Origin of the sequence: Stieleria sp. JC731, assembly GCF_020966635.1 — a bacterium.
In the GTDB taxonomy this organism is placed as follows: Bacteria; Planctomycetota; Planctomycetia; order Pirellulales; family Pirellulaceae; genus Stieleria.
In genome coordinates this window covers 1-57,671 of record NZ_JAJKFQ010000006.1, presented here as the reverse complement: position 1 = coordinate 57,671, position 57,671 = coordinate 1, and the positions used below count along the sequence as shown (strand labels likewise).

Genomic DNA, 57,671 nt, shown 5'->3' with positions numbered 1-57,671 from the left:
GCAACGCTGACCTGGCCATTTCGCGACAAGTTAAAGTTATCGACCACGACTAGCTCGCCCGGGATAAACACCTTCTTTCCGAGATAGTCTTTCCAGCGAATATCACTCAACTGGCGTGTGAGCTCGATCACATCTCGCCGTGATTGTGGATCATCCGATGGCGTGCCATCTGGCCCCGAAACAAGCGGGGCACCAACGACGGGATCACTGGGGCCTTGGATTTGACCACCGACGGGCTGACCTTTGGTCCCATCACCGCTAAGCCATAGGGTTGCAATTCCCAGAATAGTGATGGCCAAAACCGCGATGATTGATCGTTCGGCGGCGCCATGGTGAATCATTGGAATACTCAGTGCTTGAGATCGCATTGCTTGTTCGAGTCGCAAATTTTCGGGTACGGAAATGACGTGGTTGTAATTCAACGCAGATGTCTTCAGGCCCCCGTACCGGTCACCGCGAAACGCTTAATCTTTTAGCGCCTGGCCAATGACGTCGGGCTTGTCCGTGGTAATCGACAACACCCCAAGTTCGGCAAACTGCTTTGCCGCGTCGACTTCATTGATCGTCCAGACATGCAATTCATATCCGGACTCCAGCACCTTTTTGGCGAATGCTTCATCAATGATCGCGAGATCACCTTTGCTGCCCAAGCCTGTCGCCCCGGTGCGTTTGAGCGTTTTGACGACGGTGTCAACGGTTGGCTTCCCATTATTGTAGCTGGTCAGCCAATTGACGCGGTACTGAGGCATGAGCTGTCGAGCTTGCGAGACGACCTGTTCGTCAAAACAGATGATCGCAATCTGCTCGGGCTTGAGAGACGAATTCTCAAGTGCGGGCTTCAATAACGGCAGAATCTCAACGCCACATTTCACCTCGACAAAAATCTGTTTTCCGTCGGGAACAGTTGCCAAAACTTCATCAAGCGTTGGCATCGTCTCGCCGGCGTATTTTGGATCTTTCCATTTGCCAACATCAACCTGCCGCAATTGTTCTAAAGTCGATTTGGCAACATCCAAAACTGGCGAATTGGGTGACGTTCGCTTCGTGTTTTTGTCGTGGATGCAGACGATTTTTTGGTCTTTGGTAACGTAAAAATCACCTTCGATTGCGTCCGCACCTAGCTCCCACGCCAGTTTAAATGCTGCCAACGTGTTCTCTGGGGCCTGTGCCGACGCACCGCGGTGGGCGACGACGAACTGAGCATTCGCAGAGCTGGCAGCCATGGCGATTGACAAGACGATGACGAAAAGGAATTGAGATTTCAACAGTCTGGTCCTCGGGGATGACAGATATTCTGAATCGATATCTGCGTTGTCTGGACATCTGTCTTGCCCATTTGAGGCAAGACCCTTGATTCGTGAAAGCACCTACAAAAGAGGGGCGTGCTAAAAGCCCGCTAGCTGCTGAGTTGAATCACCGAATTCATCAACCTGAACTCCCATACGATCCATCAACGACAGATACAAATTGCAAAGCTTGCGTTCGTCATCGGAGTTTTCGCTGTAGTCGAGCACCCGCCCGGTTTCGACAGTACCGGCCAAACCACCCACCTGAATCAGTGGCACCTTGGAACTGTCGTGATTCTTTCCGCTCCACATGTTCGACATGAACATCAACATGGAATTGTCGAGCACGGTCGAGTCGCCTTCGTGCATCTTTTCGAGTTTGCCCGCCAAGTACGCAACCTGTTCGATGTAATAGCGACAGATCCGCAGGTAGTCGTCCGTCGTATCCCGGTGCGAAGCCAAGTGGTGTGCCAAGCGGACATCTAAAAACGGGTAGATCAACCCGGAGATATCACGGCAAAGCAACAGTGTCGCGACACGCGTTTTGTCAGTTTGAAACGCGGTCGCGATAATGTCACACATCAAACGCATGTGTTCGCGAATGTCCTCAGGCAAGCCGGCGTCCGGGCGTGACATCTTGGTCGCGGATAGATCTTTATCGCGTGCGTTCGCTTCGGCTTTCTCACTAAGCTTGCGCATACGTTCGATCCGTTTTTCGATTTCACGGACGCTGGTCATGTACTCATCCAGCTTCGCTTGATCGCTATGGCTGACCTGACGCTGCAAACTGGCGGCATGTTCTCGCACTCGGTCGAGCACACTTCGGTTCCGCATCGCCCCTCGGTTTTCGAACAAACTATCAAATGCAAGTGCAGGATAAGTTTCCATCGGAACGGGCGAAGTCGCATCATGCCATGAGATATGCGAGCTGTAGGCCATCGAGAAGTTTGTCTCGTGGTACCCGGTCGTTGGTTGCTCACACCCAAGCACCAAACTCGGCTGCAGTGTTTCCGCACCGACGTGCTTGGCCAACATTTGATCCATGCTGACCCCACCACGAAGCTCCGCACCCTTTTTCAGCTTGGCACCGGACAACAGGTTACCCGTTTGTCCTGGGTGAATCCCAACGCCAACGGCAGCCGGGTTATAGAGCCCTTTGATAAAGTTCAGTTTCTCTTTGAAGGGATCCAACGGCATCAAACAATCGCCAAGCTCCATTTCCGAGCCTTGCCCTTTGGCCCACCAATGGTTGTAGGCAACACCGTTTGCCATAAACATGACCGCGATTCGCTGCGGCAAAGCAGACGAGGCCGATGCGTTTTCGTCACCCCAAACGGCGACCGATTCCAACCACGGAAGCGCCATCGAGACCCCAGTCCCTTGAAGCAGCAATCGGCGGGACAGGCGTTGAGTGTTTTCCGGGCGGTCTTGCATCTTTGGATCCCTAAACTGAACGGAGAGTCAATCGATCATCTCGCCGAATCACGGTCGCGATGAATTTGTTTAGCGTGGCATGCGATTCGCGTTTTACAGTCTGCGTTTCAAAAATTGATCGCTGGTCACAATCGTTTCGACCATTGCTGAAAACGAATACTGGTTGTCGATCAAATCTTGTTTCATCGATTCGACCAAGGGTTCGTCCGAGATCATCAAAGACCGCCCCAGTGCATACGACAACAGTTTTTCACACAGGTTGTCGACGAACTCGGCTTCGCGTGCGGATCGGATGTAATCCTTCAGGCCGTTGACTCCCGAGTGTTTCGAGCCATCGGGAAATTCCGCAAGCACGTCGACAGGATTGCCTGCCAAATCATTTTCGCGACGCTCGCCGATAGGCCCAAAGCCTTCGAAGACTAATCCGACCGAATCAAACTTTTCGTGGCAACCTGAACAGCTGACATGCTCGCGATGTTTCGCCAAAACTTCGCGCAGCGTCAGTTCACCGAGCTTGGATTCATCTTCAGGTAATTCTGGCACGTTTGGCGGAGGGGCGGGAATATGCGTTCCTAACAGTTGCCGCACGACCCAAAACCCTCGCTTGACAGGACTGGTTCGCAAACCTGGGGAGTTCTTTGTTAGGAACACCCCCATCGGCAGCACCCCGCCTCGTCCATACATCGATGCATTATCGAGACGCATCCACTGCGAATCATCCGCGAAGTCTTCTTCAACTCCGTAGTGTTTCGCCAGTGCCGAATTGACGAACGTGTGGTCTGCATACAGAAAGTCCAGAACCGAACCATCACGCCGCAACACGTCATTAAAAAACCGAACGGGTTCTTCAAACATCGCGTCTTGAAGCGACTGATCGAACTGTTCGAATCGGTTTCGATCAACGCCGGTGTGCGATTTGAATTGCCGAAAGCCAAGCCAGTTTCCACCAAACTCGACAGCCAACCCGTTTGCTTTTTCGTCTTGAAGAAGTCGTCGGCACTCTGCCTTTAAAACCTCTGGGTTCAGAATCTGTTGACTTGCCGCCAGTTCCAACAGTCGCTCGTCAGGCATGCTGGCCCAGATGAAATAGCTTAATCGCGAGGCCAATTCATACGCCTCAAGCGAGACCACTTCACCTTCACCACTGGTCTCGTGAACCCGGTAACAGAAATGCGGCGAAACGAGAATGCTGACGATCACATCACGGATCGCATCTTCGTGATTGAGACCATCGACGCGAACCAACTGGTCGTAGAACTCTTTCAGTCCACTTTGCTCAGACTTTGTCAACGGGCGTCTGAAAGCTTTCTCTGCGATACGCTCCAAATCATCAATCTGAGACTCGAGCGATGAGGCCTTGGCACTGACAACCGTTTGAATTTTTTGGTTGACCGCGGCGAAGTGAAATCGCATCGCATCGAGTGCCTGGTCGTTCGCTCCGATCCGTTCGGCCTTGGCGATGTATGCTTCTGCCAATCGGTCAACCATCTGCGGTGAAGTCGCATTTTTGTCGGCCGAGCGAAAGGCATCAAATTCCGAATCGACCAGGTAACGTCCTTCGGCGCGTTCGAACCAGATAAATCCCGAATGTTGCCGGGCAGGCACATCAGCAACAAAATCCAGTTGGAACCAAAGACGATCCAGCTGCTGGCGTTGATCTTCGGTGAGCATCAGTTCGCAAAGAGGCTGATCATCACGGAAATAGCCCATCATGCTGTGAAAACCGGCACTCAAAAGTCGGTATTCGCTTTCTCGGTTGAAGTCCTTTTCCTTCTGACCGACATACTCGCGGCCTCGACGATCAACGTAGAAGCGATCGGGAAACAATCGACAAAACGTCTGGTAAGCCTGTAACAACGGTTGGTCGGCGGCGGCATCATCGGACGACACCAATGCATAAACCATTTGATCTTCGGATGACTCATCAGCGGAAGAATCCTCGGTCCCAACAAGCTTTTCGAACGCCTCTTCGTTGAGTGACATTCGATGAGTTGCCTTTTGCCGGTTCCGCCATAGCACCAGCGGTTGCGAACCCGAGTTGATTCCCGAAACACGTAGATGAGGAAACTCAAACGTCAACGCACTGCGCAATTCTGCAATGTCGTTGGCAATCGCTTTGCAGTTTTCCAGTGCAGCGTCGCGATCGGAACCAAGCTCTACGATTCGTGTTTGAATTTGCTTTAGCGGACCAACGAGCTGCCGATCGGGATTGAGTGTTTCCCACAAGGTCGTCAGATACTTTGCACTAAGCCGGTTGCTTGCCGCAGTCTGATCGATCGCGTCTGAATCGATCTTTGCCTGTGCCGATCGTTGTCGCAGTTCCCAAATGGCGAACAAGTATTTTTCGATGGCGACGGTTTGCGATTCATAGAAATCGACAATCTGGCGAACGCAATACTTGTCACGATCGGTGTCCGTCACAACGGGGTGGGGAGCGAAGCCCAAACCGTCTGGCAAGAACAAGACGTGGTCCGACACGAACCTTGCCGCATCGATGTACTTTGACAATAGCGACGGCGTCATCACCAACGACTCACCCGAGTTGTCAAAGCCAGCCGTATTGGAGGGATCGATGGGGAAACTGTCGGCCGGACGGATATCGACTCCGGTCAGATCTGCAATCGTGTAGTTGTATTCCGATGCACTCAATCGGTGGGCGAGTACTTCGCCAGGATCGCCGGCATGCCGCTCAATGAAATCATCGCGGCGGTCGCCAATCCATCCGAGGAATTCAGCCTGATCATCGGGTTCGATGTCATAACCCGAATCGGCGGGCGGCATTTCTCCGTCTGCAACTCTTTGCCGAATCAAATCCCAAATGGCAAAGTGTGACTTGACTGACCGAGTCGAATCGAAAGCGGTTAAATCGAGCGCCCCATCGGGATCGTCTTTCCCATGGCAATCGACACAGTGTGCATCCAATACGGGCTGAATACTTTCGGTAAATGAATCGACAGCGTCAGCCGAGTTCGCTTGCCCTGGGGACTGTTTCTCTGCCGATTGTGCGATGCATTGGATCGGCGTGAACAAGACAGCAACCGAGACGATCGCGAGCCCAACAGTGGATGTCGCCAAGTCAGATAATGGCAGCATCGGAGCGGCCTGACGGCAGCTTTTTCGCAGTGACATAGAGGCAGGTGGGTTTTGAGTGGCGGGACCGTCATTGTAGTCTCATTTCCGTTTTAGCAATGCCACCGGAAATTTCAAAACTCACCGCGATGAACAGATTCATCCAGAAGGGCGATTTCGCCCCCAAAACCCGCTGAAACTACAGACATACCGAGCAGCCGAGGCGGTGACTTGTGTTTTTGTGTACGATGCGTAACGATCACATTTTTGCCGCATCCTACTTTGCCTTTTCCGCATGTCCGAAGCCGCTTCTTCCAGCGAAAAAGATTCCGCCTACGTCGTCGTCGCACGTCGCTATCGCCCGAAAAATTTCGGCGAATTGGTCGGTCAGGAACATGTCGGCCGGGCTCTCGCCAACGCGATCGAAACCGGCCGGGTGGGGCATGCGTACTTATTCACCGGTGCCCGCGGGGTAGGCAAAACCAGCACCGCTCGGATTTTTGCAAAAGCCCTGAACAACCCTTCCGGACCGAATGCGGAATTCGATTCGTCAAGTGATATCGCCCAGGCGATCGACGTTGGTGAAGACATCGACGTGATCGAGATCGACGGTGCAAGCAACCGGGGTATCGACGAAATCCGCTCGCTGCGAGCCAACGTCGGCGTCCGCCCCAGCCGCTCACGGTACAAAATTTACATCATCGATGAAGTCCACATGCTGACGCAGGCGGCATTCAATGCGTTGTTAAAAACGCTCGAAGAGCCACCGGAGCATGTGAAGTTCATCTTTTGCACTACCGATCCGGAAAAGATGCCGATCACGGTGCTCAGTCGCTGCCAACGGTTTGACTTTGCTCCTGTCGAGGTCTCAAAAATCGTTGGACGGCTACGTGAGATCGTGACCGCGGAAAACGCGGAAGCGGATGACGAGGCTTTGGAATTGGTCGCACGACGTGCCGCCGGTTCGATGCGTGACAGCCAGTCTTTGCTTGAACAAGTTCTAAGCTTCAGCAACGGACACCTGACAGCGGACCAAGTCCATTCGATGCTTGGGACAGCCGATGATGAACGGCTGCACGCACTAGCGACCGCGATGTGCAATCGTGACGCCGCATCGGCGCTGAAACAGTTGGATGCGGCGATCGATGCCGGAGTCGATGCGAGCAGAATTGCAGAGCAGCTGCTGGGTTATTTTCGCGACCTGATGGCGGTTTCGGTCGGCTGCGATCCATCGCTACAAAGACATACTGCGGCCTCCATGCACGACGAACTGAAAAAGCTCGCCGACACCTGGGGCCTGCAAACGGTGCTTGCCGTGGTCGCTTTGATTGACCAAACACTTGTCCGAGTCAGGCACAGTGTTTACGGACGTGTGTTGCTGGAATCGACTCTGATCCAAGTTTGCAATTTGCCCGACTTGCAAGCGATTGCAGATCTGGCCGCGGCTGCCAAAAGCGGCCCAAGTTCATCGTCCGCAGCGGGTGGCGAAAAAAAAAAGCTAACGCTTAATTCAAACGCCATCGAAGCCGCAGCAGCAGCGATGCAGTCTTCACCGTCGGTCACTGCATCACCTTCAACGCCGCCTGCTCCACAAGCCGCTCCACCAAGCAGCTCAGTTGCCACAACGAATGGTGCCCCCGTCGGCGAAAAAGCTTCGTCGAGCAACTCCACTACAGCCAGAGGCGCACCGCAAGCCAGCGGCCCAGCGCAAGCCAACGGGACGCCTGCATCCAACGCCGCCGCATCAGAGAACGCAACGTCCGGCAATGCAGGCGGTAGCCCATCTGCCGCTGCTGAAAAGGCAAGTCCTGCATCGGGTGCATCGCCCGCAGCGAATCCGACGATTGAAATCGATAAAGCGTCGCTGCCAAAGATGTCCCTTCAACGCAACAACTTCAAAGAGGTTTTTGCCGCTGCCCTGCAGCATGTTCCACAGATGACTGCCTCGATCGCATCGATGGCAGAGCTTCGTCTTAACGTGGACAATCCCAAAGGCCCGCCGATGATTGAGTTGGTGTTCCCATCCAACTCCGGAATGGCCATGCGGCGAATGAACTTACCCGAGCACCGTGGGCCGGTAACCGAAGCCCTTTCGGGGATCACCGGTACACAGATTGTGCTATCGATGGTGGAAGGGGCCGCGCGGCCGATCGCAAAAAAAGCCGCCGCCGTTTCACCGCAAGCCGCGGCCAAAGAACGGATGGAACGCCTTCGACAAATCGAGTCGCACCCATGGGTTCAATCAGCGATCGAAACCTTCCAAGCCGAACTTGTGAAAATCGATCCGAAAACTTGATTGAAGCAGTTGCTGCCGCAGATCATTGACCAAATTCAATCGGATCCCCAATGACCACCACATGGTCATCGGGGATTCCGACACCAAGTCAATTGACCAAAACTCTATTCGACGTCGTCTGCGCCGCGCGGGTCAACTTTCAGACTGGAGAGATAGGCGACCAAGTCACGTAATTCTCGAGCAGACATTTGCTTGACCAAGTCGGCCGGCATAGATGACTTTCCTTTCTTGCGGACTTCGATGTCATCCTGAGCGATGGTTTCTTGTGTCCCATCGGCCAACATCAGCTCGACAATGTCATCGTTTTCCAGCTTCACGATGCCGCTGTGAACACGTCCGTCAATGTCGATGATGACAGCGGTCTCGAATCCTTTGGCAATCTTCGCGTCGGGGATACAGATCGATTCCAGCAAATAACGTGGGTCACGATCCTTGCCGATGACCGTCAAGTTTGGTCCGACCTGGCCGCCAGCTCGATCAACTTTGTGACACCGAACACAAGACAACTCGGTCTTGCCAAAGAACAAGTTTTTACCGCTTTCGACATCACCGCCGGCCAACGAATCCAACCAGGGAGCTAGCGGATCGTCCTTAGCTACCTGCTGTCGATGGTCATCAAATTTGGTCTTCAGGTCACCATCCAATTTGCCTTGGGCGGCTTCGACCACGTTCAGCTGAACCCGCGGATCCAGTTGACCATCAACGTATTTAGCAATGGCAGATTCGATCGTCTGCTTCGCTTTGGGATCCTGAAGCTTTGCCAGAATGTCCCAAGCTTTCTGCTGGACATTGATGTCCGAGCTTTGTGCCGCAGCAACAAAGACGTCGAGCGATTCGGCCGACGCGCGATCAGCCAAAACCGACAATTTGGCGATACCCAATTCACCGCGAGCTTGCTCGACGGGAATCCGTTGAGCAATCCGGACCGCCACCGACGGTTGCAGCCGAGCCAAAGCGACTAGCAACTTCGAACGTGAATCTGCGGATCGGTTCGGATCGTTAACTTGCTTCTCTAAGACTTCGGCGATCTTGGCGATCCCCAGTTCCGAAGCCGTATCGATCGCTTTCAGGCGGATCTTTTCGGGGGCCGCAAGCAATAGGTCGATATGCGGTGACAAGGCGGCCTGAGCAACCTTTGCATCACGCTCGGCAATCGGTCGATAATCCCCGATGACACGATCCAGTGGATCGGGCTTAGCCCATTTGGCCAACATGTCCAAGGCTTCGATTCGCATCTTGGGTGGCACATCGGTCCGCGTAGCGAAGGCGGCCAGAGCGGCAGCGTTGGCCTGTGTTCCGAGTCGAAAATTCGCATTGATCACACGCCAAATGATGGCTTCATCGGTCAACTTGCCGTTGATTAACTTTGCCAACGCAGGCATCGCGACTTCAATCGGTTTATCATGAATCGCCCTGGCGGCTTCCAAGACGACTTGCTGGTCTTTATCGCTTAAGAATTCGGCGACTTCACCACTGCCTTGACGTCGCAAAGCCACAACGGCTTGGCGACGAACTTCGACCGAAGCATGTTTGGCAAGTGATTTCAATTGCATCGCGTTGGCAGCTCGCGACAGATACATTGCCGTCGCATGGCGCATCGCGGCATCCTTCTTGTCGGCGCCGGCGATCCGATCAATAACCGCCGTGATGGCGCCAGAAACTTTGATACGTCCGAGTGCATCGATGGCTGCATAGCGAACTCGTGCATCGGAATCATTGACCAACTGCTGTGCGACTTCGGAAGCTTCCTTCCATTGTTCTTCACCACAGATATTCAATGCCGCAAAGCGAATCGTTGGCTCTTTGTCGCTCAGCAGATCAACCAACGCTGTTTTCGCAAGCTCACTGCTGGGATCTTTGCGAGCGATTTCGCCTAAGCCCCAAACCGCGTGCAGTCGCGCAGTCGAATCATCCCCATGACTGGCAACTTTGGCGAGCGAATTGACATCTCGTCGGGCAGCAAGTTCCCACTGGCTCTCCAAGCGAACGCGTCGATCGGGATGCCCGAGCCAAGAGGTCAAGCTATCGGTTTCTGCCTTCGTTAGGTCGCTCGACAGGATATCACGGACCTCAGCAACAATCGCGTCTTGGCTATGCTCTTGGTCGCTGATTCGATACATCCGACCTTTGCCCAAACCATCCCATCCGTTGACCCAATCACTGACATACAACGCACCGTCATTTCCGAATGCTAGGTCCGTCGCAAGGCAAGTCCAAACCGGCTGTTCATTCTCGCCAAGTTTGTACGTCGCCCCGTTGGGTTCCAGCTTGAACGTGCGAATGCCACTGTTACTGGGACCGCCGCGAAAATCACAAATCAGAAACGTGTCATCGAGTGAATCGCCGAATCCGGTCCCGGGATAGTACGCCAATCCGCTGGGGCCATCGGTGAAGTTCTCCACCGGTGGCACGATCGCTGCGGGCTGCTCATCGTTTTGTGGATGCCAGATTTTTTCGCGGTTAAACGGCCCACGGTCCGGCAAGTACTGATAGTACATCCGCCAACCGGTATCACCGTCTTGCAGCAGATGGACGATGCGAGCTTGGTCACCGCTGTCGCTATTGTTGTCTACGGTGAACCAATCGCCTTGATCGTTGAAGGCGATCTCTTGCGGGTTTCGTAGGCCTCGCGCGAAGACCTCCAGTCCACTGCCGTCCAGTTCACAGCGAAAAACGGCACCGCTGGCGGGATCGGAAAGCATTTCGCCTTCGGCATTGCGAAGGTGATAGCCTCGGTCACCAATTGAAAAATACAAACGTCCGTCGTAGCCACGAATCAGTCCGTGCATGTCGTGACCACGAAAAGCGACTCGAACGCCATAACCGTCGCTCAGGACGACTCGCTCGTCAGCCTTTCCGTCATTATTTTGATCCACCAGTTTCCAAAGCTTCGGAATACAGGTGTAGTAAACATCGTTTCCGATCGCGAGCACGCCCGCGCCGGTGCCTTCTTCTAGGTGATTGAAACCGTCAGCAACGATCACACTTTGATCTGCCTTGCCGTCACCATCGGTATCGGTCAGTCGGCGAATCCGGTCGTCATGCAGAGCGTAGGTAATGGCTCCATCGCCCAGCAGCTTTTTGTGGTAGTCGATTCGATCCTGAACCGTTTTCGCCGCAAGGTCCGCGAGCAACCAGGTGTGGTCATGTCCGCGATTGTCGGTCACACCGCGGTTCTGTCGAAATGTCTCGCAAACATAGATGTGGCCTTTTCGATCGATGTCAAAGGCGACGACGTTTGCCAACAGCGGTTCGGCTGCCCACAAGTCGACTTTCCATCCGTCACGCAGTCGAATCGCAGCCATCGCTTCGGCTGGCTCATCCGAGGCCTCGGCAACCTCGGGCGTCAGTGGCTTGACGGATCCCAAATCGACGGCGGATACATTCGCGATAGGCGTGGTGAGTCCGGCAATCAGGGTTCCCGAAAACAGGGTCAAGGCGAGCCGATAGCGTTTGGCGATCGTCAAAAGTGAACTGGAATGGCGGGGCAGGTTCGGAAGTGTCATCAGTAATCTTAAAACAACGACGAAGATTGACTCACAAACAGTCGAGGGCGAACTGGCATCGTTGACCGACACAATGCCATGGGACGACTCGACAACAGACGGCTGAATTACCGTATCCACCTTCTGCGATGCGAAAGTAGCGTTCTGCAGTGTTACCGGGCTGTAAAGTGACGGGGCTACAGTGCGACTGGCACAAAGCGAAAGGTGGCTTTTCGAGCAGATTTTGGCGGGAAAAACGACGATCGATCGAAATCCGGCATGCCAAGAGGCGGGGGACCGTGTCCGCAGGGAGACCGTCATCCACTAGAATACTCGCAGAAGCCGCCGATCAGCGAGATCGGTTTGCAAACACGCGTGAAAAGTTTTGTGAAATGAACGGGCCAACGAGCGAAGACCCCCACCCCGTCGATGAATCCGGCGTCAACGCCTCGGGACCGACCGAAGCGGAAACCGATGGTGCAGGTCCCCCGAATGTCGAACAGCCCTTCGTGGCCAAGATGGTCTCGCCGTCACCGGACGCCGCACTAGGTTCAGGCGAAGAATCGATCCGAGTCGGGTCACCGTTTCGAATCGATCCGCCGCGCCGTCGCCAAGTCGCGATCCAAAAGGCGTCTGGTGAAGCTGCTTATGCTGACTACGGGCCGTTCTTATACACCTCGATGGGTGCCGCATCTTCCGCGGTTGTGATTTTGGCTTTCGCTGCGCTCGGCTACTTCTGGTTTCCGATCGGCGGTGTGCTAGTCACGATGTTGGGGATCGGACTGTCACTGCTCGGTTTGTTTTCCAACAAACGATTTCGCATCGCGGCAATCTCAGCATTGCCACTACACCTCGGGCTGTTCTTACTCTGCTACACCCGAGCGTTGACCTGATTCGCTAGCCTAAAACCAGCGGGAAAGAACGCTACCTTCACGCAGTGGAGGGCGACACTAGAAATCCAACCGGCTGCTAGCCTTCGTTATTCGCTAACGATCTCAAATGTCATCGTCACGCTAGCGGAAATGGTTTGCTCGCCTGGCGAAATAGGGACAGAGCGAACGGCGGCCATCATCATTTCGGGGCGTGGCGACCCGCCACCACTTCCGGCTTCGCGGATCTCAAGAACCTTGCCAAGCTTGGTGCCTGCGGCGTCGCAAAGCAGCTCGGCTTTGGCACGAGCAGACTTAACAGCCTTCACACGTGCCTCGTTCATAAAATGCTCGTCATTGTCGACTGAAAACGAGATCCCGTTGATTCGATTGCTTCCGCTCTGCACCACCGCATCCAAGATTTCACCGACCCGTGAAATCTGACGCACCCGAATTCGGACATCGTTTGTCACGCGATAACTGACAATTTGCGGTTCGTTGTTCTCAGGCGTGATGACACGACCTGGCTGTGGACGTTGACGCTGCTGATAGATCGGCGAGACACTGAATTGGCTGGTTTGACGATCGCGCTCGGCGATATCCAGTTTGTCCAGTTGGGCACGCAGCTCTTTCATCGCTGTGTTGTTTGCGTCGACGGCCTCCTTCGCGGTCGCACCTTCGGTAACCACGCCGACGGTCACATAGGCCAGATCCGGATCCGCGGTCATTTCTCCGGTTCCGCTGACAGTGATGCTGGGGACTCGGTCATCATCGTCAGCCTGTGCGACGGTGAATCCGCCGATAATCGCCAGCATTGCGATTGCCGCCAAAGAACGGCGAGCCTGTGAAAAGACGTTTGAAAAGGACATTGATTCAGTCTCCTAGTGGTTGTGTTTGTCCAAGCTTCTGCGAATTCCATCCTTCGCCAGCCAGGATAGCGCGTTGGCAACGGTTACAATAGTCTCCCTCCCCCCGCCTATTTCAACCCGCCTAGTTCGCCCTCTTACTCCTAGCATGTCCCCTCCGATGCGACGAAATCATTGGGTATTCAGCCATCCTTTTGTGTTCACTTTGTCGATCGCCTTCATTGCATTTGCACAAGCACGCAATGCCAGCGCCGATGACCAAATTGATTACGCCAAAGAAGTCCACCCCATCTTTGAAGCGTACTGCATCGGCTGCCATTCGAAAGACGACTCCGAAGGCGGCTTGGCCTTGGACTCTTTCGAAAAGCTTGTCGACGGTGGCGAGACCGGTACCGCGATCACACCGGGTGTCCCCACCAGCAGTCGCCTTTTCTTGATGATGACCGGCAAGCTCACCCCCACAATGCCGCCGGACGATGCCGAAGGCCCCAACGAAGCCGAACTGGCGATCATTGAAAAGTGGATCGAACAGGGAGCCACCGGCCCAAGCGGCGACATGCCGATCAAGAAAGAACTACGCACCCCAAAAATTGAACCGACCGGCAACACGCCTCTTCCCATTACTGCAATCGCTTCGGCAAGTGAACATCAACAATATGCGGTCGCAAGATATCAAAACATCACCGTTCACCAAGGATCAGAAACGACAGCCAAGATCACCGACGCCGAACTTGGCAAAGTCAACGCGTTGTCTTTTTCACGTGACGGCACTCGCCTGCTTGTTGCCAGTGGTCTGACCGGCGCCTACGGTCGCGCTGCGATCTACGACACCACCAACGGACAATTGCTCCGCGAATTTGTCGGACATAAGGACACGCTGTATGCGGCCAAGTTTTCACCGGATGAATCATCGATCGCGACCGCTGGCTATGACCAAAAGATTTCGATCTGGGACACCAAAACCGGAAAAGTGATTCGAATCCTGGAAGGCCACAACGGAGCCATTTTCGACTTGGCATATTCTCCCGACGGCAAAGTGCTTGTCAGCGCATGCGCCGATGAAACGGTCAAGGTTTGGAATGTTGAGCAAGGCGTCCGACTTGACACACTTGGCCAACCCGAAGGTGAAGTCTACGCCGTCTCGATTACCCAGGACGGTCGCCACATTGTTGCTGGCAGTGCGGACAATCGGATTCGCGTCTGGCAACTCCGATCGGTCGACAAGCCTCAGATCAATCCGATCATCGCGACGCGCTTCGTCGATGAAACTCCCATCGTGAATCTTGCCATTACGCCAGACAATCTTTCTTTGGTGGTTCTTGCAGAATCGGGAAATGTCAAAGTCCTGACTACAAGTGATTGGCAACCCACCGAAACCCTTGAACAGCTCGATTCAATGGGGACGGGGTTGTTCTGCAGCGCTGACTCGCGCACGGTCACCATTGGGATGATGAACGGCAAATTGGCAACCCGCGAACTGCGGCCGACCGATAACGAGGTCGTAAAGAAAGCAGTCGATCAAGGTGACGAAGCGATCTACCTTGACCTTCCGGAATCACGGCAACATCAGGAAGCAGAACTTCGTCAGACTCAAAAGGAGCGTCTCGCCAGAGAAGTATCTGGCATCGTTGATGTCGGTAGAGGTGTTCAAATTCTGGGCACGATCAGCGAACCTGACGAAAAAGACGTCTATCGCTGGCCTTGCCATCGTGGCGAAATCTGGGCGATTGATGCCGATGCGATCGAAAACAGCAGACTCGATCCGATCGTGACAATCCTTGATGCAGCAAACCGACCGGTTCAGCGCATCCGCCTACAAGCAGAACGTGATTCGTACTTCACCTTCCGTGGCAAAGACAGCGAACAGAGCGGCGACTTCCGCGTGTTCAATTGGCAAGAAATGAAGCTTGGGCAGTTCTTCTATGCCGCTGGTGAAGTTTCGCGATTGATGATCCATCCACGAGGCCCCGATTCAGGGTTCATCGTCTATCCAGGCAAAGGTCAACGCTGGACTTACTTCGGCACCAGCGGACGGACACACGCTTTAGGCGAACCCGCCTACGTTGTTCGTCCGCTTGGCCCAGACGAAGAACCTCTTGCCAATGGGCTTCCGGTCTTTGAAATCGCCTACGAAAACGACGACGATCCGATGCGTCAGGCAGGTAAGAACAGCCGCCTATTGTTTAAAGCCCCTGCGGATGGTCTGTATTCAGTTCGCCTCTCAGACACCCGGCACGAAGGTGGCGAAGACTATCAATACCGACTGTCGCTCCGCGCCGCTGCCCCATCCTTTAAAGCGAAGACACAGCAGATTCAGAAGCCACTCAAACCTGCGACCGGTCGCGAATTCACTGTCGACGTAGAACGCCTTGATGGCTTTGACGGACCGATCAATATTGAAATCGAAGGCCTTCCCGAGCGGCTTTACAGCAACCTTCCGCTAACCATCGAAGCCGGCCTGCAAAGTGCCACCGGACTCATCTGGGCAACCCCAGGTGAAACCGGCTGGGAATCCACGATCGAACCGACACTGACCGCTTGGGCGATGATCAATGGCAAACGGGTCGAACGCCGCATTGGCAGCGTCGGCCAGTTGAAGTTCGATTCCACTGTCGCCCAGGTAGTCCCTTCCATCGTTCCGGCTGATCAGTCTGGCTCAGAAATCGGCCCTCACGAAAGCTGGACATTAGATGTCTCACCAGGGCAGACCGTCTCTGCACTCGTTCGCATCGATCGCAAAGATGGCTTCGACAAAGAAGTCTCATTCGGCAAAGAGTTTTCCGGACGCAACGCCGCACAAGGTGTCTATGTTGACAACATTGGTCTAAACGGATTACTGATCCTCGCCGACTCATCCGAACGAGAGTTCTTTATCACAGCTGACGAAACCGCGTTGCCTGGCCAACGGACGTTCTTTCTTACTGCCGAAGTCGAGGGTGGCTTATCGACGTTCCCGATCACCATTAACGTTCGGTAGCCAGCATGCCGTTTACCGCACTGACATACGTACAGGCACCATAGTCTCTTCCAACCATCGCTACTGCGCAATCTCCTATACTGTAAACCGAGAACGTCCAATACATTAACGCGGTCATTGCTCGCAGCGGTTGATATGTCGGCCTAACAAGCTGTTGATAGTCAGAATCGACTCTTCATGGCTTGCGAATTTGAATCGCCCCTTTCAGAGCGATACACTCAAATTCGATGGTTCAAACGTTGGCCGACAGAGTTCGCCGACAGAGTCTTCTGCGAAAACCAATGTCTGCTTCGAAATCAGTCGAACTTGCCAAAGCCCAACACTATAGAGACCTCATGGTTCATCAAATTCAAACTCGCACCGTCTTGTTCGGTTGCCTCTTTAGCTTGATCCTCAGTGCAGGTTGTGGTAGCGGCAAATCTGAAACAGTCCCTGAAGACGAACTATCGAGCTACCTCGAAGAGCATCCCGATCTTGCAGAAGTTGTCGAGGATGACGCCGACCCGGCTGAAAATGACGAGTAGCTTTTTGATTCGACGATGGCGTCTGAGCGAACAGCCTCAGACGAAACAAGACGTCTGACCATAGACACATCAACCGGGACGGTGTCCCAGCATGACACGTCTCATTTAACAACAAGAGCGGCACCCAGAAGAGTTTAACGACAGATAGCCTGACCGATGCAAGAACAGTCGATGCATTAGCTCATCACTTCAATCGAGGTGACCGCCCAGCAATGATCGGCAAACGTAAAACTGCGTCGCGTGATGACGAATCATTTTGATTGTTTTTATTTCACGAGATTCCGTTTGCCACACGATTCCATGGGGTTCATTTATGAGTTTACGACGACGGGAACAGCGACACAGTGGCTTCACGTTAGTGGAACTTTTGGTCGTCATCGCAATCATCGGCATTCTTGTTGGCCTTTTGCTCCCGGCGGTTCAGGCGGCGCGTGAAGCCGCACGACGGATGAGTTGCAGCAACAATTTCAAGCAACTCGGCTTGGCGCTTCACAACTATCACTCCGCCTTCAAACAACTGCCCAAACATATGGGCGGTACGTTCCAAGTTACCGGTAACACCGCATTGAATCGCGATCCGGGACCGACGCCGCAAGATCCCGGCGGAACGAATCGCAACGAACTTAGCGGTTTGGTTCCATTGTCGTCTTATTATGAACAGCAAGGTTTGTGGGACCAGATCAGCAACGTTTTCGAAGTCAAAGCGGGAACCAATACGGGCACGTATTTTTCTGCGATGGGTCCGGATACAAACATGATTTTGGCCAACCATGCTGCCAATCGGTACGACCCTTGGATCACAGAAATACCGATGCTGCGCTGCCCATCAGACCCTGGAACCGGATTACCCGCTTCCGGTCGAACGAACTTCGCATTCTGTCTTGGTGACGCACCACGTCAGACTCATGTCGGACCTGAAAACCAGCAAGGCATCGTCAACGTCGATCGATCTCGCCGAACGCAAGCTTCCTGCCGAGGTGTCATGGTACCACGACGCTTCATGCGTTTTCGTGACATCCTCGATGGCCTATCGAACTCGATCATTATGGGTGAAATCAAAACCGACTTGGGCGATCGAGACATCCGAACTTTCATCGCCAGGAGCGGCGGCAATCTGCGATTGAACCCGGATTTTGCCAGCTCGATGATCGACCCTGAGCGGCCCAAACACTGGCTGCCCGGCACTCCCGAAGCATCCGCCCGCGCGGACAATCGGCGTGGATACAAATGGGCCTCCGGTCGCGCCGCGTACACGGCTTTTCACACCATCCTACCGCCCAACCGACAATGTGCTTCACATCAAAACGGCGACCTATCTGCGGAATCCGTTTTGACCGCTTCAAGTAACCATCAAGGCGGTGTCCATGTCCTATTCAGTGACGGCGCGGTGGTCTTCATCACCGACTCGATCGAAGCTGGCCAAAGCAATCACGCTACGGTGCGATTGGTTGGCGTCGCTGCCGAACCGACCTACCCGACCATGCCGGGTTCGATGAGCCCCTTCGGTTTGTGGGGTGCACTGGGAACACGCGCCAACAAGGAAGTGATCGACGAGAGCTTCTAGCGGCCTGCAACGGCAAGTTCGTAATTACATTGACTTGCAATCTTACGGTGTTCGAAAAATGCAAGAATACTGAAATGCAAGCACAGTGGAACGCGAGTTGCTGACTCGACCGAATCCAGTAGAGCGCCTCAGTAGCTTCTGACGCAGCGTTTCGCTTGAGAACACGCTGCGTCTGTCATTTCGGGGCCTATCGTCATCGGATTACAGCGTTAATCTGGATTGATAGCTTGGCTTTCGATTGGTCAGGTTTATCGATTACCGACCAACATTTGCTTGCCGGTAACGTACTTGCACCGCGGTTCGCTGCTTGACAAGCGACTGGGCAAAATCCAGCCGTGAGATAACGACTTCGTTTGAAAGATATGATTGGTTCCGACATCGTGACTGCGATTGTGGTCATGTCCATTGCATGCCTTGTCGCCGCGACGCTCGCATTCACCTTTGCATCAAACTCGAAAGGCCAACGAGTGATGTTGGGATTGGCGTTGTCTACCCTCGCGATGGTCTATTTCCTGTTTTACGGAACAGGCCAACTTGTGTGGGCTAGATTCGTTCCGGATTCCGCCGCGATCATTTACACCAATCTCGCTTGTATTTTTGCAGCCCTCGCGGCAGGCTGGGCTCTGCGACTGCCGGGCACCCCGGCATGGCGACGCATCACGCTGTCGGTCATGCTGGCCGCTGGAACGATGGTCATCATCCTGTGGCCGCTCTTATCGATCGCAATTCGACCGCCAATCGAGGGTGGAAACGAATGGAAAAACGGCGTTGCATTGCAGACGTCCTGGGCGAACTGCAGTCCTGCCGCAGCGGCAACGCTGCTCAGCGCCGAACAAATCGCCGTGTCCGAAGCCGAGATGGTGCCACTATGCCTGACGGATTCCGAGGGAACGCCAACACTGGGTCTCTATCGTGGGATCAAACTGATCGCCGAAGAAAACGGACGTGATGTCGAGATCGTCGATGTGGACTTGGATGGTTTATTGTCACGCAATCAATGGCCTGTGCTGCTGGCTGTGGAACTTCCGTATGGAGTCGATGACCGGCGCTATGCTGATCAATGGGGCTGGATCCCAGGAATGGGGCACAGCGTGGTCGCACTTGGGCGAGACCCCCGCGGAGGCTCAGGAATCTTGATCGGCGACCCATCGCGAGGTTTAGAAATATGGACCGAAGACGACCTAGACGTCCTATGGCATGGCAACGGAATTCGCCTCGCCAAATAGCGATGGTGCGTTCCTAAAACCGCCCCTGACGTTGCGTCAAATATTCGGTCAGAGCGGTGTCAAATGGCATGCTGGTGTCCAGCGGAACGTAGTCGATTTGCAATTTATTACAGCCATCGCGGTACGCATCGCGGAATTCCTGCACGGCAGCAAGGTAGTCGTCACGGAACCCCGTCGCATCGACACTGACGGACTGACCGGATTCTGAATCCGTAAATTGCACCGGACCGTCGTACGGGAACTCAACCTCAGCGGCATCAAGAACGTGAAAGACGATCACGTCGTGACCGGCGTGCCTTAATCGTGCCAGCGCAGAAATCGTCTCGTCGATTTGCGATTTCCAGTCAATGCTGTCATCATCCGCCGGCCAAAGGTCGCTAAACAACATGACTAGCGAATGCTGTTTCAACATCGCAGCAACTTGCGTTAGCGATGTGGGAACATCCGTCGAACCTTTCGGTTGCAACTTTGATAGCTGGGCGATGACATCACCGAGGTGACCGCGTCTTGAACGCGCCGGCAACGACGCATGAAGCTTTTCGTCAAACGTGATCAACCCGACGGGATCCTGCTGCATCAGCATCAGGTACGTCAGGGCAGCAGCCAAACAAGTGACGTACTCAAACTTCGTCATCGTTTGGCTTTCGGTGAACCCCATTGATGACGAAAGGTCGATCACTAAGTAGCCGACCAAATTGGTCTCTGCTTCGAACCGTTTGATGAAATACTTGTCGGTCTTCGCAAAGACCAGCCAATCGATCAGCTTCGGATCGTCGCCGCGGTTGTACCGCCGGTGCTCGCTGAACTGGACCGAAAAGCCCTGGAAGGGGCTACTATGAAGCCCTTGCAGAAAGCCACGCACCACCATCCGCGCGCGCAGATCCAAACGTTTGATCTGCTGCAGTGCCTCGGGTGATAGAGGCGAACTCATTTAGCCAACTTTTCAGGTTGAGGTGGCTGGATGTCATCCAACAATCGCCGAACCACCGAGTCACTATCCATGCCTTCGGCGGTCGCTTGAAAGTTTGTTCCCAAACGGTGGCGAAGCACAGGCAATGCGATTCGTCGAACGTCAGCGACATCGACGCTGAACCGTCCTTCCATTGCCGCGATCGCTTTGGCCCCTGCGATTAGGTTCTGGCCGGCTCGAGGCCCGGCGCCAAAATCGACTAATTCTCGTACATAGGATGGAGCACTCGGATCAGACGGCCGTGTGGCACGAACCAAAGATGTCACATACTTAATCACAAAGGGATTAACGGCGACACTTGTGACCAACTGCTGCACATTCAAAATGGCACGCGCGGACAAGACCTTGTTGACTGTCGGTGTCTCACCTCGTGTGGTCGCCGTCAGAATCTGTTCTTCTTCCGATGCCGAAGGATAGTCCAGCTTGATATTGAACATGAAACGGTCAAGCTGAGCTTCTGGCAACGGATAAGTGCCTTCTTGTTCGATCGGGTTCTGTGTGGCGATCGTATAAAACGGCTTGGGCAGCTGATACGTTTCTCGCCCGACAGTAACCTGCTTTTCCTGCATCGCTTCGAGCAGTGCCGCTTGAGTTTTCGGCGGCGTCCGGTTGATCTCATCGGCGAGCAAAATGTTGGTAAAGATCGGCCCCTCAACAAATCGGAACTGCCGCTTGCCAGACTCGTCTTCCTCCAGCACCTGTGTGCCAGTGATATCCGACGGCATCAAGTCGGGCGTAAACTGAATCCGTTTAAACGAGACATCCAGAATGTTTGCCAAGGTGCTCACGATCAACGTTTTCGCCAGACCGGGAACCCCTTCGAGCAAACAATGCCCTCGGGTATAGATCGACGCCAGCAGCTGTTCAATGGTATCTGCTTGGCCAACAATGACCTTGGAAAGCTCCGAACGAATCGTACTTTGATGATCGGCAAATTCGCGCAGCACATCACCAAGGTTTCGACCCGAACCCCCAGACGAAGGTTTTCCTGATTTGCCCGACGGTGGAGGTGGTGGAGGAGACGCGTTCACGATTAGCAGCGAACTCTTTAAGGTTGTGTTGGAAACATGTAACGCTTGGCGATGTGAACCCGCCGGGCAATGATGTAGTGCAATTTACCCCGATGACAACCGCCGCTCCACCGGGCAACCGAAAGCACACGCAACCAAAACCTTGGGCAGCCAGCCGGTAAGCCACGTTTTTGCCTTGCCGCCAATGACGATATCATGGACCTGAAAAGGCTCACAACAGATCCTGCGATGTACCAGACACAAAAACTCGCCAGCTTCGCAATCCTTGTTGTTTCGTGCATCCTGCCCAAACAAACACATGCGGCTATCGACGCCGCATCGGTGGGACGTGCGATCGACCGAGGCGTGGCGTATCTAAGAGGCATCCAAACCGAAGGTGGTGGCTGGGAAGAGTACCCAGGCTACTCGTGTGGACTGAGCGCCCTATGCACGCTGTCACTTTTGAACGCGGGCGTCTCGCGAGAAGATCCGGCGATGTTGAACGCGATGAAATACTTGCGTGCCAACGAAACGGATCAAACCTATTCTGTCGCCCTACAAACCTTGGTGTACTGCCAATATGGCTCGGCGAGCGATTTGCCTCGGATTCGCAATAACGTCTCGAAGCTGGTCAAAGGGCAAAAGCCAAACGGATCTTGGGGCTATGGCGGCAAGGGAGTCTCACGTGGCGACCCATCCAATTCGCAGTTCGCCATCCTGGCGCTCGGTGCGGCACAAGATCACGGCGTTCAAGTTGACCCCGCCGTTTTTCGTCTTGCGATTGAGTACTGGAAACAATTGCAAAACCTAGACGGTGGATGGAGCTATAGCGGTGGCGGTTCCACCGGCAGTATGACATGCGCAGGAATCGCGTCCTTGGTTATTGCGCAAGGTCGGCTGGGAGAGAACAGTTCGTCAATCGAAGACGGTCGCATCCAGTGCTGCGGAGGCGGCAATGACGAGGCAGACCCGATCCAAAAGGGACTGGAATGGTTGGCACGACGATTCATCGTCGAAGACAACCCCAACGGTCATGCATCCACCTATTTCTATTACCTCTACGCGATCGAAAGGACAGGCCGACTGTCTGGGCGACGATTTTTTGGTGGGCACGATTGGTATCGCGAAGGTGCCGAGAAGCTCATCTCGATCCAAGATGGCTTTCAGGGCTTTTGGTCTGGCGGTGATTGGGAACCCCAAGCCGTCGCGACTTCATTTTCACTGCTGTTCCTTTCGAAAGGCAAACGACAAGTCATCGCCGGCCAACTGGATTATCAAGAAGATAACCGTCAACAGTGGCAACCCCATCCGGACTCGCTTCGCCAGTTGGTCCGCCATGTCGAACGTGCCTGGGGGCGTGACCTCACCTGGCAATCGGTACGAATGAAAGACGCGACCGTGATCGACCTTTTGCAAACACCGGTCTTGATAATTAGTGGCAAGGACACATTGCAGCTTAGCGATCCGCAAAAGGATCTTCTAAAGGACTATGTCGACCAAGGCGGCACGATCTTGTTTGACGCAAGCGGAGATGCCGGCTGCGGCAACGCGGCGAACTTTCAAAACAGTGTCGCGAACCTCTGTGCCCGTTGGTACCCAAACGCACCACTGGAACGGCTTCCGACAACGCACCCAGTATTCAGCGCCGAACGACAAGTCGACATCGATGCGATGCCAACCGGGTTCTGGGTCTATGGGGTCCAAGCATGCTGCCGGACCGCCGTGTTCTATGTTCCGCAAAGCCTCACTTGTCGCTGGGAGCTGTCCGACAAACTGTTCACCCGCGGTGACCCACAGAATCCGCTTCGTCGCCAGATCGACAACTCGGTTCGGATCGGGCAAAACATCGTTGCCTATGCCACCGGTCGCGAACTAAAAGACAAACTGGACTCGCAGATTGTTTTGCAGTCGACATCACTCTCAGAATCCGCGCGAGGTTCGACACGGATCGCCAGCCTGGCAATTGGCGCCGGTGGAGCCGACGCGCGGCGAGCGTTGCCGAATGTCGCAACCATTATCCGCAATCAAGCCCAAGTCGATGTGTCGGTCCCCGATTCTGAAGTCAGCTTTGATCCTCTGGATCTAGCCAATGTCGATCTGCTTTGGATTCATGGGCGTCGCGAATTTACGCTGCAATCGGAACAGCAAACGGCACTCCGGCAGTTTGTCGAACGCGGTGGAGTGATTCTGGGCACAGCGATCTGTGGTGACGAAGCGTTTGCAGCTTCGTTCAGGACCGAGATTAATAAAGTGCTCGGCGACACCAAGCTTGCCACCATGCCGGCAGATCACCCGATGCTGACGCGAGAATACTTGGGATACGACATTCGCTCCGTCACGATCCGCCGACCGGGCCGTAGCAACGCTACCCGCGGCGATACAGGTCAGCAGATTCGCAAACAGACCGGACCACCGGTTTTGGAATACGCGGAAGTCGAAGGCTTTGTCGCAGTTGTGTTCTCGCCCCTTGATCTATCGTGTGCACTGGAAAGCCAAAACAGTGTTCAATGTCCTGGCTATAAAACCGAAGACGCCGCGAAAATCGTTACGAACATTCTGCAAATGACTTTGCATCAGTAGTTGGAGGTGTGGAGAGTTTTGAGCTTGGCATCACGTCGGAGCGTGATGGGTTTGTAAATGTGCAGGCATCACGGCGGAGCGTGATGGGTACTTTGTCAGCACCCAATAGTACCCATCACGCTCCGTCGTGATGTCAGCACCCAATACTCCGCCGTGATGCCAGCACCGAAAAACTAGTCGTTGAAAATCTGCATCAGTTCTTTCGCCCAAGACTCCCAGCCCTCGGCGGCAGCTTCGAAATCGACCTTCATCCAACGAACCGGATCTTTGGGCATCACACGCGGTGTGAATTCACTGTCGCGGCTGATCGGCAACTGACTGCTATCTCCCATCGCCAAGCGGTCTTCGATCGCCGCACTGACGATAAAGTCTGCGAACTGTGACGACGCGATCGGATGCGGTGCAGCCTTCAGCACGGCCAATGTGTTCGGAATTCGAAGCGTCCCAGCTTGCTCGACTTCTTGATCGGGAAAGACGATTTCAACCTTTTGAAAGTGATCCTTTTCGATGATGGCATCATCGGTGTCTGTTAGGCCCCAAGCCACCTGCCCTGACGCAACGGCTTGGGCGACCTGTTTGTTACCTGACAAGACAACCGCATTGCTGTGAATGTCGTTCAACAGTTTGATCGTCTCGTCGTGACCATTCTTTTCTCGCAGGACCGCAAAATGGGTTGCGGTGGTCCCAAACAACGGCCTTGCCATCGCGCATTTGTCTTTCCATTTTGGATCGGTAAGCTCAGCAACACTGCTGGGATACTTTTCAGGATCGTCGATCAGATCGGTGTTGATCAGCAACACACGAGCCCGAGCTGCAAAACCACACCAGGTCCCGTCACTCGCGATCATGTCATCTGGCCAACCTGAGGCAACGCTCCAGGAACGCGGTTGCAGTAGCCCCTGTTTCTGTAGCCGGACGGTGTGCATGATTTCGTTGTTCCAAAACACATCGCAAACCGGCGTTTGCTGCTCGGCAATGATTTGATTGACGAGGCCGACGGTCTTGGTCGATTCGACATCGAACTTGCCGACCACACCGATTTCGTTGTTTGTACTGCGTTCGAAGGACGCCAGGATGGGGCGGGCAAAGACTTCATCGAGGGCACAGTACAACACGACATCCGATTCGGCGCGTGAGACGCAGCCACCCATCAGGCCTGCAGAAAGACCAGCGGTTGACGCGAGGGCAGCCGAACGCATGAATCGCCGACGATCCAACTGTGGTCTACAATGAAGGGATGAATGACGCGTACCCATATTCGATGTCGCCCCTTCGGACTGTGTTCTGCCGGTTAATTGTTACGATCTGCGTTTTCGGATGGCTGAGCTTTGCTTCCGACTGGCTCCAACGATGCACAGCTCAAAACTACAGCACACATCGCGGCCAACATATCACATTGCAAACCGATACCGGGTCCACCGAATCGATGCTGGACCTCGTTCGGTCATTTGATGCCGCGATCGCCCAGTGGGAACGGCTACTGCGACTTCCCGAAGGCACGTTGGACCAATGGCATGTTCGTGCCTATGTGATGGATCAACCAGACCGATTTCGAGCATCCGGAGACCTACCAGAGTCGTTGCAATTTCAGTACGGCTATGCGATGCCGGGAATCATCTGGGTTCGTGCTCAACCGAGCCAATACTATACCCGGCATTTACTGCTGCACGAAGGCGTCCATGCGTTGGTGATTGATCAATTCGGTGGGACGGGCCCCAGTTGGTTTTCTGAAGGTGTCGCAGAACTACTAAGCGTTCACCGCGGCCAAAATGACGCCATCGAAGTGGGAACGGTACCGAGTTCCAAGAACGAAGTCCCCTACTGGGGTCGATTCAAACTGTTGTCGCAAGCACGCGAAGAAGCCAAGATCCCCAACCTGTCGTCAGTGCTGCGGTTACCCAATCGCCTGGATGGAGATGTCGAATCCTACGGTTGGTGTTGGTTACTGGGATCGCTGCTGAAACACTACCCCGAGTATGAAACCGTTTGGCTGAAAGCTGCCCGCCAAGGCAGTGATACCAACGAATCGTTCACCCAGTCATTCCGCAAAGCGTTGGCGTCCCAGTGGCCGATCCTGAATGCTCGCTGGAGGATGCTAACGGAAACGGCTGATTATGGTTTTGATTGGTCGCGTGAGAAGATCGACATCTCTGTTAGTGATCCAATCTATCACGACGACGACCTGCAGTTGTCAGTGGCTGCCGATCAAGGCTGGCAATCGAGCAAGGTCCGATTCAAACCCGGAACCGTATTGGTGGTCAGCGGCAGCGGACGCTGCAGTGTGAACCAAACACCCAAGCCTTGGATAAGCGAACCCGAAGGTGTGACGATTCACTATGCCAATGACCGACCGCTGGGACAGTTGCTGATGTGTGTCCTACCAAACGTCACCAAAGACACGCCGCTGGCTTCTCCACTAACGGTCGTCGCCGTCGGTTCACAGACGCAATTGCGTATCGAAGAGCACTGCTGGTTGCTATTCAGAATCAACGATGAACTGGGCGATCTCGCAAACAACCGTGGTGACTACAAGGTCAACATTCGAACAGCCCCTTAGGGGTAAAACGATAGCACCACCTTCTTGATGAGCAACGACGAAGTCTGCTGATTTGCCGTCAAAAGCATCCAACATTTCGGCGCAGATTGATCGTGACTCGGGCCAACCCTTTTGACAGGATCAACCAACTGTCCTGTCCGAATGATTCGGCTGTGCCCACGTTTCGGTTTGAGCTCATCATGGTCCACCGGTTACGCTTTTCTGATCGACACCGCAGTTCACAGAAGCGACCTTTACGAATCGAGTCACTCGAAGGTCGTCAGTTGCTGGCAAGCGACACTGCTGCGTTTGCAATAACGCCGGTACTGGGCACGACCGCGATATCCGAAAGCGGTGACTACTCAACTGCCGATGCTGCCGGTAGCACCCGTGCCACCGCCGCAAACCTGGGAACGATCGACGGCCAAGTCACACGCCTAGGAAGCTTAGGCAGATACGACCGCCTGGACATCGTTCGCTTTGATGTCAGTGAGAACTCGAAAGTCTCGTTCACCCTGGACGAACTCAACCGTGATGCAGACCTGTATCTAATCAATCGCAGCGGCAAAATGCTTGCATCTTCGAAAGGCAGTGGAACTGTCGTCGAATCGATCAAGGGCAAGCTCAGATCGGGAACTTATTACCTTGCCATTTCTGCAAAGTCAGCGTACGCGACCTCGTATCAGATTTCACTGGAAGCTCATCCACTAAACCAACCTTCAACTTCGACGCCAAGTCAACCTACCAGCTCTGAGCCGACAAGCGAGTCATCAACACCATCTTCCCCGTCACCGTCTTACCCGACGACTCCACAACGTCTTTCCGAAGTCGACTACTTTGGATCAACGCGAGACTGGAACCTCAATGCGATCGGTGCTCCCGAAGCGTGGTCTGCTGGATACACCGGACAAGGGGTGACGGTTGCGGTCATCGATACAGGAATTGATCTCGACCACCCAGATCTGATCAATAGCTTGTTCGTCAACCCGGGCGAAATCCCCGGCAACGGCATTGATGATGACCAAAACGGCTACGTTGATGACGTTTCCGGCTATGACTTCGTCGACCTTGACTCATACGCGGACGACGGGAACGGTCATGGAACGCATGTCGCCGGAACCATCGCGGCGTCCAACAACGATGTTGGTGCGACGGGGGTCGCTCCCGATGCGAAGGTGATCCCCATTCGGGTGCTGGATGATTCAGGGCGAGGCAGTGACTCCAGCGTTGCCGCAGGAATCCGATACGCTGCCGACATCGGTGCGCAGATCATCAACCTCAGTCTCGGCGGAAACGCCAGTGCAAGAATCGCGGCTGCGGTCGAATACGCCACTTCGCTCGGATCGCTGGTCATCGCTGCGGCTGGAAACGACTCTTCTAGCGTCCCAGGCTATCCGGCCCAGTACAGCGCGGCAATCGACAGCGTCCTTTCCGTCGGAGCATTTGACTCAAATGCCGAACTGGCATCATTTAGCAATACCGTCGGAAATAGCGGTGCGATCCAGATTGATGCCCCCGGCGTCGGGATCTATAGCACGTACATTGATGGACGATACGGAACGCTGAGCGGTACCAGCATGGCGACTCCCCATGTTTCTGCTGTCGCCGCATTGACGCTTTCGGCGAACCCAAATCTAACCTCGTCACAGCTCCGAAGCTTACTTGTAGACGGAGTAATCGGGACCGCCGCAGGCAGCGACTCGCTGGGTACGCTGAGCACACTGCAAACCGTTGCCATCGCCGCCGCAGGCGTACAAGTTCAAACAACCTCAGGCACTCAATCGCTGATTCCTGACACCGCATCGGGAACAACGGGGCAGTCCACAAAGCATTCTTTGACTGGCACACCACCCAAAGCACTGCCTGGGAATACACTGGCCGCGAATGCACTGCCTTTAATCAGGCTGTCTCATGAAACTTTTGTCGACCAACATGGCACAACTTCGCGGCTTCGGTCGCAAGAGCTAGCCAGCGAAATGAATACAAATATCAACCGACAATTGAACGCTCGGTTGATCACAGGATCGTCAGCCACATCCCCGACACGGCACGCTGACAACATCGATCGCTTGATGGCTCATTCGCAAGAATCATTGGGAACGGTTTCGATCGATGGAGAGCTTCAATTCGCGATCGATCGTTTGAGCGAGCTTAGGCTTTCTTAAGCTTTTCAAGCGGAACGTAGTACTTGACGTAGTGATTCCCATCGCTGAAACGCTGCCCCTTGGAATTGGGAACCAAGACGGTCGCGCGTCGGGTGATTCGATTGACCTTTCCGTTGATTCGGTGACCGTCGTGCAGGAAGTAAACGTTGTCGCCGACGCGAATGTTGAACTTGATTGCCGCACGTTCGCGCTGAGTGATCAAGTTATGTTGGTAGTCGGTATGCCCGAAGTACCGCCCCGCGATCGACTGAAAACGCGCTTCGTTACAATTTCCGTCGTTCCAAATGAGCATCTCGGTCAGGTGGACGAATTCATGCTCAGCAACCCTTTGCATTGCTTCCAGTCGATTGCGGCACAAACATCCGGCGACTTCGATCGGACGTGACACATCTTCAAAAGTCTGAAACAGCAGGGTACTCGATAGCACCAGCTCGAATTTGCGAGCGCCCGATGCGTACCCATTGGGATACTGCGTCACCAGCTTCCCACCAACGCTAGTCATCCGCGAAGACAGGTGAAACGACAAGCCTTCGGCAGATGCGGCACGCAAAATTTTCCCGTCGAAGAATAGATCATCGTAAAGGTGAATCATCCGAGACAGATCGTCGGATGACACCTTCGTGAAATTGGGACCATCCATGCTACGACTGGTCACCAAGATTTGCTCATGGATCAACCGTCGCAGTCGCTGATGCTCGCTGGGCGCGAACTTTCGCAGCGCAACCTCGCCTGCCAGTGTTCCCAAGTATTGCGGATCACGAGGCTTGATCGAACTTGAGACCGAACCGATGGACCGAGATTCCGGCCGTTGAGCGGTCTTGTTCGACGCAGTTTTACGCTTCGGCGCCGAGGCTTTTCGTTTCCAAGCCATTAAGCCACCGAGCAACCGGGCGTGAAGTCGTCCTCGGGCTTTAATTCTTCGGCGAATCGAGCCAGAAGATCTGCAACATGATCAATGTCAGTCATCGAAATCGCTTCGACCGCCGAATGCATGTAACGGTTTGGAATCGCAACCAATCCGGTTGCGACACCGCCGCCATGCAATTGCAGGACATTGGCATCGTTTGGAGTCGCACGACCGATCGCGGCAAGCTGGTAAGGGATGTCATGCCTTTCGGCCAAAGTGATCAAACGCTGAGCGACGGCGGGATTGATATTGGGACCGCGGAAGATGACCGGCCCGCCACCCAACCGGATGTTGCCTTGTTTATTCTTGTCGATTGTTGGGCAATCGGACGCGTGAGTCACGTCGACTGCGATCGCGACAGACGGATTGATACTTCCGGCAGCGGTCTTTGCCCCACGCAGCCCGATCTCTTCCTGAACTGTGGAAACGCTGTGTAGGTGGCACTTCAGCTTTCCTCTCACCGATTCCTTTGCCCGGCGAAGGGCTTCGATCACCGTCCACATCCCGGTCTTGTTGTCCATCCCCGGTCCACAAACGATGTCGTTCATTAAAGGACGCATTCGCAGGTCCAACGTCACCGGGTCACCGATGCGAATGGACTGCCGAGCCTGGTCTTCGTCGGCAGCCCCCACGTCCAACCACATTTCATCCAACCCGACAACCTTCTTTCGTTCTTGGTCGTTAAGGAGGTGGATCGGTTTGCGACTGATCAATGCCGGGACCGGACCGTCGTCACCCCAGATCGTCATCGCCTGGCCGATCAGCTGCTGCGGGTCCCAGCCACCAATGGTCTGAGCGTAGACGTAGCCGTTCTCATCGATGTGAGAAATCAGCATCCCGATTTGGTCGCAATGCCCTGCATACATCAGGCGAGGACCAGACGTGTCACCGCACGAGGCGATCAGATTGCCATGGATATCAACACGAACTTCATCAGCATGCGGCTGAACGTATTCTCTGACAAGTTTCTGAATGCGTTCCTCATACCCGGACGGACTTGGCGTGTTGATCGCGTTTTCGAAAAACTGGCGCGCGTCAGTATTCATTCAGCAACTACGTTGGCTCGAGGCTATGGAATTCAGTCCAGACGACAATGTCATCGATACCCAAAAGAGATCACCGTATCACACGAGCGGTTTCACCGCGTCGACTCGATGGGACGCATCACATCTAATGAGCTAGCTAACGTGAACCGCGAATGTCTTGTGCTCTCGGTCACGGCTCAAGAAAGCGAAGCCCATTGTAAGACAGTCCAATTCATCTCAAAAGTAGCGGCACCCGATCGGTCCAACTGCATCGTGGCCTTGCCGAGCATTCTTGTGGTTCAGCAGCGACTCGATGTCACGTTCGCACGAATCGCATTCGCAGAAACATGCTTTTCCAAAGTGCGTTGCCCTACGGCGCAAACACTTTGGTTGATCCACTTCGGTCTTGTCGGAGACTCAGGCGTTGCGAACTGGTGCTCCGACGGATTGCGTAACAGAAACGTCTTTCGATCCAGTGGCGCGGTCCGTTCTCGGACTTCGTCGCAACATGAATTACAGGACGGAGGATCGCTGGCAAGGGCGAACATTTTGGCAGCTTGGCTGTCGGTCAGCGGTCTGGCGGATTCCCCGTAGCGCGGCGGAGGTTGAGTTCAAGAAAAAAAACGAGCACAAATCGAGCAATTTGACCGCTGAAATCGGGGGGTTCACGAGGCATGTCCAGGCCGATCACCTGACAAAACGGACTTTATGAAAAGTTTTTTTTTCTTTGATTTCGAGACCGGGTGTGTTTCGCGAACGCGCATTACGAGGTCAAAAATGTCAGAAACACGGGAGTTTTGCTCTGTCCGGTTGATTCCTGAGATCCGGATTGATCGGGTCAATGACGGTCACAGTGGTCGTGGTGCTTGTTCCCTTCTAAACGCCCTAAAGAATTGGGGTGGTTTTGCTCGACACTAAGTCTCGGATCAAGAAATTTTGACTGAGTTCTCTTACTCCAAAGCACCTCGGTGTCCGGAGCTGAGCAGGGCTGGTGGCAGTCGAATCGAGATCCAACCCAGGGGGGATTCTGGGCCAGCAATCGAACTGGCGTGGACAACAGTCCGCAATATTTCGAGGGCGCATGGCGACTATAGCCGAACGTTCCTGCCGAACGATTAACATGACGACTCACCCATTGTCATGTTTTGAAGTTTTCCAGCCGGAACGTTGGGCGTTGGTCGCCTGACGCCACGTTTCTCTCCAACCACCGATCGGATCGTCGTTCGATCGAGAACGTTTGAAACCTAGCAAGTGATCCCGTTCGGCAAGCGTCACAGGATGTGAGCCGGGTGGCCTGACCCAGCTTTCGGTTACAAGCTTAGACATTCGCATCATCGAGGCTAACGACCTTTTTCGCGTTCAGGACCGCGGTAAAGGAAGCCAACCCCGAGAGGCCGTTTAAGTAGCCGATTGATCAAGGCCATGAGAACATTGGGTACCGACGCACCATTGTTCGAGGGAATAATCAACGAGGCGTTATGGAGAGCCTGATATGAAGGTCTTTACGACTGGACAGGTCGCCAAGATTTGCAAAGTCGCACCCCGAACCGTTTCAAAATGGTTCGATTCGGGGCGTTTGAAAGGCTACCGAATCCCAGGATCACAAGATCGTCGTATTCCTCGTGAATACCTGATCAAGTTCCTTAAGGAGCACGGCATGCCATTGGGTGACCTGGAGGACGAAGCGATGGCCAAGTGCCTGATCGTCGCCCAGGACCAAGTTTTGATCGAAAATCTTAAGCGTGAATTGCCACCCGAAAAATCCTTCAAGGTTGCTGTTGCAGCCAGCGGATTCGAAGCCGGCATCCAGGCTGAGAGTTTCACCCCAGATTGCATCATCGTGGACTTCTCGATCGGAAAGATCGAAGCAGTTCAAATCTGCCAAAACCTTCGCAAGAATGCAGATTTTACCGATGTAATCTTGATTGCCCTGTTGCCCGATGATGGACAACCGATGAGCTTCGACCGAAGCAGCATCAACGAGACGTTCAAAAAGCCGTTCGACGCCCACTTGTTGGCAGAACGCTTGCGAACCCTCGTCGGAGCGAAGAAAGAATTGGTGTAAGCATCAAGTCAGCGACTAAACGCCACTTGATTCGCCTGCCACCGACCGTAAAAAGACGCCACGCATTTCCCGCAAATGCGTGGCGTTTTTTATTTGTGCTCTCGCATTGATCGACTCACACCGTGGCTTCAAACCATTTTGATGCCGATGGGAACGCTCGCATGGTCGACGTTTCCGGCAAAGCAAACACGCGTCGAAAGGCGACGGCTGTTGCCAGCGTGTCCATGTCAAATGTTGCCGCCGAAACCGTTCGATCCGGCCGCGGCAAAAAAGGTGATGTGCTAGCCGTCGCCCGTCTGGCGGCGATCAACGCCACCAAATGGACCGCCCATTTAATCCCGCTCTGCCACACGATTCCGATTGAGTCGGTTGACGTCGATTTCAGTTGGCAAGAAACTGCCCCTGGGGCAAACACGTTGCAGTGCAGCGTGACTTGCCAAACCACCGGGAAAACTGGAATCGAAATGGAAGCGATGACCGGGGCCAGCGTCGCCGCTTTGACAGTTTATGACATGCTCAAAAGTGTCGAACGTGGAATCGCAATCCATCAAGTTCAGTTGTTGCACAAATCAGGTGGCGCGTCCGGTGACTACGACCGCGGAGATTCCTGATCGTTCAATTGACTTAAAATTCCGCGACCGTGTTTTTGGACTCAAACCACCGACCAAAGATCCGACACCAAATTCGTTGTGCCCGCCCCCGGATTGCGGTTGCTACCGCATAGAAGGTATGACACGGCAGTATTTTCCTTGCACCAACGCCGAAAGATATGGACGCTTCCAATACGTTTGACAAACGATCGCCCTCCGCCGAGGTCGAAATTGGTGGCGACGTGCAAATGAATCGCGACAACACTGCCGATGTCGAACGCAACTTCGGCAAACCCGGACCTGCTGCAGCCGGGAACATACTCGAGCGACTTTACGGACCGATCGTCAAACCGCTTGCAGGCGTCGAAAAGCTGCTGCGACAGGAACTTCAAAGCCCGTTTGAAGATGTCGCGGCCCTGCTGCGACATGGTGTCAACTTGGGCGGCAAACGATTGCGTCCTGCGATCCATTTGCTAATCGCAGACGCACTCGGCAAAGCCACCGATAACAATGTGGTCATCGCGACCGTTTTGGAAATGGTGCATACGGCTACTCTGGTTCACGATGACGTTTTGGATGACGCGTTGACCCGACGCCATGTCGAAACCGTTAACGCGAAATGGAATAACCACACCAGCATTCTGCTAGGTGATTACCTGTTTGCCCAAAGCTTTCGACTGTCGGCAACCTTGGACAACACGCGAACCTGCCAATGGGTCGGCGAAGCTGCACGCTTGGTTTGCGAAGGCGAACTGCGTCAGGTGTTGCACCGCGATTGGTTGGACCTTGACGAACCGACCTACTTCGCAATGATCCGCGGAAAGACGGCAGAACTTTGCCGCGTGGCCTGCTCCCTCGCGGCTGCCGAAGCAGGCTGTGATGACGAGCAAATCGAAGCAATCGCCGCCTACGGCGACAACTTGGGGATCGCGTTCCAAATCGCCGATGACTACTTGGACCTTTGGGGTGACGACAGTGCGATCGGCAAAACGCTCGGCACCGATTTGCAACAAGGCAAGCTAACACTGCCAATCATCCGGCTCTTGGAAACGGCAAGCCCCAAAGACAAACAAGTGATCCTTGCGATCCTAAGCGGCGAAGCGGACTCGCGATTCGACAAGATCCGCCCCTATCTGGATCGTTCGGACGCGAAGAGCTACACCGCAAGCGTTGCCGCGAATTTCCGCGACCAGGCCCTCAAAGGGCTGGATCAATTACCTAACGGTGACGCGAAACGTTGCCTCAGCGAAATCGCTTACTTCTCTATCGACCGCACCTTCTGATTCGAACCGTCTGTTCGAACCGAACATCATCGGCATCGACATTTGGCCCCGTGAATCGCTGGTAAAACCGGATCCTGGCCAATGATAGTAAACTGCTTGACAGCGCATTTTTGCACATCTAGGCTACCCTCCTGATTGGGCATCCCAAACCAATCAGAAGAAGGCACGGATAGGGTTCGGTTCGGTGCTTCATGGGCCGATATGTCCGTGTCAATTTTCTTGGCCGCCAAGCAAGCCCCAGCCGAATGACGAGCGGTCAGATTCAGCTCTCGCGCTCACGGCCCCACCGATGAAATTACGGCGTCGATTCCGCTCGGATTCTGGTTCGCAATCGCTTTCCGATTCAAAGTCACCGAAAGCATTCTCGCGACGTAAGAAGAAAACTCGGACGCGTCGTTCACGTATGGAGCAGCTTGAATCGCGACAGATGTTGGCTGCTGCTGTCTGGCACAACGTGCTGTTCACCCCCGACGTCAATCGAAGTGGTCATGCTTCGCCGCTAGATGCCTTGTTCGTGATCAACGAATTGGCCCGGAACGATTACAGCGATCCGATCACCGGCGACTTGGTTACCGAAGTTCCCGTCGATAGCGAACGACCGTTCTACGATGTCAACTGCGATCAAAAGGCGACTCCGCGAGACGCTCTTTACGTTCTGAATTATTTGGCGGGGCTGGGATTCGAACCCAACTTTGCGCTTACCACTAGCGATTCGATCACCGGAAGCCAAGGCAACGTCACGGCGCTAGGCTGTTCGGCGCAGCTAAACGAAGGTGACTCACTGCGCACCGAAATCACCGCCGAGATGACTCTTTCAGAACAGTCCGACGGTTTGCGTGTTCTGTTCGATGCACCTCAGTTCGACCAAACGTCTTCGGGAAGGCTGCGCGACGCATTTGAAATTTCGTTGTCCGATGAAAACGGCAACCTTATCACACAGCCGTACGCGCCAGGACGGACATCAACATTCAACTGGTCCGAAGGGACAGTATCGTCGATCGGTACCGCGGCAACATTGATGCCGCCAAGCGAATCGGGTGACCCATACGAGCTGACGGTCAACCTCGCCCATCTTGAAGCCGGCAGCACCGTGCGATTAACGGCTCGGCTGATCAACAACGATGGCGATTCGAATTCCTCGGTCGTCATTCGCGATATCGAATTGGCAACCAATCTGAGCGAACCCTCGCAAGTCTACGCGTCGTCGTCCTCGGCTGTTCAGCGAGCCGCACAACTGGTCGATGTTCAATCGCTTGAAGATATCTCGGGCAGTGTCGTCGCTGAGTATGGCAGCACCAGCTACACCGAAGACGGCGCTCAGTTGATCAGCGAACTGACCGTTACCAACCGCGGCAACCAAACGGTCGTCGGCGATTTGATCGTCGTTTTGGATCAGTTCACCGACCTGGATTCCGCCGTCATGCGTCCGGACGGTTTGCTGCCCGATGGCCGGCCCTACATTAACATGACCGGCTACTTCGACGGTGCGCTGCAGCCAGGTCAATCGACCCAGCCACGTGAACTACGTTTTGCCAATCCGGGCGATGACCAATTCGAATACCGGCTTCAAACCTTAGGGGATTTGAATCAGGCACCCGAGCGCTTTACCACCACACCGATCGCGCAACTCAGTGCAGGTGACATCCTTCGCTATAAAGCGGCTGCCAGTGATCCCGATGGAGACGAGTTGACGTACTCGATGGTCTCTGGAAGTGAATACGTCATCATCGACGATATGACTGGCCAGATCACTTGGCAATCAACCACGGCTGAACTTGGCAACAATCGCTTTACGATTCGAGCGACCGATCCGTACGGTCTGTTTGTCGATCAAACGTTTGATTTGCAAGTGGTCGAGTCACTACAAAATCGCCCTCCAAGTTTTGTTTCAAAGCCGGTCACGGAGGCGATCGCCTCAAGCGGGTTTGAAATCACAACCGTCGGCGTTGGAGCCTCACCAGCCGGCGCCGCGATCATCAGTGGTTTTCAAGGTCCACGGATCGTAGCGGCCAACGCGGCCGATCAAACCATCGGCGTCTACGCTGGCGAGAATAACGATCGCTTTGATGAGACAACCGAATACGCAACGGGCTTCCCGACAAGTGACGGGCAATGGTTTGACGTCGGATACTCGATTGATGCCGGATTGCCGGAATACGTCGGCCCCAGCGACAGCAACGAAGTTCGCGGTATCGATCAGGGCGACATCAATGGTGACGGGAACTTGGACTTCGTCGTCATGTCAACTTACGACATCCGGAGCGAACCGAGTCAACAATATCAGCTGATCATCACAGCCCTCGTCGGCGACGGAAACGGCAACTTCGCGGCACCGGTGGAAATCTATCGTCACAGCAATGGCACGAGTACTTTCGACGTACGCAACTTGCTACTTCGGGACCTCAATGGTGACGGAGCATTGGATGTCATCGCAGCCGAACGCCAACGGGACCCTCGGCTGATTACCATTTTGGGAAATGGCAATGGCACCTTCCAGCCGGCGGTCGAGCAGAGGTTTGCGGGCTCGCCGCTTAGCGACTTTCGTGCTGCCGATATCGACGAAGACGGTAACCTTGATTTGATCGGTCGGCTGGGCACGTTAGCAGGGGGATATCAATACGAGGCCGTTTGGTTGCGTGGACAAGGTGATGGAACGTTCGCCGCGCCGATTGTCATTGGGCCGATGTCGTTCAGTTTCGACCTAAACTTACAAACGCGACCTTATGATGTGCTGGATCTCAACGGCGATGACAATCTCGATTTCGTCTTTACCGATTTCGGCAACCTCAAAATCTATCACTCTGATGGTAATGGCAACTTCACGCTGGCAACTGAGTTTAATTACCCGTTGGCTCAGCAGATCGATTGGATTCGCGGTGGCGATTTCAATGGTGATGGGATTGCTGACCTGTTACACGACGACACGAACAACGGGTTTGAATTGCTGATCGGATCGGGTGACGGCATCAACTTCACGCAACAGTCGGGAGTCCGATTCTCTGATCGAGTCGGCAACTACGCCGGTAGTGATGATCCCGTCGATATCGATGGCGATGGCGACCTAGAACTGTTTCTTGGTGACGGTTTCGGTTTCCAGAATTCTCAGGTTTCACCAAGAATCGCTTTCAATGACGGCAGCGGGAATTTCACGATCAATGAATACGCGATGGTGGACTTTTCCACGCTCGACGAAGTCGACCGATTTGACTCCGTCTATAAACCGCGTGGAGGCATGTTCGGCGATTATAACTCCGACGGCGTGTTGGACTTTTCTTACTTCACTCAAAGCAGCGACTTTGATGGAGTTGGCATTCGACTTGGTACCCGTCCCGGCGAATTCGGTAGCTCTCGAAGTCTGCCTTGGGTACAGGGCACACGGGCACAAGACGCGACACCGGGCGACTTCAACGGCGACGGCTACATCGACCTGATTGACACCTTCAATGACCGGATCTCGCTCGCCCTTGGCGATGGCACCTACTCGGACCCCGTTCCCGCAGTCGGTATCAGTGTGCCGAGTGGCTATGGATCGGTCGCAGATTTTAACCTCGATGGCTTCGATGACATTGTTGCCACGCGAGCCAATACGAATGGAAGTCGTTACTACGTCGCGCTAGCTAACGGAAACGGAACCTTTACCGTCAGCGACGAGCAACTGGTGGAATCAAGTTTCTACGGATATTCATCAACGTTAATCTCAGACTTTAATGGCGATGGGTATCCGGACTTTGTTGCCAAAGCGGGAGTGGAAACTCACATCGATGTCCACCTGAACGACCCAACCAATCCTGGTGTGTTCTCGAGGACGTTTCGGATCACATTGCCGCCTGCTTCTCAAGGTGTCAACGTGTCCAACTGGCAAGAGTCTTACGCCGCCGCAGATTTCACCGGTGATGGAGTCATTGATTTGGCATTCGCCGAGCGAGACGCCGACAGTGACAATCTGATAAAAGTTGTCGTGATGGCTGGTGACGGATTGGGAGATTTCACTCGTCACAGTGAGCTTGCCGGATTCGACGAAGGCCTTCCAATCGCTGGAAACTTCTATGAGCCGGGTGATTTTTCGGCGGGCGATCTCGATTCGGATGGTGATATCGATTTGGTCTCCGTGACAAGCTACGGACCGCGAGTCTTTCTGAACGACGGTACTGGTAATTTCCAATTCTTGACGCACTTAACCCATCCCGGGGCTCAGCAGCGTGGTCGCGATTCGTGGCTGATCGATTTCGACGATGACGGAAATCTTGACCTCATTCAGACGGGCAACAACGGTTTTGGCCCGCTCGTCTTCCGGCCTGGCAACGGTGACGGAACGTTTAAACCAGGTCAGCAAGTCGGTCTATCCGGCAGTGTCCCCTCAGGGATTTCGAGGAATCCGTTCGCGGATCTCGACGGTGATGGTCATCTGGATTTCGTTCACGCCGGCGCAGGAATTGGAAACTCAATCAGCTACACCTTTTCTGTCTACGCTCAGCGACGGGATGACACCGTTGACATGCTCGCTGTCGATCTGGATGGCGATGGGAACGAGGAAGTCTTAGCGGTCAATGATCAGATGGATCGACTGCAGATCTATCAAGGTGATAATCTTGGTGGCCTAACGCGACTTCCCGACCTGCAAACCGGGCGTTCCCCGAAAGCGGTCGCCGTCGGAGATCTCGATGGTGATGGCCAACTCGAGATCTTTGTCGCCAATCAGGCCGGAAAAAGCATCAGCGTCTTTAGTGGGAATTTGGCCGACGGATATGTTGCTACGGAAGTCGCGGTGGCCGGTCGGGTCAACGACCTCGCCTCAATGGACATTAACGGCGACGGCAACGATGACCTCGTCGCGTCGGATATCGAACGCAACGGTTTGCTCCGCTTTATCAGTGACGGCTCCAAGATCCTAGCAACGCCTACCGAAATTGCGTTGGGTGACATTCCTGGGCGTCTGACTTTGGCTGACGCCAACGGAAATCAAACGATCGATGCGATTGTCACATTACCGGATAGCAATCGACTCATGATCTTGGATGACATTGCCGCTGCCGCTGTGTCCGCGCCGATATATATCCAACTTGAAAGTCGCCCCGAAGAAGCGGGCGTATTGGAACTCAACAGCGATGGTAATCCTGACATCGCCATCACATTGCCCGATTCAGACACCCTCACGGTGCTCTACGGACTTGGGAACAATCAATTTGCATCTCCCCAAAATATTTCAGTCGGGGAACGTCCCGAACGTCTGACGGTCGCCGACGCGGACGAAGACGGACGCCTTGATTTGATCGTCGCGAACGCCGGGGACAATACGGCCAGCGTGATCTACAACCGCTTTGATCCAAATGAAGTCTATCGCTACGATTCCGATGCGATTGATCCTGACGACGATGCCATCCATTATTCAATCGTCGACGGTCCTGGCGGATTGATTATCAACAATGAAACCGGCGAACTTCTGTGGGCAGCGTCGCCCGACCAAGTCGGTACGCACGATGTAACGCTCGCGGCCGATGATGGACGCGGCGGCGTAGCAACGCAATCATTCAAGATCGAAGTCGAACCCGCTCGTGAAAATTCTCCACCACTGATCGCCTCCACCCCCGTGCAGCGTATCGGTGCGGGAGAAACCTTTCGATATCAAGCTCAATCAATCGACAACGATCGTGATGCGATTCGCTATCGAATCCTGTCCGGTCCCGAAGGAGCTGAAATCAATCCGGTCACCGGATTGCTCCAATGGGACGGCCGCGTCGATGGAGCCGCTTTCATTTCGCCGAAAGGAACGAACCCAAATTTTTCGGGTGTCAACTTCGGCGATCTGATCACGCCGGTTGGTGAAGACAGCTCTCTTTCGTTAAAGACGCTCACCGCTGAAGGCTGGTTTAACTTTGAAAATCTGACGGCCTCCAACGGCGCCGCAACGCTGTTCCGCTTCGGCAGTAGCCAAACCGAGCAATTTCATATTCGCGTTCGCTTCAACAGCGAGCTGGAACTCTACCTGGATCAGGAAGACACCACGTCACAAGCTGTATCCCGTGTGCCCTTCGATGTTGAGATCGGACGCTGGTTCCACGTCGCGCTGTCGGTCGATGATGCCAACCGAACGTTCAACTTCTTGATCAATGGTGAGTCAATCGTCTCGGGAGATCTGCCGGGAAGTTTTGTCTACGACGTCAATACGCAACTGGAAATTGGCGGAGCGTTCTGGGATTTCAGTGGGCGCGTCGACAACTTCCGCATTTGGGACACGGCTCGAACTGCCGAGCAAATCAAAGAAGGCCTCTCGCGTCACTACGACGGTGACCCGAACGTGGTACTTGACTACCGCTTCGAAGATGAAGACGCGCGTTTGGTGCGTGACCGGTCCGGAAACAACAACGATGGTTTTCTGGTCTCCAACTTGGCGGCGCCGGTGATCACGCCCGATGGACTGGCCGAACCTGGTTCCCACACCTTCGTCATCGCTGTCGAAGACGGCCGTGGCGGTTCTGACGAACAGTCCTTCACCCTTGAAGTCCTCCCTGAACTGCGCGGCAGCATTACCGGACGTGTATTCGATGACATCAACGGTGACGGGGATCGTGACGATGGCAGCGAAACGGGAGTCGCGGAGGAGCCTTGGCTCGAAAACTGGCACTTGTTCATCGACACCAATGGCAATGCGTTCCCGGATCCGCATGAACCGCAGACGACCACCGATGCCGAAGGCCGGTACGAATTCGCGGGACTGCTGCCCGGTGATTACCCGATCAAAGTCACACCCGTGGCCGGTTATGCAACTCCGTCCGAATTCACCGCAACGGTCGAGCCTGAAACGATTGTCGCGTCGATCCCCGCGAGTGTCACGGACTATGACTTGGCGATCGAACAACTTTCGCTAAGCCAAATACGCGGTCGCTTAGCGACTGTAAACGGCGATGCGGTCAGCTACTGGAAAGTCTATGCCGACCTCGACGGTGACGCCCAGCGTGGCGAGGATGAGCCGATGGCCATGTCGGATCGCTTCGGCAATTACGCACTGTCGGGTTTAAATTCGGGAAGCTATAAACTGCTGGTTGATACGCCGGCAGGCTGGATCGATGCCGCCGAAGTGGACGGCCTCATGGTCACGCTGGGGACCGACGAAATCAATTCTGGAAACGATTTCGTTCTTGCCCCGACCAATACGTCCGTCGCCGCCGGGCTGCACTTCGTCACCGAAGCGTCGACGACCATCGAAGCACGCCAGACCTATACCTATGCCTCGGTCGCCTTCGCTATCTCGCAGGCCGACGTCGCCTACGACTTGTCGCTCGCACCCGAAGGCATGGTGATCGATCCATCGACGGGTCTGGTCGCCTGGCGACCAACGATCAACCAAGTTGGCGAGCACACCGTCATTGTCCGCGCGACTTCCGGTGATTCGATCGCACTACAAGATTTTGTGGTCAACGTCACTGCGCCGAATTTCGCCCCCGTCGTGACACGACTCCCATCCCCCACCGCCTACCTGAACACACCACACCAATTTGACATCGCTGCGCAAGACCCTGAACAGCATCCTTTGAGCTTTGCGTTCGTTGGTGAATCCCATGGCGCAACGGTCAACGCGACGAGCGGGCGATTGACTTGGACACCCACCGCGAACGGTTCGTTCGAATTCACACTACGGGTGACAGATTCCCAAGGAGACTCCGTCGACGAAGTCTTCACCATTAATGTCACTGACGTTGTCCCAGCGGCGGATTTGGTTGATCTCAGCTTACCGCGTGACAACTATCCGGTCGGCACGCAAAGCATTGGGCGCATCGCCGCGATGGACTCGCTGGGGCGCGATGTCGATTGGAGACTCGATAACGCGCCGACTGGGATGACCGTCAATTCAGATGGCACGATCGAATGGACGCCCGGCAATTCCCAACTGGGCGTACACGACCTAACTTTCATCGCGGTCATGGCCGATGGGAATGAAGTTAAAGTTGACGTTTCAATTTCAGTGGTCGGTTCCTTGGTGAACTCCGCACCGGTCATCGATTCCACTCCGATCGTCGCCGCGGTTGTCGATCAGCAATATGCCTACGACATCGTTGCAATCGACTCAGATCGTGACCCGCTATCGTTCGCGTTGCTGCAGTCACCGGCCGGAATGAGTATCGATCCCTTGCGTGGCACCATTCGTTGGACACCCGCCGACGATCAACTTGGTGAGGCCGAGGTGATCGTTCGTCTTGCCGATACATTCGGAGCCGAAATAACACAAACCTTTACGGTAACCGCGCGACGCTTTGGCGGGCCGCCGATCCTTAGCAGCGTTCCACCGACCGAAGCAGCCGTCGGGTTGGCATACTTCTACTCGGTCCAGGCTGACGACGCCGAACGTGATCCACTTCGCTATCGATTACTCGACGGTCCAGACGGAATGACGATCAGCGAAGGAAGCGGTGAGATCGTTTGGACACCCGCCGTCAACCAAACCGGACTACAAACGGTGGTGATCGAAGTCGCCGATGGGGTTGGAGGTGCCGCTACACAAGCCTTTCCAATATTGGTTCGCGCAGGGGCACCCAACCTGCCGCCGGTCATCGATAGCAGCGCTCCGAAATTCTCTGCCGTCGGAACGGCATACGAGTACCAGATCGATGCGAACGACCCGGAAAGCTCCGCTCTGTCCTATCAGATCTCCGTCGGCCCGAACGACATGGCCGTCGATAGTCAGGGCAAAGTGACCTGGACTCCCGAAGCCGGAGTCGAAGGCAAGATCCCAGTGACCATCCGGGTCATCGACTTAGACGGGGCCGCCTCGATCGAGTCTTTCGAGATCGATGTGCTGGCACAAAACATTGCCCCGGTCATCGACAGTTCCGCACCGACAGAGGCAACCGCCGGTGCGGTTTATCGCTACGATGTTCTCGCATCAGACGCCAATGTTGATCTTTTGACTTATGAGTTGACGCAGGCTCCGGGCACGGCATCGATCGATCCGTTCGGACGCATCCGCTGGGTCCCGGACATCAATCAAATTGGTGACCATAACTTCGAAGTGACCGTGCGTGATCCTCGTGGTGGATCGACGCAAGAATTGTTTACGGTGTCGGTGGTCGAAGACACCGAAGCCCCCAAAGTCAGCTTGATTGAGCGTCCCAACGACGCCAGTCGTAACGTGTTGCCTTGGCAAGGGCCATTTGTGGTTTACGCCAAAGCGATTGATAACGTCGAAGTCGTCTCGCTGACACTCTCGGCCAATGGGCAGGACATTCCGCTCGACGCAGCGGGAACGGCAACGTTCACGTTCCAAGACTGGGCATTCACGACGATCACAGCCACGGCCACGGCGACCGACACGAACGGGAACGTTGCGACGCGAACGATCACGTTTAACTATGACTTCCCCGAAGGTTGGAGTGGCGCCGGTGCCGAAGACATCCCGACAGCGGAGATCACGTCGCCGACTGAAGCGGCAGCCGTCTTCGGGATGGTGAGTATTTCTGGAACCGCCGACCACTCGGACTTCGCCGCGTACCGATTGAGTTACCGGCGAATTGACGAAACTCAATTCACCGAATTCGTGCGTAGCGAAACGCCAGTGAACAACGGCGAACTCGGTGTTTGGGACACCAGCCTGCTCCCAAATGACGAGTACGTGATTCGCCTGGAAGTTGCCACGACCGGCGGAGTCGCCAACGTGGTTGAGCGTCACATCGGTTTGGCTGGTGAATTGAAAATCGGAACATTCAACATTGCGTTTACCGATCTAGAAGTCGCTGTCGCGGGGATTCCGATCCATATCACTCGTGTTTATGACTCGCTGCATGCCAACGAAAAAGGCGATTTTGGCTTTGGTTGGCGGCTGGAGTTTCGCAACACCGATTTGCGAGTCGGATTGCCAAAGAGCGGCTTGGAAGACATCGGTATCTATAGTGCCTTACGCCCAGGCGTCAAAGTCTATTTGAACGTCCCCGGTCAAGGCCGGCAGGGTTTCACCTTCGATCCCGACATCCGAGTCCTGCCTGGATGGGGCGGCAACAATTTGGTCCTCGCCCGCCCACGTTTCACCCCCGATCCCGGAGTTACGTCAACGCTTTGGACCGGTACCAGCAGCTACTTGCAAGTTAATGAGCAGGGCGAACTCTTCGCACCCGGCGGAATTCCTTACAACCCAGCGAGTCCTGATTTCGGAGGCGCCTATGTGCTCACCACTCAGGACGGGTTTCAATATCGAATCGAGGGCGACACAGGTAAGCTTACGACAGCAACTGATCGGAATGGGAATCGCATCCTGTTTACCGATGCCGGAATTATCCAGGAGTCATCGAATCTTCAAGTAAACTTCCTTCGAGATGCTGAAGAACGAATTATTGCGGTGGAAGATCTCGTCGGTAACGTTGTCCGCTATTCGTATGATGGTTCTGGCAGATTGGACAAATTCGTTGATCGTGAACTAAATGAGACATCATTCATCTACTCTGCTCAGAATCCCAATCTGCTTACGAACATAATCGATCCTCTCGGGCGAAATGGTACTCGAACCGAATACGATGCCGACGGACGCCTGATCCGCATTACTCAAAACGACGGCAATTCGTTCGACTTTGACTACGAGCTGAACTCAGATATCCAACGCGTCCGCGATCCGCTGGGTAACACAACGACCTACGTCTATGACAATCGCGGCAACGTTCTCAGCGCTATTGATCCGTTGGGCAACGAAACGAAACGAACTTACGATACCAACGGGTACATCGCATCGATGAAAGACCCTTTGGGAAATATGACGCGTTTCACTAATGATGCCTATGGAAACGTGCTACGAAAAACGGATGCGACTGGAGCTGTCACGCAATACGCTTACAACGATCAGTCGCAGTTGCTCCGGTCGATTGATTCGCTAGGTCATGTCATGACGAATGAGCGTGACTCAAATGGAAATCTGGTCGCGGCATACGACTCGACCGGCCCCTTGGTCACGAGATCGTACGATTCTCAGGGGAATGTGTTAACGACCACGGATGCGACAGGTAACACAGAGACGTTCGTTTACGACAATGGATTGCCTGTTATGATCACTGATCCCAATGGCCATGTGACTAACTACACCATCGATGCTTCGCGGAACTACGTCCGTGAGGAGTCGGTCATTCAAACCGCCAAAGGAGCGACCACACGTTACTTTGAATACGTCTACGATAAGAATGGCACTCTGACGGGGATCGAAAACAGCGGCGGCAGCCAGTCCGTTGCCAATTATGACTCCGCCGGACAGATTTCCAGCATCCAAACACTCACGGGGGCGACAACAGAGTTGGCGTACGACGGCCTCGGTCGTGTCAGCGAACTCAATGGTAGCAATGGCGAGTCTGTGGTGTATCAGCACGACGCATTGGGGCGTGTTGTTCGCGCGGAATACACAAATGGAACTGTTGTACAACGCGAATACGATGCTGCAGGTCGACAGATCAGCGAAACGATTGACGGTGTCGCCTCGACCAGAACGTATGACAATGCAGGACGTGTCACTTCCATCAGCGACGATGGATCCACGGTTCAATTTTCCTATGATGCAGTTGGGCGAATCACGCGTGAGTATTACAACGATGGCTCAGCGGTGATTTACCAGTACGATAGCGAGGGGAGACAGACCTCCGTATCCGTTGAGGGCCTTATTCAGCGTTTCCGATATGATGGACGCGGTCAACTGATCGGGCAGGAATCCGATGCAGGCGGCGTCTCCCGGGAGTATGACGCTGCGGGACGCTTGATCCGCACCACGGACGAATTGCAACGCACATGGCAGTACCGCTATAACGCGATTGGCATCCTACAGCAGGTGATTGATCCGGAAGGACGGCTGAGCCAGATTGGTTCGGACAATACGGGCACGATCACTTCGGTGACGGATTCACTTGGTCGAACAACCAACGTGGTCTACAACGAGCTCGATCAGTTGGAGTCACGTTCTCTTCCACTGGGCCAGACCGAGACCTACCAGTACGACGAAGCGGGTTTGCCGGTTTCTCGGACCACCTTCTCGGGCGATATCTTCCAAATGCAATACGATGCCTTTGGACGATTGGTCGAACTCAGAGACGCTCTCGGTAATGTCATTCGTTCCTATGACTATCAACCCGATCAATTGATCATCCAACTCCCAGGTGGGACCGAAACACGCATTGAGAACGCCGACGGGTCGCTGACAGTCACCGATAGTTATGGGCAAGTGCTACGATCAAAGAGCGTGGCCGGAGAATCGGCCGAGACCCATACCGGTGAGCGCACCACTCTGATCGACGGTGATGATGCCGGGTTGCCCGAAAAGTTAACAGATTTCACCGGCGGTACGGTGACCTACGAGTATTCGCCAACTGAAACCACTTTGGTGCAGATGACGTTCGACTCGGGGGCTTCGCTCTCGCGGAACGCTGTGAATTCCGATTTTCTGAACGAAATCGTCTTCACTGATTCGACAGATACCACGCTCGATTCGATTGCCTATGATCGCGATGACCTGGGTAGAATCCTGTCAGTGCAATTGCTCGGTGGAGTTTCGACCGAGTACGAATACGGTCTGCTTGGAGAACTGCTTAGTGAAACGATCGATGACGGCACGTCACAGGTCACTCGGCGCTACTCATTCGATCAAGTCGGCAATTTGATTGAAGTCTCTGACGAATCAGGGATAAGACAGATGCAGTACGACGCCAACGATCGACTGATTGCTGACGGAGAATGGGCGGTTCAATACGATGATGACGGAAACCTCATTCGCCGCACCAATGCAACAACAACAGAAGAATACACCTACGATGGTGAGCGCAGATTATTGCAGTTTCAACGCACGGTTGATGGAAATGTTACCGACCTGATTGAGTTCACCTACAACGCATCGGGATTACCCATCAAACGACTCCACAACGGGCAGGAACAAGGATTCGTTTGGGACGACAATACGTTTGCGATCCCCTATCTGGTAGAAGTACGCGACGACACGAATTCACTGATTCGACGCTATGATTTCGACGGCACCAGGTACGTTCAGATCCATGAAGCTGACGGTCGCCGACATGAGCTGTTTGTTGACCATACGCGCACCACTCGGGGCTACGCGACCTACGATTCGGGCCAATTAATTGGTTACACGAGAATCCAGTACGACGCGTTCGGGAATTTGCTCGACAGCAATCCATTTGAAATTGGATTCGGAGGTGGGCTGTACGATCAGGAGATGGAACTCACGTATCTGACCACTCGTTGGTACGATCCCGCGACAGCACGATTTACCGTGCTCGACTCTGATGCAGGTGAGCTTTCGGATCCAAGATCGTTTAATCGGTATATGTATGCACTAGGCGATCCGGTGAACCGTATTGACCCGCTAGGGCAATTCAGTATGCAGGAAGTTTCGCAGGCCGTTGCCATCGCAGGATTTCTTTCCGCATCCTTGGCATTTGCTATAGCGGGTACCGCGCCGGACGTCGTGTTGCGCGGGCTTTCTCGGGGAGCCCTGAATTTCCAAAACGATACGGGTGTGACTCGTCCTTTCCTTGAAGGCTCCTTAAATTTGATCGGAATCAAAAAGGGGAAAACCGGACGAGCTGGGACATTCGCGTCAGCATCAGCGGGCCTAAGCGGTGTAGGAGGGTTTGAAGTCTTGAATTTGGATGGAGACCTCCCGCAGTTTTTCGCCTATGTCGGCATCAACCTAGGTGCGAGTGCCGGTATCGGTATCTCGACTCCCCGTGAACCGAGCAAGCAGGGCGATGGTGGTTTTGGAGGGGCCGGTGGAGTGGGATTCCGCTGTGCGGTCGGAGATGTCTATGACACATTCGAGAACGGCGACTACAGCGGACCGTTTGTTGGAATTTCGGGTGGGATCATGGGGAAACTCAACCTCGGGAGATACGCTCGAACCTATGGCCGAATCAATGTCGCCGCCTTCAGTCCACCACCTTTCAAAAATTCTCAGGGCAAGTACAGCCACACACTGACCGTCTTTGGAGGAGGAGTTCCATTAGGCACCAAGGGTGAAGCAAGCTTGTCGGTATCCATCTCCGGTGGATTCTCGATCACCGTTTACGGCCCGATTCGCGGCCCCGCGTTCGCTTCGTTTGTCAATGACGCCGTTGCGGACGTTTGTCGAATCCCCGTCGCCGTAGGCAATCACACATAAGGTTAGAGAGCGTAAGACCTGCGAAAGGTGACGTACCATGTTTGCATTCCTCGACGACTATCGAACCACTGTGCCTCCCGGATTCAAAACTGTCACTCAGCGAACTATTCAACGCTGGTCGAAACTAGTACAGAAAAGGGTCGTAGCTCCCAACCAACCGGCTTTGGCTGACGCTCAGTTTTCGCTCTTCAACCGGCGACTCGTTAGCTGACGGTGGGCGCGTTGGAGAGTGACCATGCGTTTGGACTTTCCCTCCAAACGATATTGCTTCGCGTTGGGGCCGGTCAGACGCTGCAGGTTGGTTCGCCGGATCATTTGCAACCCACAAGTCTCGCTGCTTTGAGAAGCTAATCGGATCGAGTCGTCTTGGGTCATCCCCCACAGACGCACACGCCGGATCAGCGATGGCGAAACCTGCCCGCGAAGACTCTCGGCACGAGCCGCGACGATAGTGTCGTCACCGGCAAGTTGCAGCAAGTGTTTCAGATCGGTGAAACAGAAATCTGCATCACGCTCCTGAACGAAGACCAAGTCACTACTGGCACGCTCAAGCCCGGTTTGCCCAGCCGCTTCCATGCCCCTTGGTCGATCGTGACGCAGATACCGAATGTTCTTGTAGCGGTGTACCAATCGCTGACAGATATCCGCGGTGCCATCACGGCTTCCGTCGTCCACCAAAATGATTTCTGGCACTTCACTGACAAGCGTTTCCAGGCCCGTTATCAAATTGTCGACCCGGACCGCGATTTCTTTTTCGCGATTTCGAATCGGCAATACGATCGAGATCCTGCCTGGCATTCCTTCGCCTGTCTATCTCGGTTGAGTAACTGACTGCGACGCTATTTCACTATCGACACCGCACCGAACTTCAATTCAATTTGCCGCAGCTGTGGTTGGCAAACAGTCGGTGGACTCCTGCGGGTCGTTCCGTCCAGAACGAATCTGCCTATAATTCGTCGGCCGACTGTGAGCCTATATTCCTTATGAGCGTCAAAGTTTGACACTCGCATCTAACCTGGGAGAGATCCGCATTGAATTTGAATGACCTAGCCGACTTCTCGCGAGGCACCAACGGGTTGCTGCCCGCAATCGCACAAGACGAAGAAACAGGCGAGGTCTTGATGGTGGCCTGGATGAACGAAGAAGCCTTTCAATGCACCATCGACGAAGGCTATGCGGTCTATTTCAGCCGCAGTCGCAATTCACTTTGGCGGAAAGGTGAAACCAGCGGACACCGACAAAAGGTTTCCGAAATCCGCGTTGACTGCGACAAAGACACCATCCTGCTGAAAGTCAATCAGGTCGCCGCGGCATGCCACGAAGGATACAAAAGTTGCTTCTTCCGCCGGATCACCAAAGACGGTCAACTGGAAGTCGCCGACGAGCGAATGGTGGATCCTGCTGAAGTCTATGGAAAGTAGCTGACCATTCGATAGGCGTGAAAGGCTACTGTTCGCCTTGGAAGCACCGCACCACGCCTTCGTCATCAGCGACGAAGAGCTGCTGGTCCGCAATCGCGACTCCCGATATGAACCCGCCACGAATCTCGAAGACCCACTTTTCTTTTCCGTCCTCGAGGCCCAAGCGAACCAACCGACCGTCCGTTGCCGGAATCCAAACGTCATTTCCGGCAATCACCGGCGAGGCGTCGGCTCTTCGTCGCAAAGTGTAACGCCACTTGCGTTTGCCGGTCTTCAAATCGAGTGCGTCGACGTTTTTGCGTTGGCTTGATACGACTGCTAGAGAATCGTTCACCGCCGCACTGCTACGGTATTCCTGCGACTGATCAAAATCTTCGTACTGCCAAAGCTTCTTGTTTTCTTTCCAATCGAAACCAAAGACGACTCCGTCCATGATCGGGACGATCGCGATCGAATCGTGTACCGCAGGCGTACTTCCGGTGGGGCCTTCCAAAGTCATCTGTTCGCCAACCGCTTGGCCGCTTTTCAAATCGACGCCGTGCAGCTTCGCATCACACCCGCCAAGCAACGTCATATTGCCCGCGATTGTCGGTGAACAACGAATCTGATCGTCGGCTTGATAAGTCCAAACAGGCTTACCGCTGGAAAGCTCATAGCAGTACAGCTTTCCGTCTTGGCTAGCGACAAGGACGTTGCCTTCGTAGACCGCGGGTGCTCCGCTGATTTCGCCATCGGTAGTTTGTTTCCAAAGTTCCTTGCCATCAGCAAGCTGCAACGCAAAAACGCTACCGTCGATGTCGCCAGCGATGACCTTTCCGTCGGCAACGATTGGTGAAGCCAGAAAACCTGTGTCAAAAGCATGCCGCCAAACTTCCTTGCCATCGCGGCGATTGACCACATACAAGGTGCCCATGACATCCCCAGCGACGACATAGTCTCCGCTGACAACGGGAGTCACCTCGATGGCTTCGTCCGCTTTGAACTCCCATTTGACGGCCAATTTTTCGGGCAACTGGGTTTCAATCGCGCCGGATGCCTGGGCATCGCCGCGCGGAAACGGCCAATCATCGGCCACAAGCGTTGAAGGCAGACAGGCGCTAAAGCCGACCAACAACATGCTGACGGGCAGAATGAATCGGTGATGAAGGATTGAGATCGGATCTCGATTCTGTTTTTTTGTCATTTCGTATCAATTGTCCTAGCGTGGGCGGTCATCAAACACTCCGATTGATGAAATGCAGATCGCGAAATCAAACCGACGGCCGATCACTAGATTTTGTGGATTTGTCGCCCCCCCCTGCTCGTGGCGGTGGCACCGATTTATTATACGTCCGCAGGAGACGAGGTCACGCAAGCGAACTTGTGAACACCAAGACCGGTCCTGACATCGCGTTCGCCTTTATGCGTTCGCATCGACCTAGACTTTGACAGTCCCAGATCTGAACATTTCATTTCTGTAGGCGTTCCGCTTCGGAAATGATCCTAAACGTGCTGCCTACCGAGTGCGATCAGCCCGAACTGATCCTTCCGGTTCGTGGGACATTTTATTATCGCGACAACTTTCTGATTGAACACATATGATTTGCGTTAGCCTCGGCCGCAGCCGTCACGCACGGATGATTGGCGAACATCAACAGTTGGTCGAGCAAGGTGCCGAACTGGTCGAACTACGCGTCGACTACATCGGCCGTGCGGTCAACCTTGGGCGTTTGATGGACAATCGACCTGGACCGGTTGTCATCACCGCCAGACGACGCGATGACGGCGGACGTTGGACGAAAAGCGAACAAGAACGGATGATGCTGCTTCGTTCGGCAATTGTCGCAGGAGCGGAATATGTCGACATCGAAGCGGACGTCGCTTCGCAGATCCCGCGTTACGGCACGACAAAGCGGATCATCAGCTACCACGACTTCAGCGGCACCCCAGAAAACCTCGAAGATCTTCATGCCGCGATGGCTGAGGAAGATGCCGACATCGTCAAACTTGCGACGATGGCTCATAGCTTTCGTGATAACGTGCGGATGTTGAATCTGGTGCAAAACGCCAAGGTTCCGACCATCGGAATCTGCATGGGCGAAATCGGCATGCTCACGCGAATTCTTGCTAATCGTTTCGGGTCGCCTTTCACCTACGCGACCTACAGCGTGGACAAGAAGATGGCGCCCGGGCAGCTGAACTGGAAAGACATGACGCGGCTCTACGATGTCAAAAGCATCAACAAAGAGACGGAACTGTTCGGTGTGATCGCAGACCCGGTCGGCCATAGCTACAGCCCATTGATCCACAACACGGCATTCGCCGACCAAAAGCTCAATGCCCGATACCTGCCGCTGCGTGTGCCTCAGGACGACCTCCATAATTTCATGGATTCCGTCGACGCGATTGGTTTGAAAGGCATCAGCATAACGATCCCCCACAAAGAGCGGTCGCTGGACTACTGCACGCAAGCCGAAGCCAGCGCGAACGGGATCCGAGCCATCAATACCATGGTTTTCCATAACGGCGAACGACTCGGATACAACACCGACTATCGCGCCGCGATGGACTGCGTTGTCGAAATCATGGAACGCAAAGACGCTCCCAAAGAGAACTCGCTGCAAGGTGTCACCGCGATGGTGTTGGGCGCAGGCGGAGTGTCTCGTGCGATCGCGTGGGGACTGAAGCAACGCCAAGCAGATGTCATGGTGACATCGCGAACCGAAGAACGTTCGCAGCAACTTGCGTCCGAAATTGGATGCCGAGTGATCCCTTGGGAAGACCGCCACAACCACAAAGTTCAATTGCTGGTCAACGGCACCCCCGTTGGCATGCATCCAAATGTTGACACCTCTCCATTCAACGCGTCGGCGCTAAACCAGTACATGGTGGTCTTTGACACCGTATACAACCCAGAAAACACGCTGTTGATCAAGTACGCCAAACAGGCCCAGTGCCGCGTTATCACCGGGATTGATATGTTTGTGCGGCAAGCGGCCTACCAATACAAGTTGTTCACCGGCCAAGACGCACCCGCCAAGGTGATGCGCAAAACGATCAAACAAGCCACCAATCCGGTCCAGATCCACTAGACCATTTCACCGACCACGTCGCAGCCTACCGAGCAGGATGACGAGCATTGACCGAACGCATCGACGAACTGGAATTTCGCCAAGCACTGCCCAGTGACGTTCCCGCTATTCACGCATTGATGCGTCCATTCGTCATGCAGCACCTGCTGCTGTCGCGGACCAAAGCGGAAATTGTGGAGCTATCGAGACACGGCTTCGTAGCGATGAAACGATCTGAACAGAGCGAATCCCAGGTCCAGCGATGCTACGGGTTCTGCGCTGTCGAAGTTTACAGCCCCAAGCTGGCTGAACTGCAATGTCTTGCCGTTCACACAGACTTTCAAAATGTGGGGGTCGGCAAACGACTCGTCGCCATGTGTGTGCAGAGGGCACGTGACTTAGGCATCATGGAAATCATGGCGATCAGCTCGTCAGAGCGGTTTTTGCAAAGCTGTGGCTTTGACTATTCGCTGCCCGATCAAAAACGGGCACTCTTTCACCAACTTCGCCCGCGACCGTACGAAGATCGCGAGTAAGAAGAAGCCGGTTGATGTGCTCGCGTCATAGGCGATCTCACCGATTGTTGACGGTCAACTGCGCAAGTTCCGCATATCGCCTGTTGCCTCAATATTCCGCTGCAGCTCAGGATCTGCAGCAAAATCGGATGCGATTGCAAACCGGTTTCGACAGCGAACCTGAGCTTGTCGGCGATAGCTAGGCCAACGGCGGGCTATTTGACGAGCTTATCGATCGCTTCATCCAACTCGGCAGCGCCGATGTTGTTATTGACGACCGTGCCGGTTTCATCGATCAGCATCATCGTGGGCAGAGTCTGGACTCCGAATGCTTTCGACAGCCGGCTGTACTCCAGACCGCCTTCTTCAAACAGCTGGATCCAAGGCAAGCGATTTTCATTCAGAAACGCCACTGCCTCGTCCCGCTGAGCATCGACGTTGACCCCCACGATTGTCAGCCCGGCGCGTTTGTAGCGAGCCTGCAAGCGGCTTAACACCTTCATATCCTGCGTGCACACACCACACCAGGTAGCCCAGTAATGGATGACGACAGGGCGGCCACGCAGTGCAGACAGCTTGAACGACTTGCCTTCGATCGTTTCACCAGTCAGTTCGATCTTGCGACCGACCGATTCCAAACGGTTGACCGCACCGGCAGCCTTTTCAGCTTCATCGGTGCCTGCGTAGTTGTCGCGTACCTTTTTGTAGTACTCGACGGCTGCTTCCTTATCGGTGTCAAACTCCTTACCCAAAGCCAGTTGCAACAGTGCTTTGGCTGCTTCCAGGCTCCGCGGATGCTCGTCGACGAACGTCTCCAAAGATTCGTGGTACCACTCTTGGATCTTCGGTTGGTCTTCGTCTTTCGCATCCTGCTGGCGCACGATCCACTCGGTTTGCAGTGATTCGAAATCAGCGTAGGCCGCCAACGCCGGATTCTGCCTGGCAAATTTTTCGCCAGCCGTCTTCAGCCGTTCCATGCCAGCGGGATACTGTCCGCTCTGTACCGCGACACGCAACGTGTCGACCAATTGACGAGCCCAAGACTCCTTGTCTTCCGGAGCTACCGACTGCGAAATCAGTCGCTCAACCAACTCAGCACGCGCCGCATGTAACTGCGGAGCATCTTTTTCATTTGCAACGGCTAACTTTCGATCGATCGCTTCAAGGTTGCCGACCAAAGCCTGCATTTCGTCGCTCCCGAGAGCTCCCGAAATGGCCGAACTGTCGCCCGATGGTGAAAAGAACATCGGGGTACTTTGGGCAATCGAACCGTCGCCGGAACCGACAACAGGCAGGGCAACCAATCGCCATAATTCGTCAACTTTGACCAAGGTCCCAACCATCAGCTGGCCACCTTTACCGGCGTCTTCGAACATCGCGACGACGTTTTCGTAAACCAAAACATCCTTTGTCGAACCGCCCGTTCCGGCGGGCACCAAACCGGGTGCCGGGGCGGCAAACTGAAGCCACTTTGCAGACTTCGAAACCGATTGCTGCGACTTTGCCAAATCAGCAAACTCACGAATCGCCAATCGCAACTTCGCGGCAATTTGCTCGGCTTTTTCCTTCCCCAAACCGAGCCCCTGAAGCTCTTCATTGGTCAAAAGCAAAGCGTTGAATCGGGTGACATCCTGAGACCTAAGCGACGCCACAACTTCGGCGGTCACCTCTTCGGCAGAGATCCGTTTCCAAGAATCGATTTTCCCGTCTTCATCTCTATCGATCCCCCAACGGGTCCCCGCATTGCCAAGCCAGCGGTACTGGTCGGCTTTACGATTTCCATCGCTATCGATATCGCGATAGGACTCGATTCCAAAGTTAAAGTACGACCAAACATCGATACTCTTGTCGCCGTTGGTGTCGACAAAGCGGCGAAGAATGGTTCCTTCAGGACCGACAACTTCCCAGCCCGACTGCCCCGCGTCATCGATGGTGACGACTTGGCAACGACCAAAATCGGCTTCATCAACCAGTTCGAAAACGGCATCGGCTTGAATCGGCTTTAGCGACATGGCTTTCGCGACGCTGGGCCCAGCTGCTTGCGATGTCGACGCGAATGCTGCGATCAGCGATGGAACCGCAAGGGCCAGCAATCGCTGCCGGCGCGTGAACAGGTTTGCGAATTGAAATCGATCCGTCATTTCAAAAGTGTCCAGTTGAAGGGCTTTGTTCTGTAAGTGTGACGCGGTACGCCTTTCAGCAGCGAAGACAAGCTTCCTGATCGGTACATCCGATCCAAAACATTGAGCCAACCGGTAGCATCTAGGCGAACACCGTGTTGCGGACTGGGTAACGAAAAGCTGCCGCCTGCATGTCGCAGACTTACAACCACGATTGTTGCCGTCGCCGAGGCCCCAACGCGAGCAGTGAACGAAACTATTTTGCCCGAACCAGCGAGTTTGTTGGAATGTCGATTTAAGAGATTCGCAACAGATGCCGAAGATTAGTGCTCCAGCGACGAATGAAAGCGTTTTTCAACACCGAAAAGCAAATCGGCCGAAATCCGTCAGTCATTTGAAGCGGGAGCAAATGCCGCAGTTTGCCGGGGCAAAAGCTTGATGGGTGAAAATTTAAGCCCAGAAAAGCTCAGTTGCCTTTGACAGGCCACCGTGTTTGCGTACACTTCTCCCTCGCTTCACAGCACATGTGCTTGTGAGGGCCGGCCGAGAGCCATACGTCATCTGACGGACTGGTTTGAGGACACGGGCGTGTAGCTCAGTTGGTTAGAGCGCATCCCTGATAAGGATGAGGTCCCAGATTCGAGTTCTGGCACGCCCACTTTTGAAGTACGACGGTTGACAACAGAGAGCTAATCTCTGAAAACAACTAGACACACTTCAAACTTCCGAAAGGGGGTATAGCTCAGTTGGGAGAGCGCCTGCTTTGCACGCAGGAGGTCGTCGGTTCAAGTCCGTCTACCTCCACTTTGGAAGTAGAAACGAAAAGTTAGTTTTTTCGAAACCAGGGGTTTCCAAGAAACTGGCGAGACTCTAAAGTCCCGCCCCGCTGAAAAAACTCAGCGACTTTTCAAGCTTCGCGGTGAACACCGCGGTATCGAAAACCGATACTGCAGCAATCGCCATACCGAAGCGAGGAGACGACCGCAAAATACTTGCGAGAATCTTCAAGGATGGAGTTGACCTCAACAAGGAAGTCTCTATCTTTTCCGCCCCGGACACGGGAAAAAGCGGAAGCCTGTCCTTCACCGGACGAAACCGAGAGCTTCAGAAAACAATTTTGAAATTCTCGCGAAGACAGGTTGACGGCGACACTCGCCGGCCCTATCTTCCCCGCCTCACTGATCGGCAACCGACTGACGCACTGCGGTGCTTCACTCGGCTGCGGATTAGCAGCGTCTTCCGAGACGTACCTGAAAAGGTGAACGCCGGAACATTGATATTTGACAATTTGGTTGTTTGGTAATTGGCATCAGTAATCTGCCAAGTGATTCGAAAGAATCGTTTGGCGACTACAGAACAAAGTTCTTCGGAATAGCGTTGCCAGTTCGAGCGAAGCACGCAAGTGTGAGCAAAACTGGCTATTAGAATAGAAGCAAATCTGACAGGATTCTGTGCGAAAAAGCTGAATAGTGATGCGAGCTAATCTGCTTCGGCAGTGAGGCGAGCAAAGCTAATCAAGCCATGTGATATCGTTGCGGTAGTTGAACTACCAGCGGTTTCTTCGGTGCTTTGACCGGTGTGTTTTCTGCGGCTCGTTTCGCAGGTGGCATATCGAGTTTGAGTTCGGGATATCGTTGGCCAATCTACCAAGGGCACATGGGGGATGCCTTGGCGTTAAGAGTGTGGGCGTGGAAGTCTGCGAAATGCCTG

The 57,671-nt window shown here is 54.2% G+C and carries 30 protein-coding genes and 2 tRNA genes (1 of these 32 running past the window's edge); 18 read left to right on the top strand and 14 right to left on the bottom strand.

What is annotated here, in order from left to right; translation table 11 throughout:
• The 4 genes from LOC67_RS16825 to LOC67_RS16810 form a co-directional block, all read right to left on the bottom strand.
• A protein-coding gene (locus LOC67_RS16825) for an ExeM/NucH family extracellular endonuclease (protein WP_230263794.1) crosses the window boundary here: on the bottom strand, positions 1-368 show its 5' portion. The gene continues 1,255 nt to the left of window position 1, outside the view; 368 of the gene's 1,623 nt are visible here — the first part of the coding sequence; the start codon lies at positions 366-368; its stop codon lies beyond the left edge, outside the window.
• A 96-nt stretch (positions 369-464) separates the two neighbouring features.
• Positions 465-1,223: a glycerophosphodiester phosphodiesterase gene (locus LOC67_RS16820; RefSeq protein WP_230263793.1), complete on the bottom strand. Its 759-nt coding sequence runs from the start codon at positions 1,221-1,223 to the stop codon at positions 465-467.
• Positions 1,224-1,385: 162 nt separating this feature from the next.
• Positions 1,386-2,720, bottom strand: coding sequence for a DUF1552 domain-containing protein (locus LOC67_RS16815; RefSeq protein WP_230263792.1), 1,335 nt, complete (start codon positions 2,718-2,720; stop codon positions 1,386-1,388).
• Between the two features lie 93 nt (positions 2,721-2,813).
• Positions 2,814-5,813, bottom strand: a complete 3,000-nt coding sequence (locus tag LOC67_RS16810) for a DUF1592 domain-containing protein (RefSeq protein ID WP_230263791.1) — start codon at positions 5,811-5,813, stop codon at positions 2,814-2,816.
• Between the two features lie 271 nt (positions 5,814-6,084).
• Here LOC67_RS16810 and dnaX point away from each other — a divergent pair, with 271 nt between their 5' ends.
• Positions 6,085-8,085: a DNA polymerase III subunit gamma/tau gene (gene dnaX, locus LOC67_RS16805; protein WP_230263790.1), complete on the top strand. Its 2,001-nt coding sequence runs from the start codon at positions 6,085-6,087 to the stop codon at positions 8,083-8,085.
• 104 nt (positions 8,086-8,189) lie between these two features.
• On the opposite strand, the gene LOC67_RS16800 is transcribed toward dnaX, so the two are convergent.
• On the bottom strand, positions 8,190-11,591 hold the full coding sequence (locus LOC67_RS16800) for a PVC-type heme-binding CxxCH protein (protein WP_230263789.1): 3,402 nt from the start codon (positions 11,589-11,591) through the stop codon (positions 8,190-8,192).
• A gap of 371 nt (positions 11,592-11,962) precedes the next feature.
• Between LOC67_RS16800 and LOC67_RS16795 the strand changes: the two genes are divergently transcribed.
• The gene (locus tag LOC67_RS16795; RefSeq protein WP_230263788.1) at positions 11,963-12,463 is read left to right on the top strand and encodes a hypothetical protein; all 501 of its coding nucleotides are present in this window, start codon (positions 11,963-11,965) and stop codon (positions 12,461-12,463) included.
• A gap of 86 nt (positions 12,464-12,549) precedes the next feature.
• On the opposite strand, the gene LOC67_RS16790 is transcribed toward LOC67_RS16795, so the two are convergent.
• Positions 12,550-13,308, bottom strand: a complete 759-nt coding sequence (locus LOC67_RS16790; RefSeq protein WP_230263787.1) for an SIMPL domain-containing protein — start codon at positions 13,306-13,308, stop codon at positions 12,550-12,552.
• A 157-nt stretch (positions 13,309-13,465) separates the two neighbouring features.
• Here LOC67_RS16790 and LOC67_RS16785 point away from each other — a divergent pair, with 157 nt between their 5' ends.
• From LOC67_RS16785 to LOC67_RS16770, 4 genes are all read left to right on the top strand, one after another.
• Positions 13,466-16,282, top strand: a complete 2,817-nt coding sequence (locus LOC67_RS16785; protein WP_230263786.1) for a c-type cytochrome domain-containing protein — start codon at positions 13,466-13,468, stop codon at positions 16,280-16,282.
• A gap of 281 nt (positions 16,283-16,563) precedes the next feature.
• Positions 16,564-16,806, top strand: a complete 243-nt coding sequence (locus tag LOC67_RS16780) for a hypothetical protein (RefSeq protein ID WP_230263785.1) — start codon at positions 16,564-16,566, stop codon at positions 16,804-16,806.
• A 313-nt stretch (positions 16,807-17,119) separates the two neighbouring features.
• Positions 17,120-18,370: a DUF1559 domain-containing protein gene (locus tag LOC67_RS16775; RefSeq protein WP_230263784.1), complete on the top strand. Its 1,251-nt coding sequence runs from the start codon at positions 17,120-17,122 to the stop codon at positions 18,368-18,370.
• A 398-nt stretch (positions 18,371-18,768) separates the two neighbouring features.
• Positions 18,769-19,596 carry a peptidase C39 gene (locus LOC67_RS16770; protein WP_230263783.1) on the top strand — a complete coding sequence of 276 codons (828 nt, stop codon included), beginning with the start codon at positions 18,769-18,771 and terminating at the stop codon, positions 19,594-19,596.
• Between the two features lie 13 nt (positions 19,597-19,609).
• Here LOC67_RS16770 and LOC67_RS16765 read toward each other — a convergent pair whose 3' ends face one another.
• Together LOC67_RS16765 and LOC67_RS16760 are read right to left on the bottom strand one after the other, a co-directional pair.
• Positions 19,610-20,527 (bottom strand): DUF58 domain-containing protein, encoded by a 918-nt coding sequence (locus LOC67_RS16765; protein ID WP_230263782.1) that lies wholly within the window; start codon positions 20,525-20,527, stop codon positions 19,610-19,612.
• The gene (locus LOC67_RS16760; RefSeq protein WP_230263802.1) at positions 20,524-21,513 is read right to left on the bottom strand and encodes an AAA family ATPase; all 990 of its coding nucleotides are present in this window, start codon (positions 21,511-21,513) and stop codon (positions 20,524-20,526) included. The genes LOC67_RS16765 and LOC67_RS16760 overlap by 4 nt, the downstream gene beginning before the upstream one ends.
• A 312-nt stretch (positions 21,514-21,825) precedes the next feature.
• Between LOC67_RS16760 and LOC67_RS16755 the strand changes: the two genes are divergently transcribed.
• Positions 21,826-24,156 carry a DUF4159 domain-containing protein gene (locus LOC67_RS16755; RefSeq protein WP_230263781.1) on the top strand — a complete coding sequence of 777 codons (2,331 nt, stop codon included), beginning with the start codon at positions 21,826-21,828 and terminating at the stop codon, positions 24,154-24,156.
• A 173-nt stretch (positions 24,157-24,329) separates the two neighbouring features.
• Here the strand turns inward: LOC67_RS16755 and LOC67_RS16750 are convergent, their stop codons facing one another.
• Positions 24,330-25,355, bottom strand: coding sequence for an extracellular solute-binding protein (locus tag LOC67_RS16750; protein WP_230263780.1), 1,026 nt, complete (start codon positions 25,353-25,355; stop codon positions 24,330-24,332).
• A gap of 227 nt (positions 25,356-25,582) precedes the next feature.
• Here LOC67_RS16750 and LOC67_RS16745 point away from each other — a divergent pair, with 227 nt between their 5' ends.
• Together LOC67_RS16745 and LOC67_RS16740 are read left to right on the top strand one after the other, a co-directional pair.
• Positions 25,583-26,713 (top strand): hypothetical protein, encoded by a 1,131-nt coding sequence (locus LOC67_RS16745; RefSeq protein ID WP_230263779.1) that lies wholly within the window; start codon positions 25,583-25,585, stop codon positions 26,711-26,713.
• A 179-nt stretch (positions 26,714-26,892) separates the two neighbouring features.
• Positions 26,893-28,857 carry a S8 family serine peptidase gene (locus tag LOC67_RS16740; RefSeq protein ID WP_230263778.1) on the top strand — a complete coding sequence of 655 codons (1,965 nt, stop codon included), beginning with the start codon at positions 26,893-26,895 and terminating at the stop codon, positions 28,855-28,857.
• Here the strand turns inward: LOC67_RS16740 and LOC67_RS16735 are convergent.
• Both LOC67_RS16735 and LOC67_RS16730 read right to left on the bottom strand, forming a co-directional pair.
• Positions 28,844-29,728 (bottom strand): hypothetical protein, encoded by an 885-nt coding sequence (locus LOC67_RS16735; protein ID WP_230263777.1) that lies wholly within the window; start codon positions 29,726-29,728, stop codon positions 28,844-28,846. The two genes, LOC67_RS16740 and LOC67_RS16735, sit on opposite strands and share 14 nt — an antisense overlap.
• Entirely contained in the window at positions 29,728-30,810 is a 1,083-nt protein-coding gene (locus LOC67_RS16730; protein WP_230263776.1) for a M42 family metallopeptidase, read from the bottom strand. The genes LOC67_RS16735 and LOC67_RS16730 overlap by 1 nt, the downstream gene beginning before the upstream one ends.
• Positions 30,811-32,281: 1,471 nt before the next feature.
• Between LOC67_RS16730 and LOC67_RS16725 the strand changes: the two genes are divergently transcribed.
• The 4 genes from LOC67_RS16725 to LOC67_RS16710 all read left to right on the top strand — a co-directional run bounded on the left by LOC67_RS16725 (position 32,282) and on the right by LOC67_RS16710 (position 48,855).
• The gene (locus tag LOC67_RS16725) at positions 32,282-32,854 is read left to right on the top strand and encodes a response regulator (protein ID WP_094412462.1); all 573 of its coding nucleotides are present in this window, start codon (positions 32,282-32,284) and stop codon (positions 32,852-32,854) included.
• A gap of 122 nt (positions 32,855-32,976) precedes the next feature.
• Positions 32,977-33,465: a cyclic pyranopterin monophosphate synthase MoaC gene (moaC, locus tag LOC67_RS16720; protein ID WP_315861065.1), complete on the top strand. Its 489-nt coding sequence runs from the start codon at positions 32,977-32,979 to the stop codon at positions 33,463-33,465.
• Positions 33,466-33,623: 158 nt separating this feature from the next.
• Positions 33,624-34,727 (top strand): polyprenyl synthetase family protein, encoded by a 1,104-nt coding sequence (locus LOC67_RS16715; RefSeq protein WP_230263775.1) that lies wholly within the window; start codon positions 33,624-33,626, stop codon positions 34,725-34,727.
• 289 nt (positions 34,728-35,016) lie between these two features.
• Positions 35,017-48,855 (top strand): FG-GAP-like repeat-containing protein, encoded by a 13,839-nt coding sequence (locus LOC67_RS16710; protein ID WP_230263774.1) that lies wholly within the window; start codon positions 35,017-35,019, stop codon positions 48,853-48,855.
• Positions 48,856-49,029: 174 nt separating this feature from the next.
• Here LOC67_RS16710 and LOC67_RS16705 read toward each other — a convergent pair whose 3' ends face one another.
• A complete protein-coding gene (locus tag LOC67_RS16705; protein WP_230263773.1) occupies positions 49,030-49,653 on the bottom strand; it encodes a glycosyltransferase family 2 protein in 624 nt (207 codons plus the stop codon).
• Positions 49,654-49,892: 239 nt separating this feature from the next.
• Here LOC67_RS16705 and hisI point away from each other — a divergent pair, with 239 nt between their 5' ends.
• Positions 49,893-50,276 carry a phosphoribosyl-AMP cyclohydrolase gene (gene hisI, locus LOC67_RS16700; protein ID WP_410001152.1) on the top strand — a complete coding sequence of 128 codons (384 nt, stop codon included), beginning with the start codon at positions 49,893-49,895 and terminating at the stop codon, positions 50,274-50,276.
• A gap of 25 nt (positions 50,277-50,301) precedes the next feature.
• On the opposite strand, the gene LOC67_RS16695 is transcribed toward hisI, so the two are convergent.
• Positions 50,302-51,459 carry a PQQ-binding-like beta-propeller repeat protein gene (locus tag LOC67_RS16695; RefSeq protein WP_230263771.1) on the bottom strand — a complete coding sequence of 386 codons (1,158 nt, stop codon included), beginning with the start codon at positions 51,457-51,459 and terminating at the stop codon, positions 50,302-50,304.
• A gap of 394 nt (positions 51,460-51,853) precedes the next feature.
• Between LOC67_RS16695 and aroE the strand changes: the two genes are divergently transcribed.
• Positions 51,854-53,347 carry a shikimate dehydrogenase gene (gene aroE, locus LOC67_RS16690; protein ID WP_230263770.1) on the top strand — a complete coding sequence of 498 codons (1,494 nt, stop codon included), beginning with the start codon at positions 51,854-51,856 and terminating at the stop codon, positions 53,345-53,347.
• Positions 53,348-53,466: 119 nt separating this feature from the next.
• Positions 53,467-53,862, top strand: coding sequence for a GNAT family N-acetyltransferase (locus tag LOC67_RS16685; protein WP_230263800.1), 396 nt, complete (start codon positions 53,467-53,469; stop codon positions 53,860-53,862).
• A gap of 194 nt (positions 53,863-54,056) precedes the next feature.
• On the opposite strand, the gene LOC67_RS16680 is transcribed toward LOC67_RS16685, so the two are convergent.
• Positions 54,057-55,982 carry a TlpA family protein disulfide reductase gene (locus LOC67_RS16680; RefSeq protein WP_230263769.1) on the bottom strand — a complete coding sequence of 642 codons (1,926 nt, stop codon included), beginning with the start codon at positions 55,980-55,982 and terminating at the stop codon, positions 54,057-54,059.
• A 563-nt stretch (positions 55,983-56,545) separates the two neighbouring features.
• Between LOC67_RS16680 and LOC67_RS16675 the strand changes: the two genes are divergently transcribed.
• Both LOC67_RS16675 and LOC67_RS16670 read left to right on the top strand, forming a co-directional pair.
• A tRNA-Ile gene (locus tag LOC67_RS16675) sits at positions 56,546-56,619 on the top strand.
• A 73-nt stretch (positions 56,620-56,692) separates the two neighbouring features.
• A tRNA-Ala gene (locus LOC67_RS16670) sits at positions 56,693-56,765 on the top strand.
• Positions 56,766-57,671 lie beyond the last annotated feature (906 nt).

Excerpts from the sequence above, each read along its gene's own strand:
- LOC67_RS16680 (WP_230263769.1), bottom strand. The coding sequence starts at position 55,982 with ATGACGGATCGATTTCAATTCGCAAACCTGTTCACGCGCCGGCAGCGA.
- LOC67_RS16785 (WP_230263786.1), top strand. The coding sequence starts at position 13,466 with ATGCGACGAAATCATTGGGTATTCAGCCATCCTTTTGTGTTCACTTTG.
- LOC67_RS16765 (WP_230263782.1), bottom strand. The coding sequence starts at position 20,527 with ATGAGTTCGCCTCTATCACCCGAGGCACTGCAGCAGATCAAACGTTTG.
- LOC67_RS16730 (WP_230263776.1), bottom strand. The coding sequence starts at position 30,810 with ATGAATACTGACGCGCGCCAGTTTTTCGAAAACGCGATCAACACGCCA.
- LOC67_RS16740 (WP_230263778.1), top strand. The coding sequence starts at position 26,893 with ATGGTCCACCGGTTACGCTTTTCTGATCGACACCGCAGTTCACAGAAG.
- LOC67_RS16815 (WP_230263792.1), bottom strand. The coding sequence starts at position 2,720 with ATGCAAGACCGCCCGGAAAACACTCAACGCCTGTCCCGCCGATTGCTG.
- LOC67_RS16745 (WP_230263779.1), top strand. The coding sequence starts at position 25,583 with ATGCTGGACCTCGTTCGGTCATTTGATGCCGCGATCGCCCAGTGGGAA.
- LOC67_RS16755 (WP_230263781.1), top strand. The coding sequence starts at position 21,826 with ATGTACCAGACACAAAAACTCGCCAGCTTCGCAATCCTTGTTGTTTCG.
- LOC67_RS16750 (WP_230263780.1), bottom strand. The coding sequence starts at position 25,355 with ATGCGTTCGGCTGCCCTCGCGTCAACCGCTGGTCTTTCTGCAGGCCTG.
- LOC67_RS16790 (WP_230263787.1), bottom strand. The coding sequence starts at position 13,308 with ATGTCCTTTTCAAACGTCTTTTCACAGGCTCGCCGTTCTTTGGCGGCA.
- LOC67_RS16780 (WP_230263785.1), top strand. The coding sequence starts at position 16,564 with ATGTCTGCTTCGAAATCAGTCGAACTTGCCAAAGCCCAACACTATAGA.
- LOC67_RS16795 (WP_230263788.1), top strand. The coding sequence starts at position 11,963 with ATGAACGGGCCAACGAGCGAAGACCCCCACCCCGTCGATGAATCCGGC.
- LOC67_RS16685 (WP_230263800.1), top strand. The coding sequence starts at position 53,467 with ATGCGTCCATTCGTCATGCAGCACCTGCTGCTGTCGCGGACCAAAGCG.
- LOC67_RS16820 (WP_230263793.1), bottom strand. The coding sequence starts at position 1,223 with ATGGCTGCCAGCTCTGCGAATGCTCAGTTCGTCGTCGCCCACCGCGGT.
- LOC67_RS16735 (WP_230263777.1), bottom strand. The coding sequence starts at position 29,728 with ATGGCTTGGAAACGAAAAGCCTCGGCGCCGAAGCGTAAAACTGCGTCG.
- dnaX (WP_230263790.1), top strand. The coding sequence starts at position 6,085 with ATGTCCGAAGCCGCTTCTTCCAGCGAAAAAGATTCCGCCTACGTCGTC.
- LOC67_RS16715 (WP_230263775.1), top strand. The coding sequence starts at position 33,624 with ATGGACGCTTCCAATACGTTTGACAAACGATCGCCCTCCGCCGAGGTC.
- LOC67_RS16710 (WP_230263774.1), top strand. The coding sequence starts at position 35,017 with ATGAAATTACGGCGTCGATTCCGCTCGGATTCTGGTTCGCAATCGCTT.
- LOC67_RS16810 (WP_230263791.1), bottom strand. The coding sequence starts at position 5,813 with ATGCTGCCATTATCTGACTTGGCGACATCCACTGTTGGGCTCGCGATC.
- LOC67_RS16770 (WP_230263783.1), top strand. The coding sequence starts at position 18,769 with ATGTCCATTGCATGCCTTGTCGCCGCGACGCTCGCATTCACCTTTGCA.
- LOC67_RS16695 (WP_230263771.1), bottom strand. The coding sequence starts at position 51,459 with ATGACAAAAAAACAGAATCGAGATCCGATCTCAATCCTTCATCACCGA.
- LOC67_RS16725 (WP_094412462.1), top strand. The coding sequence starts at position 32,282 with ATGAAGGTCTTTACGACTGGACAGGTCGCCAAGATTTGCAAAGTCGCA.
- aroE (WP_230263770.1), top strand. The coding sequence starts at position 51,854 with ATGATTTGCGTTAGCCTCGGCCGCAGCCGTCACGCACGGATGATTGGC.
- LOC67_RS16705 (WP_230263773.1), bottom strand. The coding sequence starts at position 49,653 with ATGCCAGGCAGGATCTCGATCGTATTGCCGATTCGAAATCGCGAAAAA.
- LOC67_RS16800 (WP_230263789.1), bottom strand. The coding sequence starts at position 11,591 with ATGACACTTCCGAACCTGCCCCGCCATTCCAGTTCACTTTTGACGATC.
- LOC67_RS16775 (WP_230263784.1), top strand. The coding sequence starts at position 17,120 with ATGAGTTTACGACGACGGGAACAGCGACACAGTGGCTTCACGTTAGTG.